The organism is Shewanella saliphila, from assembly GCF_014648295.1.
In the GTDB taxonomy this organism is placed as follows: Bacteria; Pseudomonadota; Gammaproteobacteria; order Enterobacterales; family Shewanellaceae; genus Shewanella; species Shewanella saliphila.
This window is the reverse complement of the sequence record NZ_BMQV01000034.1, coordinates 1-53,611: the sequence shown is the minus strand read 5'-3', so window position 1 is coordinate 53,611 and position 53,611 is coordinate 1. Positions and strand designations below refer to the sequence as shown.

Genomic DNA, 53,611 nt, shown 5'->3' with positions numbered 1-53,611 from the left:
CTTCAGACCCTGCCGTTGGCCAGCAACGCCCTTGCCATTCGGATTATCTTCCCCTCAGTCGGGGTGATTCAGGTTTCTTTCAACCTGACGGGTTTGCCAGCTTCGCTGGGCAAACAAAAAAGCCGAAACACTGAGTATTTCGGCTTATTGTGGTTAATCGATAAAGGCATAAAAGCTGCTAAAGCTTGGCAACACAATGGTGTTTGCTTGCTGCTGATCTTGATGCCCTGTTGCCAGCCCATGTCCATCAAGCACACTGTTAAGCTTAATGTCAGCCAACTCAAAGTGTGATTGCTGAATCGATAAGTTAAATAATACCAACATCCGCTGCGAACCCAATGTTCTAACAAACGCCAACACATTTGGGTGTGCATCGACAAATTGGATATCACCGTCAATTAACACATTCTGTTGTTTACGCCATGCTAAAAAGTGACGGTAGCTGTTTAAAATAGAGTCGCTATCGGCTTCTTGCACATCCACGGCACTATTGATGTGCTGTGCTGATATCGGTAACCAAGGTTGTGCGTTGCTAAAACCGGCATTGTCTGCAGACTTAACCCAAGGCATTGGCGTACGACAACCATCTCGGCCTTTAAACATTGGCCAAAAGGTAATGCCAAACGGGTCTTGTAACTGGTTAAATTCGATTGGCGCTTCAGTTAACCCTAACTCTTCACCTTGATAGCTGCAGACACTGCCGCGTAATGAAAACAGCATAGCATTGAGCATTTTGACCATGGTCGGGTTAGCTTGTTGTTTACCCCAACGCGTGGCAACACGCTGAACATCGTGGTTGCCTATTGCCCAACATGGCCAACCGTCACCAATACTGGCTTCTAATTCTTCAACGGTTTGGCGAATATATGCAGCGCTAAAATCATCGGTTAGTAGCTCAAAACTGTAAGCCATATGCAGGCGGTCATCACCCTGAGTGTATTCAGCCATAGTAGCGAGTGAATCTTCTGACGAGACTTCACCTAATGTCACCGCGCCTGGATAGCGGTTAATCAATGCGCGTAACTCTTCAATAAAGCCCACCGTTTGCGGACGGGTATTATTGTAATAATGATATTGGTACGCATAAGGATTGTCTTCGCTGAACCCACGCCCTTGACGTTGATCTTTCGGTTTAGCGGGGTTGTCGCGTAATAGTTCGTCATGGTAACAAAACGTAATGGCATCCAAACGGAAACCATCCACGCCCTTTTTAAGCCAAAACTCGACGTTATTTAACACGGCTTGGCGCACCTGTGGGCAATGGAAATTTAAATCCGGTTGGCTTTTAAGGAAGTTATGTAAGTAATACTGCTGGCGACGAGGTTCCCATTCCCAAGCGCAACCACCAAAAATAGCGAGCCAGTTGTTAGGCGCACTGCCATCATCTTTAGGATCCGCCCATACATACCAGTCAGCTTTGTCGTTATCTCGGCTTTGGCGGCTTTGCTCAAACCACGCATGTTGATCTGAGGTATGGCTTAAGACTTGATCAATCACCACTTTGATATTGCGTTGATGCGCCTGGTCAATAAGCTGTTCAAAATCTGCCATGGTGCCAAACAAAGGATCAATTTCAAGATAGTCACTAATGTCGTAACCAAAGTCTTTCATTGGCGATTTAAAGAAAGGTGATATCCAAATCGCATCCACATTTAAGCTGGCAATATAGTCAAGCTTGGCAATAATGCCTTGCAAATCACCCACACCATCGCCATTAGAATCCATTAAACTGCGAGGATAGACTTGATATATCACTCCACCACGCCACCAGGTTACCTGACTCATTGCTTCCCCTTGATGAGTTAACCCAATTTCGACCCGTGAGTTAACTTAATGTTGCGTTCGCGTAATAGAACGCTGTTGTTATTTATTATCCCCGAGGATACGTGAATAAGGAAATGAGGTTCAATACACCTGCATACGTATGCAAAGAAATTTGTTTGCAAGCCACAAAAAGAGGTGGCGGTATAACCATTATTAATCAGCATCTTACATTGCAAAGCGTGTTTAAAAAGATGTTTAATAAATGTAATAAACCGTCACAACATCCTGCCTACCACCTTTGAATACGTATGCATAACATTGTCGGCAAAAGTGAACTGAGAGTAATATCGTTACTGTTGTGCAACAATTTGGTCATAACTTCGGCACTTATGCAGTCACTTATAAAGTCACTTATAAAGTTACTTAAGCATGCTGAAGCATAAACACAATAAAAGACTGTAACCAAAATTCAAAAGGACACTAACACGCGACCTAAATTAACGGGTTAAGTGTTCAAAAAAGGGGAAAGATGAATGTTGCTATTTAAACCGAGCTTACTAACGCTAGCATTAGCCGCCGCGGGTGCCAGCATGAGTGCTTACGCTGCTGATGATGTTCAAACTACAGAAGCTGCTGAAGAAAATATTGAAGTGATTCAGGTCACTGGTATTCGCCGCAGCTTACAAGAATCACAATCATTAAAAATGTCTTCATCTTCAATTGTTGAAGCCATTTCTGCAGAAGACATTGGTAAATTACCAGACGTCAGTATCGCGGAATCTCTAGCCCGTTTACCCGGCATTGCCGCACAACGTTTAGACGGCCGTGCAAACGTAATCTCAATTCGTGGTTTAGGCCCAGACTTTACCACCGCTACCTTAAACGGTCGCGAACAAGCGTCAGTCAACGACAACCGTGGTGTTGAATTTGACCAATACCCTTCAGAACTACTTAACCGTGTTGTGGTGTACAAAACCCCTGATGCATCTGTTATGGCCCAAGCCATCGGCGGCACAGTCGACATGCAAACTATTAGCCCGTTAACCCATGGCGAGCAAACCATTGCGGTATCATTACGCGGCGAAATGAACGATTTAGGCTCGTTAAACAGTGGTTCGGATGATACCGGCTACCGTGGCAGTATTTCATACATTGACCAATTTGCAGACGATACCATTGGTGTAGCATTAGGTTACGCCCGCATGGTGTCGCCAAACCAAGAAGAACGCTGGCAAGCATGGGGTTACCCAACAAATGACGCCGGAGATAGCGTGCTAGGCGGAGCAAAACCGTTTGTACGTTCAAGTGAATTAGAACGTGACGGTGTGTTAGCGGTATTTGAGTATGCACCTAACGAGCAATTTACCTCTGTGGTTGATGTTTATTACACTAAATTTACCGATGACCAGCGCTTACGCGGCATTGAAATCCCTGCAGCATGGGGTGCAAATGGCGGCGTAACTGCATCAACAACTGAAAATGGCCTTGTCACTGAAGGCACCATTGTTGGCGCAGAAGTGGTTGTACGTAACGACGTTAACAAACGTGATGCAGACTCAATCTCAATCGGTTGGAACAACAAATACACCATCAACGACAACTGGAGCGTTGAAGCTGACATCGCTCTGTCAAAAGTTGACCGTACCGACATTGGTATGGAAACTTACAGTGGTACAGGTCGTGGCACTGGTGTTGGCGCAGTTGATGACTTAGGTTTTGCGTATAACGGTGATGGCGGTTACGATTTTACTCACAACTTAGATTACTCAGATCCTAACGTCATTAAGCTCGGTGACCCACTTGGCTGGGGTAGTCCATTAGGGCCAAACACCCAAGACGGTTTTATCAACAAACCAGAAATTGAAGACGAACTTAACTCGTTCCGTTTAAGTGCTGAATACATATTCGACGAAGGTGCTGTTCGCAGCGTTGAATTTGGTGTGAACCGCACTAACCGTGACAAGAGCAAGCTTGATAAAGGTTATTACCTCACTCTAGCGGGTTATGACGGTTCAGATAACTACTTAGAAACTGTGCCTGATGAATTTTTATTATCACCAACCTCATTAGACTTTTTCGGCATGGGTGATGTATTAAGTTACGATGCACTGGCATTTTATAATGCTGGCGGTTACACCGAAACTGACGTAGCAGATGTCGATTTATCTCGCGCAACTAACTCTTGGGCCATTTCAGAAGAAGTCTCAACCGTTTTTGTTAAAGCCAATTTAGAGACAGAACTATTTGGTTTACCGGTTACAGGTAACGTAGGTATTCAAGCAGTGCACACTGACCAAAGCTCAGACGGTACAGTGGCAACGGTTGAAGATGGCGAGGTTATTGTGACCCCTCGCACCGCGGGTGACTCTTACGTTGAATGGTTACCAAGCTTAAACTTAGGTTTTGAAGTAGCCGATGGTCAAATGGTTCGCTTTGCTGCCGCTCGTACCCTAACCCGAGCGCGCATGGACAAAATGAATGCCAACGTTAACTTTAGCTACAATCAGAATCCAAACGACAATGTTAACTGGTCAGGCGGCGCAGGTAACCCTGAATTACGTCCTTGGTTAGCGCGTCAGTACGACATTAGCTACGAAAACTACTTTAGCGATCAAGGCTACTTTGCATTAGCGGTATACTACAAAGACCTTGAAAACTTCGTATATGACCAACAGTCAGAACTTGATTTCAGCACCTTTTTACCACAATCACCTACAGACAACCCAATTGGTATTGTCACCCAGCCACAAAATGGTAATGGCGGATATGTTCAAGGTATTGAAGCTTCTTTATCACTAGATTTTGGTTTATTTGCTGACCAACTAGAAGGTTTTGGTACCATCTTAAGTGGTTCGTACAATGACAGTGAAGTAAAAGAAACTTCAGACAGTGAACCACAAAAGCTAGAAGGCTTATCTGAAAAAACCTTTAACGCGACGGTTTACTACGAAAACGCAGGCTTTGAAGCGCGTATTAGCTCTCGCTACCGCAGTGACTTCTTAGGTGAAGTCACCGCAATCAGCTTAACGCGTGTCAACGTTAACGTGAAAGCAGAAACCGTAGTCGATGCACAAATAGGTTATGACTTTACCGAAAGCGGAATCGATGCCCTATACGGCTTATCGGTTCAGTTCCAAGTGAATAACTTAACCAACGAGCCTTTTACCTCATACACAGGTGATGACCAACGCTTAGTTCGCGATTATCAAAACTATGGCCGTAACTTTATGTTAGGTGCTAACTACAAGTTTTAATTTGCATTAAGCTGACAAAAAGCCTCTGTACCTTTTACAGGGGCTTTTTCTTTATTGACCCCATCACACAATAAATAAAGGCGATAACAATGAAACAAACAACAATAAAAAACATTGTCATTGTGGGCGGCGGCACCTCAGGGTGGATGACCGCAGCCATGTTGAGCCGACTATTTAACACTCAACTCAATATTACCCTCATCGAGTCCGATGCCATTGGTACTATTGGTGTGGGCGAAGCGACCATCCCACCGCTACAAATTTTTAATAGCGTACTGGGCATTAAAGAAAGTGACTTTATTAACGCAACCCAAGCCACTTATAAATTGGGCATCGAATTTGAAAACTGGTATCAGCAAGGTGATGCTTACATGCACGCCTTTGGCAATGTTGGTCGCGACCTAGGTTTTACGTCATTTCATCATTATTGGCTTTGCGCCCAAGCGGCTCACAACACAGACTCAAACTCGCAATACAATCCGGCAGACTTTTGGCGTTATTCCATTAATTTCCAAGCCGCTAAACACAATAAATTTCAGCCTATTGCCACTATTCCCAATGCACAAATGTCGGGCATTACTCATGCCTACCATTTTGATGCCAGCTTATATGCCACCATGCTGCAACAATATTGTTTGCAACGCAGTGTTAAGCGCCTTGAAGGTAAAATAGATAACACAATACTTGATAGCAGCGGCAATATTGCCAGTGTGATCTTGCAAAGCGGCCAAACCGTCGCCGGTGATTTATTTATCGACTGCTCGGGCTTTTCTGCCCTATTGATAGAGCAAGCCTTAGGTGTCGATTATGAAAACTGGCAACATTGGCTACCTTGCGACAGTGCCTACGCCGTGCCGTGTGAAAGTACCCACCCACTGCTGCCCTACACTATAGCCACTGCACATGATGCAGGTTGGCAATGGCGGATCCCGCTGCAACATCGCACCGGCAATGGCATTGTTTATAGCAGCCAATACATGAGTGATGCGCAAGCAAAACAGCAATTACTCGACAACCTTGATGGCACACCATTAGCTGAGCCCCGTAAAATTAATTTCACTACGGGCAGACGGGTAAAGCAGTGGCATAAAAACTGTATCGCGATTGGTTTATCGAGCGGATTTTTAGAGCCGCTAGAATCCACCAGCTTACATTTAGTGCAATCGGCGATAATTCGTCTAACTAAATTGTTTCCGCATCACGGCATTCAATCTCAACAAGTCGATGAGTTTAATCGTCAATCACAAACTGAGTTTGAACAAATTCGCGACTTTATTATTTTGCACTACCACCTCAACGCCAAGCAAACAGAGCCAGATAACCGCGGTTTATGGCAGCATTGCCGCGACATGAGTATTCCCGACAGCTTACAGCAAAAAATCGATTTATTTAGCCAAACAGCCTGCGTATTTAAGCATCAAGACGAACTGTTTACCGAAGCCGCCTGGATCCAGGTGATGCTCGGCCAGGGCATTACACCGGCAGACTTTCACCCGCTCGCGGCAGCGGTTGAGCCCGCAGCATTACAAGATTATTTAGGCAACATAAGCAAAGTGATTAACACCACAGTTACCAACATGCCTGAACATAGCGCGTTTATTAAGGCGCTTTAACCTGCTTACGTTAACCAATAAGACTCATTAACGTTATAAATAACAAGATAAAACGACATAGGACGCAATATGACTTTATCAACTAGCCATATACACACACCAAAGCCAGCAAAAAGCCGTTTGTTTGCCGGCTCAGCTTTTTTAGGATTGGCGATGAGTTGCTGTGCATTATCTGTAAATGCACAGGTTAACGTTGAGCCCCTTTCGTGGTGGGCAGGCATGCATAATCCACAATTGCAGTTATTGGTTGCTGGCGATAATATTCGTGGCCATCAGGTTAAGCTGCTCAACGCTCAGGGCGTCAAGCTGGTCAACGTTGAGCAAACCGCAAGCCCCAATCATTTGTTTATCAATTTAGATTTACAAGATGCCAAAGCACAACAACTAAAAATTGGCCTTTATGATAATGATCAGCTAGTCGAACAATTTGATTATGCGATTCAAGCACGGGAACCTGGCGCGCGCGAACGCCAGGGGTTTAGTAATAAAGATGTGATTTACTTAATCACCCCAGACCGCTTTGTTAACGGCAATCCGGATAACGATAATCACCCAAGCATGCTCGAAAAAAGCGATCGTAGCTTTGATGGTGGTCGTCACGGTGGCGACATTTTGGGGATCCGCAAAGCACTGCCCTACTTACACGAGTTAGGTGTGACTCAGTTGTGGATTAACCCACTGCTTGAAAACAACCAAGATAAGTATTCTTATCACGGTTATTCAACCACCCATTTTTATCAAATTGACCCACGTTTTGGTAGCAACGAAGAGTACCAAGCACTAGTGCAAGAGGCGCGCAGCTTTGGCATAGGGGTGATTAAAGATGTCATTGTGAATCACATGGGCTCAGGTCATCAATGGATGGCCGATTTTCCGAGCGAAACCTGGGTTAACGGCCAACAAGCCTGGCAGCAAAACCCGCAAGATATTCTCTACACCAGCCACCGTCGCACCACAGTACAAGACCCATACGCTGTGGCCAGTGACACCGCTGATTTCGACCAAGGCTGGTTTACCGACACCATGCCCGACATGAATCAAACTGATCCACACATGGCAACTTACTTAATTCAAAACAGCATTTGGTGGGTTGAATATGCAGACTTGAGTGGTATACGCGAAGACACCTACTCATATGCAGACAAAGCATTTTTAACCCATTGGTCTAAAGCCATTATGGACGAATACCCAAACTTTAATATTGTTGGCGAAGAGTGGACAAGCAACCCGATTACTGTGAGTTATTGGCAAGCAGGTAAGCAAAATAACGATGGTTACACCTCATACACCCCAAGTATGATGGACTTTCCACTGTACGACACCTTAATTGCTAGTTTAACCGAGCCAGAAAGCTGGGACACAGGCTTAATTAATTTGTACCAACGCTTAGCCGACGATGTGGTGTATGCCAAGCCGACAGACTTAGTGTTATTTGAAGGTAATCACGACACCAACCGTTTATACAGCTTAATGAATAACGATTTAGGCTTGTTTAATATCGCGATGGCTTACGTGCTCACTAGCAACCGTATTCCACAGATTTTTTACGGCACAGAAGTGCTAATGCAAAGCCCAAAAGAAGGCAGACACGATGGCGCAGTGCGCGGTGACTTCCCGGGAGGGTGGCCACAAGATAAGGTCAACGCTTTTACCGGTGAAGGCTTAAATAATCAGCAACAAGCCACAATGTCGTTTATGCGTAGCCTGCTCAATTACCGTAAAAATTCTGCAGCAATACAACACGGAAATTTACGTCATTTTGTGCCTAAAGATGGCGTTTACGTGCAAAGCCGACATGCTGATAATGAAACCTTATTGATTATTTACAATAAAAATGAGCAAAGCGTAGCGCTCGACTTACAACGCTTTAGCAGCGTATTTGATGGTAATACTCAAGGCGTTGATATTATCAATCAACAATCTTATCAATTAGATACCCCGCTTAAGCTTGAGCAAAAAGGCGTGACTATTTTGTCGCTCAAACGATAAGCTTATACCATTCCGCGTTAGTAAATGATCTCTCAGCGAGAATTTAAAAGGGTTTAAACAAGGCGTATGACTGAATGAATAGTTGTTCTCTTTCGAAGTCATGCAACGCAGTGTAAGCCCTTTTAAAACTCGCCAGAAAGGAATGCCCCAGCGGCTTTTGCTTTGCGTTCTCGCTATTTGAAAGGGAATAACCATTACTACATAGCGACGCCTTAATCAAAAACCGCTGGATGCATTCTGAGTGGTCACTTATTAATGCGGAATGGTATTACACATTGCTAAGGCTAGGCTGAACCACTGTGGATTAGCCTAGCCGTGATAAACACACACGCTTATGCACCACACCAGTGGATACCAAGATAAAAGAGTCCCTATGTTATTACCTTCAGTATCAATTAACGTTAACATGCGTCCCCTCACCTACATAGCCGTGATAGGGTTAAGCTTAAGCATCAGCGGCTGTAAGCCCACCAATACCGACATTCAAAAGACTGAAAATGTGAGAGAATCGGCATTATCAATGACACAAGTTAAGTCATCGCCAATAACCGGTAAACCCGTGGTGTACCAGGTTTTCACTCGCTTATATGGCAACACTAATACCACCAATAAACCTTGGGGCACCATTGCCGACAATGGTGTGGGTAAATTTGGCGACTTTACCGATACCGCTTTACAAGACATCAAATCACTCGGCACCACTCACGTGTGGTATACCGGTGTGCCTCATCATGCCGTCATTAACGATTACACCAGTATTGGGATCAGTAATGATGACCCCGATGTCGTTAAAGGCCGTGCAGGCTCACCTTATGCAGTAAAAGATTATTACAACGTCAACCCAGATTTAGCGGCCAATCCAGCTAATCGCCTGGCTGAATTTGAAGCCTTAATCGAGCGTACTCACGCCAATGGCATGCAAGTGATTATCGACATAGTGCCCAATCATATTGCCCGTAACTATCACTCTCTGTCAGCCCCAAAAGGTGAACTAGACTTTGGTGCCAATGACGATACCTCACAGGTTTATAGCAAACATAACAACTTTTATTATGTAATCGGTGAAGACTTTGCTGTGCCCGATGCTCCTCATGGTTACGCCCCGTTAGGCGGCGAAACTCACCCTCTGAGTGACGGCAAATTTGCTGAATCTCCAGCAAAATGGACTGGTAATGGCTCACGTTTAGCCAAACCTGACGCCAACGACTGGTATGAAACCGTTAAAATAAATTATGGTGTTAAGCCCGATGGCAGCCATGACTTCCCGTTACTGCCTGCTGACTATGCAAGTAAAACGGCCGCGGAGCATTTGGCTTTTTGGCAAGCACAGGCCACAGATGACATTCCAGATTCATGGCGTAAGTTTGAGCACATTGCCCAATACTGGTTAGCCAAAGGAGTGGATGGATTTCGATACGACATGGCCGAAATGGTGCCGGTTGAATTTTGGAGCTACCTCAACAGCCACATTAAACACACAAACCCTAATGCCTTTATTCTGGCAGAGGTATATAACCCTGATTTATATCGTGATTATATTCATTTAGGTAAAATGGATTACCTGTACGACAAAGTGGATTTATACGACAGCTTAAAAGCCATTATTCAAGGTAAAGCCAGCACCGCGGTTATCGCCACAGTACAAGCAAAAGTGAGCGACATTGAACAACATATGCTGCACTTCTTAGAAAACCACGACGAGCAACGTATTAACACCGCCGATTTTGCCGGTAATGCATTTAATGCGCTGCCGGCAATGGTGGTGTCGACCACATTAAGCCGCTCACCCACCTTGCTGTATTTTGGCCAGGATGTCGGCGAGCAAGGCGCTGAAATGGCCGGTTTTGGCCAGCCGACTCGCACCAGTATTTTTGATTATGTTGGCGTGCCTGCACACCAACGCTGGATGAACAACGGTAAATTTGATGGCGGGCAATCCACTGAAGATGAAAAGGCATTACGCGCTTATTATCAAACCTTGCTAAACCTAAGTCATAGTGCGCCAGCGTTAACCGGCGAATACCTAGCATTAGACCCCTTACAGCGTCAGCTTAATACCCAGGGCTATGATGATCAGGTGTTTGCCTTTAGCCGGTATAATGCTGAGCAGCAATTGATCATTGCCAGTAACTTTAGCCAAACCGAGCCTAAAACATTTACGCTTACACTACCCAAAACACTCATTGAGCAATGGCAACTTGTTGAAAATGTAACGCTGATAGATTTACTCACCCAGCAGCCATATAAGCACGCTTTGATATTGAATAACCACGACAGCGCCAGTGTTCAAATGCAATTACAACCATTGCAATCAGTGGTATTTGAGTTAACTCAAAAACACTAAACTCAAAATGAATTGGTTAAAACAAATTGAGTTGGTTAAAACAAATTGAGTTGGTTAATACAAAAGCGCCGCAGATAAGCCATCTGCGGCGCTTTGTTAATATCAAGCTGTATCAATCGATTAGTCCAATCTTTGTTTCGCAGCGGTATCGCATCGCCATTGACGGACTCTCAACCGTAAAACCAGCAAAAACTTGATATGAACTAGTGATTACAAATCTTATCTGCAGCAGTAGTGATCCCGCTGTCACTATCAATAAACTTGCCTTTATTTTCTAAAAATGAAATCAACATGTCCGCATCCATCTCATTGGCAGAGCAAGTGTGATAACGCGTATCGACGCCGAATGTTGTGTGCATCATATTTTTAAGTTGCTGTTTAGTGAGTGCTGCGCCATGTTCTAGCATCATTTGCATCACTTGATGACCATGGATTGATTCAGACATTGTAACTCCGGTTAAGATATAAATTATTTATACTTTATATCTTATTATTGTCAGAGAAACCCTGATCTCGCACACAAATCCAGTAACATCTTGCTCATTTAGGGTAAACATCAAAGTAATTTAAATCAGTGATTCACCTTAAATCGAGCTCAAATAGAGATAACGCAATTGCGCAATCTAGCAGGGTAAATCTACCTTACTCGTAAAGTTACTCTCTGTTTAATTTTGATTTTGTATCAAAAAATCAGTTACAGAGATTAATCGCATTACAGCAGACACTAAAACTGTGATAATAAGTAATAAACTTTGCCATTAATCGCCATTAATCAGTTTGCACATACAAATTAGATTATTGATTATTGATTAATGATTAATGGAGAAGGGAATCGATGTTAGCTTAATTTATTTTCCAATAGGATTTACGATGCGCGCTTTTGTAGTTCGAGCCAGAGCGGCTCCAGTTGATAGCCAGCAGTTTTTGGCGGGCATTGGCCAATCAGCTCATACTGAAATTTTAGCCCACACCTTAATGAATACCCTCTTTGTAGCGCAATCTCATCGCGATGATGTCGTAGTGTATTTAGTGTTAGAAAGCACAAGCGATTTCTCCCGCACTATTTGCTTTCGTTCAAGTGAGCTAGGTCATATTGGTGGCTTTCATGAGCAAAACCTCACCAATAAAATTGCTAAAGCATTAACGGTATCCAAAGGTATGGATAAAGAACAGTTACGTGACGTAGAAGCAGGTATCACCGTCCGCACTGTGAGCTTTGAAAAATTAGTGCAAGAATTAGCCGAAGATTACCAGCTGTATATGTTAGAGAAAAAAGGCACCCCGGTTCGCGATATTGAGTTTGCCTCAAACCCATGCTTTTTATTAACCGACCATATCCCCATGCCTAAAAAGAGTTTTAACAGCTTAAAGCGTTTGGGGACTCAACATATCAATTTGGGCCCTAAAATGCTGTTTGCATCGCAATGCGTGGTGTTAATTCACAATGAATTAGACATGAGATTGTAACACTGGGCAGCGTTAAGCAGACTTTATTGATTTGAGTGCACAATTCATACTGTAGAATTCAGACTACAAAATACATACTGCACTCAAGTCTTTCGTATTCGCTTCAGTAAAAACAAGTTGTCATAGGAGGCTCTTTTATATGGAAATTCACGAACACTTCAGTGATGAAGCACGCATCCAACTCAACTTCTTTTCTTTTATGGCCATCGCACTATGGGTTTGTTTTGGTGCTGCCTTGACCTTTTCTATCTCATTTCATTTAGTCATTTCAACACAAATCCATGTTGAAGGTTCAGAAGGTGACGTTTTTTGGTTCGCTAGCCTAATGTATGCTTTTTTAGGTTTTGTTTTTTCGGTAATTGGCGCTGCACTCATTTACCCTGTATACAGCTTTTGGTGTGAACGTTCGCGCGGCCAACGAGTAACAGGTAAATTTGCGCTGGCAACACGTGAGTAACCCACTTCCATCCTTTGGATTAGCGTCTCACTTCCTGCAGGTAAAACAAAACCATCTTGTCATTCTCGCTTTGAATACGTATGCAAATCTTTGCGGTAAAATCTAAAAGCGTCATATATTACTTGTTGATAACAATATAATAATAAACAACAAGGATACCGTATGACGCCCTCATACCCACAGACTGCGGCTTTGTCTCGTAGCGCTGAGACTCAATCTCGATTTAATAAATCCATCATTAGTTTAACCTGCGCTTTAGCACTATCTGGCTTAGCATTTTCTAGCATGGTGAATGCTAAAACCGTGCATGTGACCTCGCCAGACACCCGCATCAATATCAGCTTAACTGACGATAATGGCCGTCCCGAATATCAAATAGCCTTTAACGGTAAACCCGTCATTAACCCGAGTAAACTTGGCCTGGTATTTCAGCAACTAGGTGAGTTTGGCAGTGAATTTACCATTAAAAATGTCAGCCGCAGCAGTGTTGACCAAACCTGGCAGCAACCCTGGGGGGAGCGTGAAAATGTGCGCGATCATTACAATCGCATCAAAGCCACCTTGTCTAACGGTCAACTCGATTTTGATATTGAATTTAAAGCCTTTAACGACGGCATTGGCTTTCGTTATCTTGTGCCAAAACAAGCAGGTCTAGCGAGCACACCCAAACTGGATATTACCGACGAGCTTACCGAGTTTGTTATTCCTAATCCACAGCTTACAACAGCCTGGTGGATCCCCGGGCGAGGTTGGAATCGCTACGAGTATTTATACCGCACCACCACGCTGGATAAAATCGACCGCGCCCATACTCCTATGACGTTTAGAACAAATGATGGTGTGCACATGAGCATCCATGAAGCGGCCCTAACCGATTATGCTGCCATGGTATTAAATCAAGGCCGTGACGGGACATTACGCGCAGATTTAACCCCATGGTCAGACGGTATTCGGGTGAAAACCCAACCAGGATTCACCACACCGTGGCGCACCATTCAAATTGCCAATAACGCCACAGGTTTACTCAATTCGGACTTAATTTTAAACCTCAACGAGCCTAACAAACTGGGCGATGTCTCCTGGGTTCAACCGGGCAAATACGTCGGTATTTGGTGGGGCATGCACCTAAACGAAAACACCTGGGGTAGCGGTCCAAAACATGGCGCCACCACCAGCGAAACCAAACGCTATATGGACTTTGCAGCGCAATATGGCTTTGATGGTGTATTAGTTGAAGGTTGGAATGACGGTTGGGATGGCAGTTGGTTCCATAATGGCGATGTGTTTAGTTTTACTAAAGCCTACCCTGACTTTGATATCGATACGATTAGCCAATACGGTAACAGTAAAAATGTTCGCTTAATTGGCCACCACGAAACCTCAGGCTCTGTGACCAACTACCGCAATCAAATAAGCGATGCCTATGATTTATATAAGAAACATGGCGTCACTCAAGTTAAAACCGGTTATGTAGCCGATGGTGGCGACATCAAACGCATTGACGAAAACGGCATAGTGAGACACGAATGGCACGACGGTCAGTTTATGGTCAATGAGTATTTGCACAGTGTAACGGAAGCTGCAAAACGCGGCATTAGCATTAATACTCACGAGCCAATTAAAGACACAGGCTTGCGCCGCACCTACCCTAACTGGATTGCCCGCGAAGGCGCGAGAGGCCAGGAGTTTAATGCCTGGGGTAGCCCACCTAATAACCCTGAGCACACCGCCATATTGCCATACACCCGAATGCTGGCAGGACCTATGGATTTTACTCCTGGTATTTTCAACTTAGCCCCACAAGGATTAGATGCCGAAAACCGCGTACAAACCACGCTAACCAAACAACTGGCGCTGTACGTTGTGTTATACAGCCCCATCCAAATGGCGGCAGATTTACCGCGTAATTACGTGCAACGACTCGATGCATTTCAATTTATTCAAGATGTGCCAACTGATTGGAGCGAGAGTATAGCCCTTGCAGGTGATATTGGTGATTACGTGGCGTTTGCGCGCAAACAACGCGGCGCAGAAGATTGGTATTTAGGTGCCTTGACTGACGAAAACCCGCGTAAACTCACGGTTAAACTCGACTTTTTAACCGCCGATAAAAAATATGAAGCACAAATATATCGTGATGGAAATAAAGCCGACTGGTTAACAAACCCCTACGATTATATTATAGAAACCCGAGTTGTTACTGCTGCAGATAGTATCGATTTATCATTGGCCGCGAGCGGCGGTACCGCGATTCGCTTTAAAGCATTGTAACGACTTGATGTTGCACAAATGTACTGATTACGTTGCTTAAATAGCATGAATACGTATGTAGTAAGTTGTACCAAGAACAGGCTCGAGGCTACTATAAAACCAGCTATTTCGTTCTGGGCTTGCGGAATGATAAGGGCTAGGTCGTTTCTGGTGTGTCAGTGATTGAGGCCACCAGCTTTAAAGTACCTTAATTGCCTTTATTGATGGTTTATTAGGAAAATAAGCCATCGATAGAGCTTAGGTCTTGGCGAATACTTGTCTTAGGGAGATGCGTATTCGCCATTTTTTTATGTATACCATTATCTCAAATTTGTATCTGGCAAACTTGAGAGCCACATAGCATTATTAAAGTAATAATAAAAAGTCAGCATAGCGACTGACAAAAGGGATATAACATGTCTGCGGAAAATCATCATAAAGTGACTCAACAGCCACAGCTCAGCTTTTGGCAAATCTTTAATATGTGCTTTGGTTTTTTGGGGATTCAATTTGGTTTTGCCCTACAAAATGCCAACGTCAGTCGTATTTTTCAAACCTTAGGTGCTGCCATCGACGACATTCCTATTTTATGGATTGCCGCGCCACTTACTGGGTTAATTGTGCAGCCCATTATTGGTTACATGAGTGACAACACCTGGAATGCCCTTGGTCGTCGTCGTCCTTACTTTTTAATTGGTGCAGTGTTAACCACATTGTCACTGTTTATTATGCCTCACTCACCTACCCTGTGGATTGCTGCGGGGATGTTGTGGATTATGGATGCGTCGATCAATATCGCTATGGAGCCATTTCGCGCTTTTGTTGGCGACAATTTACCTAAAAGTCAGCGTACCCAAGGGTACGCAATGCAAAGCTTTTTTATTGGCATAGGCGCCGTTGTCGCCTCAGCAATGCCTTATATGCTGACCAATGTATTTGACGTAGCCAATACCGCTGCTGCAGGTGAAATTGCAGACTCAGTTCGTTACTCATTCTACTTTGGTGGCGCGGTATTATTTGTGGCCGTGGGATGGACGATTATCTCAAGCAAAGAGTATTCACCTGAAGAATTAGCCTCGTTTGAGCAACATGCCAATCATGTTGAGACCGCAGCAAATACCAACAGCCGTACCAGTAAACAATATCAAACAGGTGGCATCATTTGGATGCTCATTGGCGCCCTCTTTACTGCGGCAATAATAACCCAAGAGCTTGATAAACAGCTTTATATTCTCAGTATTGGTATTTTTGCTTTTGGGCCTCTACAACTGTTTTGTGCCCGTAAACTTACTCAAGCAAACAATACAAGCGTGCAACGCGAAAACTTTGGCATGCTGTTTAACGTGGTCGATGATTTGTTTCATATGCCCAAAGCCATGCAGCAGTTAGCCGTGGTGCAGTTTTTTGCCTGGTTTGCCCTCTTTGCTATGTGGATTTATACCACTGCGGCCGTGACCTCACACCATTACGCTACCAGCGACGTGCTTAGCCAGGCGTATAACGACGGCGCCGATTGGGTGGGAATGTTATTTGCCTCATACAATGGTTTTGCCGCAATTGCCGCCATCATTATTCCCTTTTTAGCCAAAGCCGTCGGCATTAAATTCACTCACACCATTAATATGTTTTTAGGTGGCATGGGGCTAATAAGCTTTATGTTTATTGAAGACCCTAATCAATTATGGATCCCCATGATAGGTGTTGGTTTTGCCTGGGCCTCTATTTTATCAGTGCCTTACGCCATGTTGTCGTCTGCGTTACCGGCTAATAAAATGGGGGTGTATTTAGGGATTTTTAACTTTTTCATTGTTATCCCTCAGTTACTTGCAGCCAGTATTTTAGGCTTGCTGTTAAAAGTCTTTTTTGACGGCCAGCCGATTTACGCCCTGGTATTGGGCGGCGTATTTATGATGGTGTCCGGCATTGCCGTACTGTTTGTAAAACAAGATAACTAAATCAATTAATCGTTTAATCAATATAAAGACAAAAACAATAACAGTGATCTGTCATCGTCACAGACAATATTTTGGGGAAGTTTATGTTAAAGCCACACTCACATCGTAGTGCAATTTCGAGTGCCGTAACGGCAAGCTTATTAGGCCTGTTATTAACGGGTTGCTCACCTGCTGACACATCATCAAAGGGTGAAGTGTTACCAACAACGGCACCTTTGAGTGTTGTCGCACCTGGCGCTCCGGGTACTGAGCCAACGTGGGCGTTTTCTGGCAAAACTGGCATCGGCACATCATACGAGCCTTATATCAATGGTCAGTATCAAGACCAGGCCACAAATCCTGTCAGTAAAGTATGGTTTTCTGTTGCCCAGGGCATACTCACCGAAACCATGTTTGGCCTTATTCATAATGCCCAATTAAAAGAGCTGCAATTTATCATCAGCGGCAATGGCTTTGTCGATACAGAAAAAGATAACACCATTAGCACCATTGAATACCTCGACACCGACGAACAAGGCCGACCATTGTCACTGGCGTATAAGATTATTAATAAAGACGTGGAAGGCAAATACCAAATCGAAAAGCATATTTTTACCGACCCAGATAGAAATAGCTTAATGATGAACGTAACCTTTACCGCCTTTGAAGCCGGGATTACCCCGCACCTTTATGTTAATCCGCACATCGATAACAGCGGTGCGAATGATATTGCCTTCGTTGATGGTCAAGCACTCGTAGCGCACACCAGTGACGCGAGTTCAACCGTGATGACCATTAAAACCGACGTTGATTTTGTCCACGCAAGTGCAGGATTTGTGGGCACATCAGACGGGATGATTGATTTACAAGACGATGGAAAACTCGATAACCGCTACCAAACTACCAGCGATAATAACCAAGGTGGCAACGTTGCACTTACCGCGCAATACCCAACATTAACCAAAGCAAACGACACTTTACGCTTTAATCTTGCCATCGGCTTTGCCCAAGACAAAACCAGCAGCTTAGCCACAGCACAGGCCACATTAGATGCCGGTTACGATGCCGTTAAGCAGGCTTACTTAGGCGATGACAGCCACACAGGTTGGAAAGACTATATTGCCTCTTTAGCGCCGTTAAATGCCATGAGCGCGAATACCACAGATAACGGTAAACTGCTGTATGCCAGTGCACTCGTGCTCAAAGCGCAAGAGGATAAAACCCACGCTGGAGCACTAATCGCATCCTTATCAAACCCCTGGGGCGACACAGTATCTGCAAAAGTAGGCAGCACGGGTTATAAAGCGGTATGGCCGCGCGATTTTTACCAATGCGCCATGGCATTTTTGGCAATGGGCGACACTCAAACACCTAAAGTGGCGTTTGAGTATTTAAAGAAAGTTCAGGTTAATCAACAAACACCAGGCTTTGCCGGCACACCAGGTTGGTTTTTACAGAAAACTCATGTTGATGGCGAAATTGAATGGGTTGGCGTACAACTCGACCAAACTGCCATGCCAATTATGCTCGGTTGGAAACTGTGGCAAGCTGGCGTGTTAACAGATGCAGAGATCACCACCTGGTATCAAGACATGCTTAAACCTGCCGCCGATTTTTTAGTCAGCGGTGGCAAAGTAAAACTGGATTGGAATGAGCTCGACATCACCCCGCCAAACACCCAACAAGAGCGCTGGGAAGAACAAGCAGGCTATTCGCCTTCGACCACTGCGGCCATCATAGCCGGTTTAGTCGCCGCGAGCGATTTGGCTAAATTGGCAAAAGATCCACAAGCCAGTGTTTATCATGAGCTTGCGGCTAAACTGCAAAGTCAGCTTGAAGCAACCATGGTCACCACTAACGGCTTGCTTAATCCGGCAGACGTCGCACAAGACAACACCGCACCTTATTACGTGCGCATTAGCCCAAATGGTAATCCCAATACCGCTGATAAGCTTTTAGATAACAACGGCAAGCCAGGCTTAGATCAACGGCTAATTTTAGACGGCGGCTTTTTAGAGTTAGTGCGTTATGGTGTAGTGGATGCGCAAGACCCTGTCATTAAAAACAGCGTAATGCTTATTGATAATCAACAACTTGAAGATAACTTACGAGTTAAATATGAGTTTACCGCTAAAGATGGCAGTAAAGTACCGGGTTATCGCCGTTACGGTAACGACGGCTACGGCGAGGATACTGTCACAGGCCTAAGCTATGCCGAAAAAGGCAATACTGAAGATCAACGCGGCCGGGTATGGCCCTTCTTTACTGGCGAGCGCGGCCATTACGAGTTAGCTCTTGCTAAATCTGAAGGCAGCTTAACCCCTGACAGTAAAAAAGCTTTGATTAACACCTACGTGCAAGGCATGGAAACCTTTGCAAACCAAGGGTTAATGTTGCCAGAGCAAGCGTGGGACGGTGTTGGTAACCCAACACGTTATGATTACAAAATGGGTGACGGGACCAACTCAGCAACGCCGTTAGCGTGGACTCATGCTGAATACGTTAAATTGGTGCGTTCAATGACCGATGAGCAAGTATGGGACTTTTACCCTGTGGTGAAACGACTTGACCAGTAACGTTTTGAGACGATGAACATTAGGTAAACGCTTATTTTAAAATGATTAGTATGCGTCTCCCTACTAAAAAGCTGTTGCTAAATGCAATGGTTTTTTTTTGACCAAATCAAAATATAATATTGATAATTAAACACTATTTTGTAAAAATGATTCAGATTAATAAAAATTAACGTTAAGGACTAACGAATGGATTGGTATTTAAAGGTTTTAAAACAGTATTTTGATTTTAAAGGTCGCGCACGTCGTAAAGAATATTGGATGTTTGTATTAATTAACACCATTTTCAGTGTGTTACTGACATTAGTTGATATGGGTACTGGCCTGTACAGTGACATCTACGGCACAGGTTTATTGAGCTCGCTTTATTCGTTAGCAGTATTAATTCCAAGTATTGCGGTCAGTGTGCGCCGCTTACACGATACTGATCATTCGGGGTGGTGGTTATTTTTATTGCTTATTCCGCTCATCGGCGCGCTGATTATTTTAGTTGTGCTGTGTTTTAACAGTAAAGATGACAACGAATACGGCCCAAACCCAAAAGCCCAGCCAAGCTTTACCGATAACGACAATTTAGCGCTTTAATTAATGCGTTAAAACAAAAAAGAGCAAGGTCGATGACCCTGCTCTTTTTTTATATCATTCGCTTACGGCGTTAATTTATATCATGATTTACCAAGCGCTTTAAAGCACCTGCGTTAGCTTTTTGATGGTATTAATTTCATCACACCATTCATTAATAACACTGCTAAACCACCCGCAACGACACCAAATATTGCATTAAGTACACTTGGAGTTAACAGCCCTAAAACCCCGCCCACAACATTAATTTGCTCAACAACCACTGCAGCATGTTCTATCCATTCAAACACCACATGAATACCGTGAGTTAAAATGCCACCGCCCACCATAAACATGGCAATGGTGCCCACAACGGTGAGTATTTTCATCAAATAGGGCGCAGCAGAGACCAGCATTAAACCAATATTGTGGCCTAAGCCTTCGGCTTTACGTTTGGCAAGGTATAAACCTAAATCGTCAATTTTGACAATGCCAGCGACTAAACCATACACGCCAACGGTCATGATAATAGCAATAACCGATAAGGTTAAAAATTGGCCCATTAAATCCATGTGAGCAGCAACACCTAAGCTGATGGCAATAATTTCAGCTGACAACACAAAATCGGTACGAATAGCGCCTTTGATTTTGTCTTTTTCAAATGCGGCCAAATCGTCAATGTCAGCTTTGCCTTTAGCAACAATGGTTTCATCGTCAGCTGGTGCAGCCTTTTTATGCGTCATCGAGTGATAAACTTTCTCAAAGCCTTCATAACATAAAAACAAGCCACCAAACATCAACAGCGGCGTAATGGCCCAGGGAATAAAAGCACTGATTAATAGCGCCAGCGGCACCAAAATCAATTTATTACGAAATGAGCCTTTAGCCACCGCATATACCACAGGTAATTCACGTTCAGACGCGACGCCAGATACTTGCTGGGCATTTAAGGCTAAATCATCGCCTAGCACCCCCGCCGTTTTGCGGGCCGCCACTTTACTCATTGCTGCTACGTCATCCAAAATTGTCGCAATGTCATCTAACAAGGTTAATAAACTGGCGCCTGCCATAATTGCTTGTATCCTTTTTCAATCAAAAATAGAGTGTGTGATGTTTTATTATTTATGGTGTTTTTTAGCCATTATCAATCGTCAACGTTAGCACCGCATGAACTGCGAACCACTAAACTGGTTTTAAGTAATCGTTGACTCACTTCTTCGCCGCGGATTAATTTCAGCACGCTTTCAACTAAAATCTCACCGGCAAACTGTGTATCTTGTTTTACTGTGGTGAGCGCAGGGTTGGCAAAACTGGCGACTGGAATATCATCATACCCTACAACAGCAACGTGTTCTGGCACTAACACGCCACGTTTTTTTAATGCTCTAATTGCCCCAATCGCTATCAAATCACTCGCAGTAAAAATGGCTTCAAATGGCACGCCACAGTCGAGCAGCGCGTTAGCAGCCTCATAACCTGATGCTTCGGTATTAAATGCATCATGTTGTAACTGTTCATCTGCTTGAATATTCGCTTGGTTTAGGGCTTCAACGTGGCCAAGATAACGGTCGCGAAATTCAGGGCTATGGCTAGATGAGTCACCTAAAAAGGCGATTTTTTTATGGCCTAAATTTAATAAGTGTTCAGTGGCAATATAACCACCTTGATGGTTGTCGCAACCAATTGATAGCACAGCTTTATTGTTGTGCTCTGCCCCCCAAATGACAAAGTGGGTGTTTTTTTCAATTAAGGTTTCTAGCTTATGGGCGTAGTCCATGTAATCGCCATACCCTAATAGAATAATGCCATCGGCTTTGTTGCTGTCTTCATAATCGGCGTGCCAATCTGACGACAATTGTTGAAACGACACCAGTAAATCATAGCCTTGGCGCGCTGTTGCGCGGGTAATTGACCCGAGCATGGATAAAAAGAACGGATTGATCATAGAGTCGTCATTTGTGGGGTCTTCACAAATTAACAAAGCCAATGTCAGGCTATTTTGAGTACGTAAATTGCTGGCATTCTTATCAACTTTGTAATTCATCTCTTTGGCAATCGCCTGGATGCGCTGACGCGTTTCTAAGTTCACTAACGGGCTGTTTCGTAACGCACGCGAGACTGTCGACTGCGACACACCAGCACGGTACGCGATATCAATAGAAGTCGCTTTTGAGGTCATTGTTATTTATCACCCTTAATCGTCATCATCGTTGCCACATAAAAAAACAACCAAGATAAATCACTTTATTTGGCTGTTTTTTATATCATTTACTACAAATAATTATAACCCAAGCTCGCTCAATAAATCATCGGCATCATCAGCCACTAACCCTTTTACATTAGGATTACCTAACATGTCTGATTTAGGCTCTGATTTTTTGGGCGTATTTTTACCGTGAGTTTCTATTAATGAATCTAGGTCAAACTCTTCATCTACCTCAAAGTCTGCTGAGCGAATAAACTCCGTTTTGTCCATGGCAAACTCAAGATAAAAAATATGGTTGTTTTCTGTTTTAAATGACACCCGTCTTGCCACTGCATCATCAAGGTTAGTATCTACCGATATCGTTAATTCTTTATTAATCGTTAACATTTTCGGCTGGCTTTGGCTAATTGATGTTTGTAATTCTTTTGAAATTTTGCCAATAAAGTCACCCAAAATTTGATTCATTAACTCGCCCATCACATTACCCACATCATCAGATGTGTGCGAAAAGGCCAATTCAGACTCTGGCATGCCCATGTTGATCATATAACGGCGGTAAATTTCAATTGCCGCGTCGGCAGAAAAGTTGATAACAACTAAACCTGAAAAGCCGCCATCAAATATCGAAAAACAACCCAAATCAGGCTTTAAGCGAGTACGAGAAATACTTTGCACCATACCTGCGTGACTAATTTGACTGGCACTGGTGCTGGAAAGTACATGAGAAACTGAATGGCACAGTTTTAAAAGAATGTCGTCGTTGTTAACTGTATTCGTGGTCATGGCTTGGATACCTTTTCTTTATTTAAGCTAATCTTGCGGGTAAAACGCAAAAAAATCAAAATTAAAACAATTGATTAGCATGTAAAATAACCAAACGAGCTCAAAATGTGATTAACCGTATGATATATTGGTGGTTTTATTACTTTAGCTACCACGCAACAAAAATGTTAAATCTTATGCTTTGCTCACATAAATGCAGTCTCGCGGTTATCATTTGTACTAAATCTATTATAATCACGTCACCTTATATGGATATTTTGTTTGGGACTGTAAATGATTGAATTATTGAGACGTTTAACAATATTAAAGCGTTTATTTATTATGCTAATTCTAGCCGCGATTGGCACGGTTGTATTTGGGTCTTTTTCAGTAAAAGAACAATACTCCCATTTAGTCGATGAGCAGCAAAAACAAGTCACTGAACAAGCAAGCTTAATGGTCAACATGTTGAAGGTACTGCAACAACAGCAGCAATTACCTCAAGACGATTTACTCACCTTTATCGCAGACATTCAAATAAGTCAGTATATGGATTTACTGGTGGTTGATAATCAAAGCAAAGTGCTTTTTAGCACGATTAAAGGTACAACAGGCCAAGCTATTAATGCACTAACCACCAATAGTGACAAGACATACAGCCAATTAATCAGTGGCGCGAAACAGTCAACAACTCAAGCACAGTTATCACTCAAGGTGAGTGGCAATGAAGCGCAAACCGTATTAGCCGCAGCGGCTTATTTACCAGCCAATCAATTGACCTTCATTACCCAAGCTAATTTAGATCAAGTCAACCAAAGCATGACCGGTATTATTATTGATTACTTAATCATTATGTTATTTATTTCGGTGCCAATTTTTGCGTTCTTTTTATTGCTCAATCACTCTATTACGCAACCGTTAAAAGATGCCACTAATGCAATGGAGCAAATTGCCAAAGGTGAAGGCGACCTCACCCAACGCTTATCGACTATCGGTAATGATGAAGTCACCAAACTTGCCGATGGCTTTAATCAATTTGTGATAAAAATAGCCGATATGGTGGCGCATTTACAACCGTTAGGACACAGCCTAAACGAGGAAGCGCAACACTTATTTGAAACCGTTAAGCAGTCAAATCAGAGCGCCAATCAAGTCAACAACGAAACCCAAAGTGTGGCCACAGCGATTAATCAAATGTTGTCCACCAGCCAAGAAATGGCCCGTAATACTCAAGATGCAGCACAAGGCGCAAACAACGTTAAGCATCAAGCAGAACAAAATCAGCAGTTAATGCAACAAACCGTTGAGCACACTGAAAGTTTAGTCAGCGAACTCAAACAGTCTGAACAAGTCTCTGTAAGCTTAAGTCAATCATCTGCTGAAATTGGCAGTATTTTAGATGTCATAGGCAGTATTGCCGACCAAACTAACTTGCTAGCATTAAATGCGGCCATTGAAGCGGCGCGAGCCGGAGAGCACGGTCGTGGCTTTGCGGTAGTGGCAGATGAAGTGCGCGCATTAGCCACTAGAACACAATCATCAACCAACGAAATCAATAAAATTGTTGGGCAAATCCAGCAGGGCATTCAATCAGTAATCGACAGCAATACTCATACTCAGCAACAGTCATCACAATTACAATCAAAAGCCGTTCAATCTAGCGAAGCCATTATTGAGATTTTAGCGCTCATTGAAAACATCAGTAATATGACTGCACAACTTGCCAGCGCCACTGAAGAGCAAGCCTTAGTCACAGAAGACATTAATCGTAATGTAACGACTATTTCAGAGTTAACTGAGTTGTCGCTCAGTACCAATGAAACCCATGCTCATGCTGCGCAATCATTGCAAACGGTGAGTCAAGACATGAGTCAAACATTGGGACAATTTAAGATTTAAGCCACCCGCTTTAACACTCTCTACCCCCAAAGCCAGCAATCGTTATTGCTGGCTTTACTTTACTTATCTAATGCCTTTTTGCTCTAGGGTTTGCGCTTAACATCACTTTTAGCCCTGCATACTTTAGGGTATATTAGGCGCTTCAGATTGAATACCTGAGTATTTCAGCCTTATTTATGCAGTCTCAATGAAATTAAAAAAATCATAAACACCTGAAATATAGCGTTAAATGAGTATTTAGTTGTCATTCATTACCGAGTATTTTCTCTATGTATCAAAAAACGGTTACGATTGTTGCTCCACATGGCATTCACACCCGACCAGCTGCGTTGTTAGTAAAAGAAGCGAAAGCATTTAGCTGTGACGTTATGGTAGAGTGCAATGGCAAGCAAGCCAGTGCCAAAAGTTTATTTAAATTACAAACATTAGGTTTATACCAAGGTGTGTCTGTAACGGTATTTGCCACTGGGGAGCAAGCGCAAGCGGCAGTCGACAAAATTGCCTCATTGCTGATCACTCTCAGTTAAAAGGATACTTTATGTCATTCAATGGAATTGTTGTTTCCCCGGGCATCGCGTTTGGTAAAGCATTAACCATGACCTCGCAAATGCCGCCGCTGGATTTTAAGCTGCTCAATGCAGAGCAAATTAAGCTTCAGCAACAACAATTAACCCATGCCATTGACCTGCTCATCAGCCATTTACAACATTGCCAGCGTCACCTGTGTCAAGAATGTGAAAACTTTCAGCTTATCGATGCCGATATCATGCTGCTTGAAGATGAAGAGTTACAGCAAGAATTACAGCTACATATTAAACAATTTAAAGTGTGTGCTGCGGTGGCGATTGATCGTATATTTAATCAGCAAGCGGCACAATTAGCGGAGCTAGACGACCCATACCTTGCTAATCGCAGTAGCGATATTCTCTGTTTAGCTAAGCGGCTCATCAGTGCCTTGCATGGTCATTTACAGTGGGATTTATCAACACTCATTGAAGACACCATATTACTGGCCGATGATTTAACCCCGGCCGAATTTGCCATTTTGCCTCTAAAACACATCAAAGGCATTGTGTTAGAGTCTGGCGGATTAACCAGTCACACGGCAATTTTAGCTCGCGCTGCGGGCATACCAGCGCTGTTAAATTATCATTTTTCAGAGCACCATCAGGCCATAAAAGATGGCGAACCATTAATTTTAGATGCTATCTCTGGCGAGCTACACACCTCTCCTACTGCAGCGTTGTTAAGCCAATTGCAACAAAAGCAGCAACAAGAGCTCCAACGCCGTCAGGCGCTCACCGCATATAAAGATAAGCCCAGCATCACCCTAGATGGACACAGCATCACATTATTAGCCAACGTAGGCAATTTAAGTGAGGTATCGCATGTCACCGACGTTGGCGCACAAGGCATAGGCTTATTTAGAACAGAATTTTTATTGATGAATGCCAAGGCGTTGCCTGATGAGCAACAACAATACAAATTATATAGTGAAGCATTGCACAGCCTCCAAGGGCAAGTATTGTCGGTACGCACCTTTGATATTGGTGCCGACAAAGAAATCCCTTACTTACAACAATCGCCAGAAGATAACCCCGCACTGGGTATTCGTGGGATCCGTTATAGTTTGGTTCATCCAGACACTTTTATTAGCCAGGTGAAAGCAGTGCTTCGCGCCGCCAATCACGGTCAGGTAAGGTTAATGTTCCCGATGGTGAGCCAAATAGAAGAACTTGAAGGTGCCATGGCATTAATTGAACAAGCCAAGGCACAATTGATTGAGCAAGAAAAAGGTTTTGGTGAGCTCAGTTACGGTATTGTGGTTGAAACACCGGCAGCAGTGTTTAATTTACCCAGCATGTTGCCATTACTGGACTTTGTAAGCATCGGCACCAATGATTTAACCCAATATACCTTGGCCGCAGACCGCACCAACCCACATTTAGCCAAACAGTATCCCGCATTATCACCGGCAGTGATTGAGTTAATCTCAATGACCATAGCCCATTGTAAACAAGCTAAGGTTAAGGTCTCTTTATGTGGAGAACTGGGCAGCGACCCGCAAGTTTTACCCTTATTAGTCGGCTTGGGTTTAGATGAAATCAGTATTAATCCAACGAGTCTGCTCGAAGTCAAAGCCGCACTCATCAACGGCCGCTATCAGGATTTTGTAACACATGCGCAAAACGTCAAGCGCCTAACACGCATTGACGAAATACGCACAGCTATAAACACTGTTAATTGTAATTAAAACTGGTAAAGTTATCAGAGCTGTTTACAATTAAACACATAAAAATATTAATAAAAGGTGCCTTTCCTTATGGGATTTTTAAGCCGCATTAGACGACTCATTTCAGGCCAACCGCAGTTAACTGGCGGTATTGCTATTTTAGCACCGGTATCAGGTGACATTGTTGCCATCGAAAAAGTACCCGATGTTGTTTTTGCCGAAAAAATAGTGGGCGATGGGATTGCTATTGACCCTAAGGGCGAGTTTATCCTTGCTCCTATCGACGGCACCATAGGTAAAATATTTGAAACCAACCACGCCTTTAGTATTGAGTCGCCACAAGGGCTCGAGCTATTTGTGCACTTTGGGGTCGGCACGGTTGAGCTAAGAGGTAATGGCTTTAAACGGTTAGCAGAAGAAGGCCAACAAGTTAAAGCCGGTCAACCTATCCTGTCCTTTGACTTGGCTTTTTTACGAGACAATGTTGAGAGCTTATTAACCCCAGTAGTGCTTGCCAATATGGAAGATGTTAAACAACTCGATAAAGCCCAAGGCAGTGTGGTTGCGGGCAAAGACGTGATTTTTACAGTTCAAATGTAGCGTTTAACGCTGAGCTTTAACGACTCTTTCTAACAGATTAAAATGCAAGTGCCCGTGGCTTGCATTTTATGAAATCTATTCAAAAGCCTGCAATAACCTTGTTCAAGCTGCGACTCAATGCCACAATATCAGCATCATTTTTAGCAACAACGACCTAGTCTCTACACAGTCGCTAAACCCATTCATTACCTCACCGACAAAAGGGAGTTTTCTTTTGACTTTATACGGCATTAAAAATTGCGATACCGTGCGTAAAGCGCGCAAATGGTTAGAAGCTGAAAAAATTGATTTCACCTTTCATGATTTTCGTGAAGACGGCTTAACCGCTGATACCGTAAAACAGTGGGTAGACATTGTTGGCTGGGAAGTTCTATTTAATAAACGCAGCACCAGTTTTCGCGGCTTAACCGATGCAGAAAAATCTGACATCACCCAAGACAAAGCCATTGCGTTAATGGTGCAACATCCGACCTTGGTTAAACGCCCTGTTCTGGTAAACAAAGACAGCATTCTTATCGGTTTTAAAGCTGAACAATATCAAGCGTGGTTTGCATAATGAATGAAGTTATTGAGTTAACTAAAGACTTAATCTCGCGTCCGTCGGTCACGCCGTTAGACGAAGGCTGTCAAACATTAATGGCTAACCGCCTTGAAGCCATTGGCTTTGATATTGAGCCGATGGTGTTTGAAGATACCACTAATATGTGGGCAAGACGCGGCAAAGGCCAACCAGTATTTTGTTTTGCCGGCCATACCGATGTGGTACCGGCAGGTGATTTAAACCGCTGGCATACCCCACCGTTTGAGCCAACCATCATTGATGATTATATTCATGGTCGCGGCGCAGCTGATATGAAAGGCTCATTAGCGGCAATGATTGTCGCGACTGAACGTTTTGTAGCAAAACACCCCGATCACAATGGTTCCATTGCTTACCTCATCACCAGTGATGAAGAAGGCCCTTTTATTAATGGTACCACTCGGGTCATTGACACCTTAGAAGCCCGTAATGAAAAGATCACTTGGTCATTAGTCGGCGAGCCATCATCAACCCACAAGCTTGGCGATGTAGTTAAAAACGGTCGTCGTGGCAGCTTAACCGGCAATTTAACGGTTAATGGTATTCAAGGCCATGTGGCATACCCTCACCTTGCCGACAACCCCATTCACAAAGCCTCGCCAGCACTAGCAGAACTTGCGCAAATGCATTGGGACAATGGTAACGAATTTTTCCCGCCGACCAGCTTTCAAATCGCCAACATCAATGGCGGTACAGGTGCATCGAATGTAATTCCTGGCGATTTAAAAGTGATGTTTAACTTCCGTTACTCGACCGAAGTAACTGCCGAAGAATTAATTACCCGTGTGGTTAACATTCTTGATGCTCACGGGCTCGATTACGATATTGACTGGGTGTTTAATGGATTGCCGTTTTTAACAGGCGATGGCCCACTGCTTGATGCAACCCGTGACGCCATCCGTGAAGTGACAGGCTATGACACCGACCCACAAACCTCTGGCGGCACCTCTGATGGGCGTTTTATTGCCCCAACCGGCGCCCAAGTCATTGAGCTTGGCCCAGTCAATGCCACCATTCATAAAGTGAATGAATGCGTTAAAGTGTCAGATTTAGAAGTCCTGGCAAATTGTTATGAACGCATTTTGGAAAAACTGTTGTGCGACTAACCCCAACGCTCAATGTTGATATTCCTCAGCAGCAAGCTAAATTGTATGGCTTAGACAGTCAGCATTTAGTTGCCGTTGGGGACTTTTTACTCGAGAAAAATACAGCTGCGGCCTTTGGCAAAATGCAACTCGCCGCAGCAAACAGTGGTATAGACTTGCAGCTTTGCTCTGCTTATAGACCTTTTGATCGCCAAGTGCATATTTGGAATGCCAAAGCCTCAGGCACTCGGCCCCTGCTAGATAAAGCCTCGCAGCCAGTCGATTTTAGCGCGTTAACAGAGCAGCAACTAATAGACACGATTTTAATCTGGTCGGCATTACCGGGCGCATCAAGGCACCATTGGGGCACAGATATCGATGTGTTTGATGCCAAGCAAATCAGCAAAGCGTCACTGCAGTTGGTTACTGCGGAATATCAAGACTCAGGCCCATGTGCGGCAATGTATCAATGGTTACAGCAACATGCGAGCCAATATGGATTTTACTTCCCGTATCAGTCACAGCAAAGTGGCGTAAGCCCTGAGCCGTGGCATTTGAGCTATTTCCCCATTGCTGATGCCTACTTAGCTCAATTTAACCCTAATGAATTAGCTAAAGTATTGTCTGGCGCCGAAATTACATTACAATCGCCGCTACTCGAACGATTAGCCGAATTAGTCGATCACTATGTTTTTTATGTCGCACCCTCTCCGGCTTAATGCCTGCGTGCTACTTTTTATTTAATGAGCCAGCTAAATGTCATTACAATTAACCCGTAAAACCATAAATCAACACCCTCTTCACTATGTTGACCAAGGCACAGGGCCTGTCTTACTTTTTTGTCATGGTTTGTTGGCCAGCAGCCAAATGTGGCAAGCTCAAATAATCGAGTTAAGCACGCAATACCGCTGTATTGCCGTGGATTTTTGGGGACATGGCCAGAGCACAACCCTGCCAGAACATTGTGAAAATTTACAAGATGTTGCCAAAGACTTACTCAACTTAATGGATACTCTTGAGGTGAGCAACTTTGCTGTGATTGGCCATGGTAGTGGTGGCGCTATTGCCACAGAAATGGTGCTCATGGCCCCAGCCCGAGTACAAGGCTTAGTTATGCTCAACAGTTTTGTCGGCTTTGAGCCACAAGTTAACTGTGTAAAATATCAAGGTTTTATGGCACAAGTGGCTAATATTCAGGCTATGCCCACCGCATTAGCAACTAGCTTAACTGAGTTGTTTTTCAGTAAAGACGCCATGCAGCTCAGTCAGCAAAATGGGGCATTAGCTCAAGCCATTGAACAGTTTAATCAACAGCTAACCGACATAAATGCAGTGCAAGTGGCCCCGTTACTTAAGTTTGCTAATATGGCGATTTTTAAACGCGACACCTTAGAGTCTGTTGAGGCGTTAACGTTACCGACCTTAATTGCGGTTGGCTTAAATGGATACTTACGTACAGCATTAGAAAGTTATTTAATGCATGACTGTATTGATGGCAGTCAATTATTGCATATTGATCAAGCTGGGCATTTGGCTAATATTGAGCAGCCCGACTTTTTCAACCAGCATCTTATTGATTTTTTGAGTAAAGTGAATTTTAATTAATCAACATGATGGATAGACCAGATCCATCTACATTGCTGATATACTCGTTACAAAATTTCATATTGCCTGTGAATCGTCACCGGCAACCTAGTCAAAAATCAGAGCGCCAATGAAACTTCTTAAACCATTATTTGATAACAATCGCCGGTGGGCTGAACGGATCAATAAAGAAGATCCGACTTTTTTTGAACAGCTCGCTAAACAACAAACCCCAGAATACTTATGGATTGGATGCTCGGATAGCCGGGTACCATCAAACCAAATTATTGACTTATTACCCGGTGAAGTTTTTGTTCACCGTAATATTGCCAACATGGTGATTCATACCGACTTAAACTGCTTATCTGTGTTGCAATATGCCGTCGATGTACTCAAAGTAAAGCACGTTATGGTGGTAGGCCACTATGGATGTGGTGGTGTGCGTGCCGCAATGGGTAAAGAGCGCTTTGGCTTAATTGATAATTGGCTAGGACACCTTCGTGACATTCATCGTATTCACTATACCGCTCTTGAACCGATGACAGAGCAACAGCGTTTTGATCGTTTATGCGAACTAAACGTCATGGAACAAGTATCAAACGTGGTGTCGACCAATATTATTCAAGAAGCATGGGACCGCGGCCAAGATGTTGCCATTCATGGCTGGATTTACGGTATCGACAATGGTTTACTGACAGACTTAGATGTGACAGTTGACCGTGTCCATGGTAGAGATATTCCGTAAATATCCGAGTAAAATAATCTCACACTGGCCTGCATTATCTAATTAAACGGATATTTTGCAGGCTTTTGTTTATGTAAACCGTCAACGCTTACGGGTTAACTTTTCGATAAAACAACATCAACCGCTCGTTTTTTAAACATCCAGCCCCTTGATGTCGGGATGAATTAACGAAAGATGCAGATTAAAATATTACCTTGTATGTACCCAATCAACTTGAAGATCCGTGTTTCAGAGCTTCACCGTGTTTTCAATACTAGGCGCGTTAATGCGGTAATGTAGGTACCTTATAAGTTAACGTAACAACGCTCTTGATTTAATAATCAGGGAAGCTCGGTGAAACTCCCAAAGGGCAAGTTTTACACGCGTTTATGCTGCGTTATTGATTTTGGAAAGGGAATAACCATTACCCGCAATCAATGCCTTGTCTAAACGCGTGTAAATTCTTGCTGAAATCGAGCATCTTCAGGTTGTTTGGGTATATAATAAATTTCATCTGCTAACCCAAGCTGCGGTTAACTCACAACATATTCTATTATTGAGGTGTCGTTTATCCTCAATAAATATTGTCTACAAACAGTAGGGCTAATTTAATGAACGTTACTCTTATCATTCCAGCACGTTATGGCTCAAGCCGTTTTCCAGGCAAACCCCTCGCCCTCATTGCGGGTAAGCCTATGATCCAACGCGTGTATGAACGTGCTGCATTGGCAAAAGGTATCGACAATATCTTTGTTGCCACTGATGATGATCGAATTAAAAATGCAGTCGAAGCCTTTGGTGGTAAAGCGGTCATGACAGATCCAGATGCCGCATCTGGTACTGACCGTATTAACGATGCTATTGAACGTTTAGGTTTAGGTGAAGACGACTTAGTGATTAATTTACAAGGTGATCAACCGCTTATTGACCCAAGTTCAATTGAACAAATGGTGAGCTTATTTCAGCAACAGCCAGGTGAATTTGAAATGGCAACGCTGGGGTTTCAAATTACCGAAGATAAAGAATTAAACGACCCAATGCACGTTAAAGTGGTATTTGATAACGACTACAATGCATTGTACTTCTCGCGCGCGTGTATTCCATTTGGCCGTGATATTAAAGACCACCCTGTTTATAAACACATTGGCGTCTATGCTTATACCAAACGCTTTATTAATGCCTTTGCCAAGTTACCGGTAGGCAGACTAGAAGACATTGAAAAACTTGAGCAATTACGTGCCTTAGAAAATGGACACAAAATTAAAGTCGTGATCAGTCACTACAATGCACCTGAAGTTGACGTACCTGATGATATTGAAAAGTGTGAACGTATCTTAGCAACAAGCTAAATCCATTACCGCGCTGCTGAGATTAGACAAGGTAGCGCAACATGACTGGAGTGACACATGAGTTTAGAAGGTTATGAAGTTTGGCTGATCATCATTTTAGTCTTAGGTGTGATTGCCAGTAATCTTGCAGTACTTAAGTACTCGGCTAAATTTAAAATGCCGCAATTTGGCGATCCTAAAGAGGGTAAATCATCAGAAAAGCCCAAAGATGAAGCGCAAGACGACTCAACCACTCCGGTAGACTTAGATGATTCAACAAGTGATAACAACACTGATATCACAGACAGTAAATCTAAAAGTGAATAGATAAATATTCACGAAAAATAGTGCCATAAAAAACGCTAGCAAGTTAACTTGCTAGCGTTTTTTATTTATTCGCGATGATTGATAACCGATTATGTGTTAGAAATAGTCGCTTGATGCTTATTCACTGTCTAGGGTCATTTTAGGTGACTCAGCGTTAGGCCAGGCATTTAAAACCGCTTTAACTAACGAGGCTAATGGAATGGCAAAAAATACGCCCCATACGCCCCACAGCCCACCAAACACTAGCACCGCAGCAATGATAACCACAGGATGCAAATCTACCGCATCAGAAAACAATAATGGCACCAACACATTACCATCGAGCGCTTGAATAACGCCGTAGCTCAGCATCAAATAGCCAAATTCAGGGCTAAACCCCCATTGAAAGAACGCCACTAACGCAATAGGAAGGGTCACTAAGGTTGCCCCTACATACGGAATAAGTACAGACAGACCAGTTAATACGCCTAATAAGGCTGAATATCGTAAACCCATCAATGCAAAAACCACATAGCTAACTACGCCAATAATCACAATCTCAATGACCTTGCCACGAATGTAATTGAAAATTTGTTGGTCCATTTCAAGCCATACTTTTCTGGCTAAATCACGATTATCCGGGAAAAAACGCTTACTGCCTTTTAATAATTGGTCTTTGTCTTTTAAAAAGAAAAACACTAACAAAGGCACTAAAATCGCGTAAACCATCAGCACTAATAATGATGCTGAATAGCCTAAAATTTGCTTACCTAAATCAAGTAAATGCTGGGTATCGAGCATTTTATTGATTTCTTCCATCATAGAATCAAGTTGTGCTGCACTAATAAATTGCGGGTATTCGGCACTTAACCCTTTGGCAATTGACATCCCTTTATCAATCATAGTGGGTAAATCTGCCACCAATGACACACCTTGACGCCAAATGCTTGGGGCTAGGCCTAACATTAAAATCAGCATTAACCCTAAAAATGCAACTAATACAATACTGGCTGCAGCGGTACGGCTAATCCCTAAACGAGACATCTGCGCCACTGGCCACTCAAGTAAAAATGCCAATACTAGCGCAATCAACAAAGGCGCAAGTAACCCGGCACCAAAGTACAACGCCAAACCAATACCAACAATAATAAACATCAACGTAATGGCATGGGGATCGCTAAAACGGTTTTTGTACCATTCAGTTAAAAATGACAGCATTGAACAACCTTTATATTAAAACGCTAAATTAGTTTGTTTTGGTGATAATCACGGATAAACAATGCGACTCATCAGTGACGATTTCAATACCAAAACCCATTTTTTTCATTAACAAGGGAACATCTCGGCGTGAGCCATGGTCAGAGAGTAAAACATGTAAGGTTTCACCCACTTGCATCTGCTTTAGTAAAAGTTTCACTTTGACTAAAGGATAAGGGCAAGAATATGGGGTTAAATCAATAAAAATCATTATGAACTTGCTTTAATCATTCTAGGGCTATTATCCTAGCTTGAACACTAAACCACAAGCGATGTTGCAAAACCAACTTGTGCGTTAAGCCAAGAACTTACGACTCATTTAGCATTATAGGTTTCGCTTGCGTAAATTATCATTATCAAGTTTTTCTAAAGCATTAACAGCCACAGCGATCAGTATTGTGTTGGCGGGTAGTATTGCCCATAGCTTTGCCAATAACGACCTTCCAGATCTTGGCACCGCAGCCGTTAATACCTTCAGTCTAGAAAAAGAAAGCGTGTATGGCGACGCCTACATGCGAGTTATTCGTTCAAGTACACCAGTATTAAACGATCCGGTGTTAAGCCAATACTTATCCGAGCTCGGTAATAAACTGGTGGCTAACGCAACAGGCGTTAAAACCCCGTTTTATTTCTTCTTATTGCGTAATGATGAAATTAACGCGTTTGCCTTTTTTGGTGGCCATGTTGGTGTGCATACCGGATTATTTTTAAATGCTGATAATGAAAGTGAACTCGCCTCAGTATTAGCCCACGAAATTAGCCATGTGACACAGCGACACTTAGCGCGCTCGCTTGAAGCACAACAAAAAAGCTCAACAGCAACTATTGCAGGAATGCTAGGCGCGATATTACTGACTATTGCGGCGCCACAAGTGGGTATAGCAGCACTGGCAACAACTCAAGCCCTTGCGACACAATCGTCAATTAACTACACCCGACTCCACGAAAAAGAAGCCGACCGCATTGGAATGCAGATTTTAGTTGATGCCGGTTTTGACCCTAATGCTGCGGCGACATTCTTTGGGCAATTGGCCGTACGTTACCGTTTTTCAACCACTCCGCCACAAATGCTATTAACTCACCCATTACCTGAATCTCGAATAACAGAAGCCCGTAACCGTGCAGCTCAATATCCCGAACGGCATGTTCCAGATAGTTTACTGTACCAATTGGCTAAGGCGCGAATTCAAGTTCGATTCTCAAGCTTTAGTGATGATGCGGCACTGTCTCTATTTGAACAGCAATTAAAAAAACGTGAATATACCCATAAAGATGCCGCGCTTTACGGTAAAGCCTTGGCATTGTTTCGCTTAGAAAAGTTTGAACAGGCAGAAGTCATCATTGATGAGCTACTGAAAAAAGACGACAATAATTTGTTCTATATCGACACTAAAACCGACTTATTGGCTCAAAAAAAGGCTTACCCACAAGCCATTGCGCTATTAGAATCACAGCGTAAATTAAAACCTACGTCACAAGTGATTAATATTAACCTTGCCAACATTTATGTTGAGGCAAATCAACCTACTAAAGCTATTCCATTGCTGGAAGAAACCATCTTTTTAGACAAGCAAAACATGCTGCCTTATCAAATTATGTCCGATGCATACCGCAAGCTTGATAACAAAGCATTAGAGTATTATAGCAATGCTGAAATAATGGCACTGACTGCAAACTATCAAGGTGCGATTGACCAACTTAACTACGCTTACCGTTACTCAGAAGGCAAAACCTTGCAATTAGCCCGAATTGAAGCCCGGATAAGACAGTTCAGACAAGCTGACAGAGAAATGGACCAGTTTAAGTAAGTATAACTGTATCTCTTTACGCATAATTTTTTGATAGAATAATGGCAAACGTATTGTTTGCCATTTTTTATGACGGAAAATAAACATGACAAAAACTAAAACGACTATTCTACACAACCCTCGTTGCTCAAAAAGCCGTGAGACACTTGCATTATTAGAAGCAAACGGAGCAGACATCACTGTCGTTGAGTACTTAAAACAACCGCCTAGCGAAACTGAAATCAATAATATTTTATCGTTACTCGGTGTTAGCGCCCGCGAAATGATGCGCACCAAAGAAGACGAATATAAAGCTCAAAATTTAGCAGACCCAGCACTGACGGAAGCGCAACTGATTAGCGCAATGGTCGCCACACCAAAGTTAATTGAGCGCCCAATTGTACTGGCTAATAATCAAGCTGCCATTGGCCGTCCACCTGAAAATGTTTTATCTATTCTGTAACGAGTAACATAATGACCACACAAACCTTGTTCCAACTCAGCCGTATTGGTTACCTTGCTCTACTCTTGCTACTTAGTGGCTGGTTTATACAACAAGGCTTAAATGGCACTTATTCACTTGGTTTTAGTCTAATTTGGATTGTCCCATTACTCTTTCCGCTAAAGGGTATTATTACCGGTAACCCATACACCTATGCCTGGGCCAGCTTTATTTTATGTGTGTATTTACTGCATGGCTTAACCTTGGCTTATATCACCGCTGACGCATTCATTTTTGCCTTAATAGAATCCATTTTGATTTGTATTTTACTGGTCACCTTTCCTTTCTATGCCCGCAAACGCGGCCGTGAATTAGGCTTAGGGTTAAAGAAAAAATCTGAACAAAAATAGAGCCTTAGCATTTAAATGGTTTTATTAAAAAGCACCTTATGGTGCTTTTTTGTTTATTGCGTTACCACAATACGGCATGCTACATTTGTTTGTTAACAAGATGTTGTATAAAAATAACCACAAACAATAATGTCAATCAATAGACATGGAGTCGTTTAATGAATGTACCGCGTAATATAAGCCTTTACAGCCTTTTAGCCAGCACCATCGTACTCACAGCTTGTGGCAGTGACTCTTCCGATAATCACTCAACAGACATACCATCTTCTTCGGCTTTTGAGATCTGTAGCGATGATTCAAACACAAGCTTAGTATCCACCGGTTCTGAACTGGTGTTTATCGTTGAACAAGATTATGCCGTTAATAGGCCTGGCAGTATTACCGCATCTATAGCCGATCAAGACAGCGCTGGCCGTACGTTTCTATGGCAACAAATCTCAGGCCCTACCCTTGAATTAGCCTCAGTCAATAGCCCTGTATTAGCCTTTACACCAGGTAGTAACGATAACTACAGTTTTAAAGTGACAGTGACAGGCGGTTCGAACAATTATGAAGAGATAGTGTCAATAACTGCTGACTCTGCTGATAATATTTTACGGGTTAACCATGATCATCAAATGGTGGCCAATACAGATGCAAGTTTAAGAATTCAAAATATAAATGGCCAAGTGCCCACAGATATAAGTTGGTGCATGTACCCAAATATCGACAACGTAGGTTTTACCAGTGTCGATTTAACTGACACTAATCGACCACTGTTTAACGCGCCAGATGTAAACAGCGACCAACTTATTAGCCTAAAAGCCACAGCGACCTTTGACGGCCAAACAATCAGTGATGATGTACATTTACTTGTCACAAAAGAAACTGCGACGCCATCAAACGCTTACTTTACTAATCCGCTTGCACGGGTTTATCCGTACAAAGCAGATTCTGCCTATGCAGATAATCTTGTCAACTGTACTTATTCTAACCAACAAGTCGCTTCATGTAATATTCTCAATGAGCTGCCATTTATTAGCCAAGACAGCCAGCCGGACCCGATTGATACCATTATGGACAGAGTCGTGGTATCGCATGATTGGATGGGAAAGAGCTTTGAAACTTACCTCCGCGCACAAACAAACAATGACTTTGTTGAACTATTACAATCAGTAACAGCGATTATTATCAGTTACGATATCAGACCTTCATTTTACAGTGGTTACATTGGTGCAATTTATATTGATCCAGAATATTTATGGCTAACACCAGCTCAGAGGGACACCATTAATGAAACCCCAGATTATCGCAGTAACTATGGTGAAGAACTGAATTACCTTTCACCTTATCGTTATGTTAAAGATAACGATTATGCCAGTGAGTACATAGAAAAAGATAACCGTATCAACCGCACCATGGAAAACATGTCTGCTAATTTTGCCAGGCTCATGTACCATGAACTGGCTCATGCCAATGACTATTACCCGCAAAGTATTCATGCCACACTGCAAGGGCCAAGCCTAAGAGAAGAGTTTGACCGTCGTTTTGCTTCAGATGATATGACATCTAGACAACTTCAGATGCGTTACCCATTGCTCAGCGATGAAATGTATGGCCTAGCAGAGGTTAATTACGCAGGGGAATCAGCAAACAGTACTCAAAAAGCCTATACCCCCAGCGATGTCGCTGAGTTTTTTACCAATGATTTAGCTAATGATGATTATGCTTACTCGTCAACACGTGAAGATGTTGCCATGTTGTTTGAAGAAATCATGATGAGCCATCGCTACGGCATTTTGCGCGATATCGCCATTACAGATAAACCTGATGTACAAACAAGCTCAACTATAACCGTGGAATGGGGACAACGCGGCCGAGTTGGACAGGCTGAGTTGCGCGATCGCGCCAGCTACGTTCTCGGTCAAATGCTGCCTGATATTAACACCCAACTCGTGATGGACGGTTTACCAGAGCCTGTTGCGTTAGTGAAAGGCCAAACCTGGGCACAGAATTTAGTCTTAACAGTAGATCAGTCTAAATCACCACAAAAAGTCTCTAACCAGTCTGATAGTGCTGTCATTGATAATCGACCATTGCAGTTTAGTGGCGACCAACATGCACATTAGTCACTGTATTTAACCTGAGTTCAGGTTATTTAGATAAACAAAAACGCCAAATGAATTCATTTGGCGTTTTTTATTGTCATTTACAATGTATGACTGTGTGTTCGCAGCATAGACAAGCGTGATTTATAGCCTAAGCATTTCTTTAATGAACGGAATCGTCAATTTACGCTGATGTACCATCGAGGCTTTATCAAGCTTATCGAGCACGTCAAATAAAGTACGTAAATCACGTGCCATACGGGTAAGCAAAAAACGCCCTACTTCATCAGATAACTGCAAACCGCGCATTGCGGCGCGGCGTTGTAATGCAGCGAGCTTTTCATCATCTGCCATTGGCTGTAATTGATAAATTAATCCCCATTGCATACGCGAGACTAAATCCGGCAGAACAAAACCCGCCTCTGACGGCGATGCATTGCCACTGACAATCAAACGACAATCTTGCTGCTCTGCAATACGATTATACAGATGAAAAATAGCTTCTTCCCACACAGGATGACCGGCAATGGCTTCAACATCATCAATGCAAATAAGCTCTAATGATTCGAGCCCTTCAAAAAGTGCTGGCGAAATACTGGCGTGGATCCCAAGTGGGATATATAAAGTGCGGCGTTCTAAATCATTTGCATGGGCACAAGCGGCATGCATTAAATGGGTACGACCTGATTTTTCAGGACCATAGACATATAACGAAGAGGTTAATTTACCTTCAGCACTGGCTTGAAGCTTTTGGATCAGCTCATCATTACCCGACGCAGGGTAATAACTCTGAAAGGTTTCATCGTCAGGTAAATAAACGGGTAAAGATAATTGTCTCGGTGAGTTTTGTGTCACTCAGATAGGTCTCAAAATCAAAAACGAACTAAGGTCATTATACATGTAAGCGCTCTGTAAATACAAAGCGCCACCATTGATAAGGTTATTGGCCCAACCACTGATACATAAGTGTGGGTTGGGTAGCTTCTGTTTGCTGTTGATAAAATGACTCAACGCTACCCATGGTATCAATTTGTGATAAACGGTTATCAATATTCAGCAAACGCTGTAAATCATTAATATTGCTAAACAACGAAACGCTGTAGGTTGCTGTACTGCCTTTAAACTGGCTTAAACTAATTGATTTAACCGCACTTAACTGACGTAAATAATCTTCAACATTAACCACTTGAGTCATATTACTTAACCCGCTAAAACTCACCTCTGTTGCAGCATTACTGCCCGTTGATGCAATAGCATATTGGCTGATGAAATAATCAGCTAAAATATTCATCATCCGTTTTATTGCTTGTTGATTATCACTCACTTCACCTTGTTGTGCTACCAAGGGCTGAAGCACGCCATTGGTTCTCACTTTGTTGAATAGGCTAATTGAAAACAGCACCCTAGAGCCTTGATTTTCAATATTGGCGATAGCAAAGTAATCAGATTGATAACGGGCAGAAGCAATAAAAACGCTATCGGTAAAACGGCCACGAACGTCATTGACTGTAACCGCCATCACATCATCTAAATCCATCACCGGCAACATAACGGGTATGCCTTTATTGGCAGATTGCTGGCCTAAATCATCACGGATATCTGATTGTGAGGCATCGGCAAGAATAGTAGGTTCACTGTTATCATCAACAGAAAGCCACATTAAGGTCAAAGGACGTTGACTTCCCCACACGGGTAACCCTGCTTGGCGGAGTTTTTCAATAACGCGTTGATGATCAAAGCTGGCTTTAAGCATCAAGTCACCGTTTTGTTCAAAATACCCATATTGAGTCAAAATGACTTCTGGCTCATCTATCTGCGCTTTAATCAAAGGATTTAATACCACACTTGGGCTACCGGAGTTCTTTAAAAACACCGCGGCAAGGGCTTCTTTTAATGCATTGCTTTTAACATCGTTTGCACGTGAACTCACCGCAATATCAGCTTCATTGAGTTTGCCGACTTCAGCAGCTTGCACAATTGAAATTGAAGTTAACGTAATGAGAGGTAACACAATGAGATTAATTAGTTTTTTCAGCATCTGGTAACATAAACGCAGCAAATATAAGTAATAAAATTATATCATAATAAAAAATGGATAACGAAAACTCTTTTTAGCAGCCCGATAACACTAAGGTCAATTTGACCAAGTATTGTAGCGATATCAAATAACTATAATCGCCACACAGTCCTAATACAGGTTATGAAATTAACCGGTTTTATGTGACAATTCGCGCCGTTTAATCACACGCCTACTCTTAGGGACTGTTGACCTTTCAAGGTTGTTTTTGCAGTGAATTGCTGGCCATTATTCACATTTACAAATGCGCGGCAGAGACTTCGAGGTGTAGTTATTCTACATAAAAAGTCGATAACGCAGTAAAAATGGCCAACAAACGCTGCCCGAAGGGTTCGGCTAAAAACGTTTTACTCTTTGTTGAATGAATTTTGCTTAGATGACTAGGCATCAATCCATTCGCCTCGATTAACACGTTTTCAACTCGAACAAAATTCAACCAGCAAAGATTAACAGGCCCTAGATAATGATGGAGAAAAATATGAAACGCGTGTTAATTCCGCTTCAAGGCGCACAGATGTTATTTGTCGCTTTTGGTGCGTTGGTGTTAATGCCACTGCTCACAGGCTTAGACACCAGTGTCGCCCTATTTACTGCCGGTTTCGGTACCCTTCTGTTTCAACTCGTCACCAAACGCCAAGTCCCCATATTTCTTGCTTCTTCATTTGCCTTTATCGCCCCAATTTTATATGGCGTACAAACCTGGGGCATTCCTGCCACTATGGGTGGATTAATGGCGGCTGGGGTTGTGTATATGCTACTTGGCTTAACGGTTAAGTTACGTGGCACTGACTTTATTCACACCTTATTACCACCTGTGGTTGTTGGCCCAGTGATTATGATCATTGGCTTGGGCTTAGCCCCTGTTGCGGTCAATATGGCCTTAGGCAAAAGTGGTGATGGTAGCCTTGTTATTGTTGAACAAAATACCGCTCTATTTATCTCATTGGCTGCGTTAGCGACAACGGTTTTGGTGGCTGTATTTGCCAAAGGCTTAGTACGCTTAATGCCCATTCTTGCGGGTATTTTAGTGGGTTATGGCGTCAGTTTAGCGTTTGGGATTGTTGACTTTACGCCCGTCAGTCAAGCTGCTTGGTTGGCAGTACCTAACTTTGTTGCGCCGGAGTTTAACTGGCACGCCATTTTATTTATGATCCCCGTCGCCATTGCCCCTGCGGTTGAGCACATTGGTGATATTTTGGCGATTTCAAATGTAACCGGTAAAGACTACCTTAAAAAGCCAGGCTTACATCGCACCTTAACCGGTGACGGTATTGCCACTATCGCTGCATCTGCTTTAGGCGGACCACCTAACACCACCTACAGTGAAGTAACAGGCGCAGTGACTCTCACCAAAAGTTTTGATCCGCGCATCATGACGTGGACCGCTGTAACGGCGATTACTTTAGCGTTTGTCGGTAAACTGGGGGCATTAATGCAAACCATTCCGGTGCCGGTCATGGGTGGCATTATGTGCTTGTTGTTTGGCTCGATTGCAGCGGTAGGCTTAAATACGTTAATCCGTCATCAAGTAGATCTGAGCGAAGCCCGTAACCTCAGTATTGTTGGTGTGACGTTAGTATTTGGCATTGGCGGTATGGCATTTGGTATCGGTTCGTTCAGTTTAACTGGCATCAGCTTGTGCGGTATTGTTGCTATTTTAATGAACTTGATTTTACCCGCAGCTAAAAAGCATAAAGCAGACGCCTAAACATTGCGTGAGCAACTAAAGCGTTAACAAAAAGCCCCAATGGCACTATGCAATTGGGGCTTTTTTCATTGTGTGTAAATAAACACACATCTAAAAACGGTTATTCTGCAGCGTCTTCAGTACGGAACTTGTCAGCTGTCGCTTTGATGATGGGTTGAAGCTCACCTTTTTGGAACATCTCAGTGATGATGTCACAACCACCAATCAACTCACCTTCTACCCATAATTGTGGGAATGTTGGCCAGTTAGCAAATTTAGGTAATTCAGCACGGATATCTGGGTGCTGTAAAATATCTACAAATGCAAATTGTTCACCACAGTTGATCATCACCTGAGCCACTTGAGATGAAAATCCACAGCTTGGTAATTTAGGCGAACCTTTCATGTACACAATAATTGGGTTTTCACTAATTTGCTGTTTAATCTTTTCTACAGTTTCCATTTGATTTCCTAAGTACGACGACTGAACATTTAATATCTATTGTACGACACCTAAGCCAATAACAAAATCCCACAGATTGTAAGGTTTATTTACAATCCATAAAATCAATGGCTATATCATAGATAAAAATACCTTAAACATAATCAACACTTAAATAATTGCCACATAAACTAACGTCATCATATGCTAATTAACCTTTTAAGCATTAAAACGGTTAAAAAGAACACATTAATCCCTAAAAATGTAACAAAAGCGTTAGTTTAAACACTATGGGCCATTTGCTATGCAATTTTGACCTCACGCTAACGTTAATTCCCTAAACAATGATTCACATCACAAAAATAATCAGTACAATAGCACTAGAGCAATGTTACCTGATTGGTAAACAAAAACGATAACCTGAATCCATGGAGAGATACTAATGGCTTTCGAACTACCAGCATTACCTTATGCAAAGAACGCACTTGAACCGCACATTTCACAAGAAACTATCGAGTTTCATTACGGTAAGCACCACAATACTTACGTAGTAAAACTAAATGGTTTAGTTGAAGGGACTGAATTTGCTAGCAAAACGCTAGAAGAAGTTGTTAAAACTTCAACAGGTGGCATGTTCAACAACGCAGCTCAAGTTTGGAACCACACTTTTTACTGGAACTGCTTAGCGCCTAACGCTGGCGGCGAAGCAACTGGCGATATCGCAGCTGCTATCAACGCTTCTTTCGGTTCTTTTGAAGAATTCAAAGCTAAGTTTACAGATTCTGCAGTAAACAACTTTGGTAGCGCGTGGACTTGGTTAGTGAAAAAAGCTGACGGTTCTCTAGCTATCGTTAACACTAGCAATGCTGCTACTCCGTTAACTGACGAAACTGTGACTCCATTATTAACGGTAGATGTATGGGAACATGCATACTACGTTGATTACCGTAACGCACGTCCAGAGTATTTAGCTCACTTCTGGCAGCTTGTTAACTGGGAATTTGTTAACAAGAACTTTGCTGCTTAATCTTAATTAACAGTCAAACTTAAGGAGCCTATACGGCTCCTTTTTTATGTGCGTCATTCATTGAAAATAAAACTTTCTTACTACTCCTATTTTTGCAACTATTGCAAATGCTATTGTTTGTCATTGTTTTTGTTTAATTTATTTTAAATAAAACTTCGCGAAGTCTTTTAGCCTGTCCTACACTTTAGTCGTAAAGCCTAATATAAGCTGGATAGGTCTAGCATCTTGATTACCTAGATCCTCACCCATCACTCTGGCTTTTAAAAAGTGAGACTACAGTATGTTTTGAGGGGGTTACCATGGGCATTTTTGAGCATTATCAACAACGTTATGAGAAAAAACTCGACGAGGAATACACCTTAGAGCAATTTCTTGATATTTGTAAGCAAGACAGAAGCGCTTATGTGTCTGCTGCAGAACGATTATTAATGGCAATTGGTGAAGCTCAAATGGTCGACACCGCCAAAAACCCCGTTTTAAGTCGTATCTTTTCCAACCGACTTATTGCCAGCTACCCGGCTTTCAAAGATTTCTTTGGTATGGAAGACTCCATAGAACAAATTGTGGCTTACCTTAAGCATTCAGCTCAAGGCTTAGAAGAATCAAAACAAATCCTTTATCTCCTTGGTCCTGTAGGTGGTGGTAAATCATCGCTGGCAGAAAAACTCAAAGCATTAATGCAACAAGTGCCCATTTATATTCTCAGTGCCGATGGTATGCGCAGCCCGGTTAACGATCATCCGTTTTGTTTGTTTGATCCTGAAGAAGACTGCGAGTTGTTGCAAAACGAATACAAAATCCCAGTGCGTTACCTCAAAACTATCATGTCTCCGTGGGCAGTAAAACGCTTGCATCAATATGGCGGTGATATTTCAAAATTTAGGGTGGTTAAAGTCTATCCGTCAGTATTAGACCAAATCGGTATTGCGAAAACCGAACCCGGTGATGAAAACAATCAGGATATTTCAGCTCTTGTCGGTAAGGTCGATATTCGACAACTGGAACATTTCTCACAAGATGATGCCGATGCTTACGCCTATTCAGGCGCACTGTGCCGTGCTAACCAGGGGTTAATGGAGTTTGTCGAGATGTTTAAAGCACCAATTAAGGTGTTACATCCATTATTAACCGCCACTCAAGAAGGTAACTATAACGGTACCGAAGGCTTATCTGCACTGCCCTACAATGGAATTATTTTGGCTCACTCCAACGAGTCGGAATGGTCGACCTTTAGAAACAACAAAAACAACGAGGCGTTTTTAGACCGGGTATATATTGTCAAAGTACCTTATTGTTTAAGGGTGTCTGAAGAAAAGGCCATTTATCAAAAGCTATTGGCCAACTCTGAATTATCGATGGCACCGTGTGCACCAGGAACGCTGGAGACATTAGCGCAATTTAGTGTGTTGTCGCGTTTAAAAGTCCCTGAAAACTCATCTATTTATTCTAAAATGCGGGTATATAACGGCGAGAGCTTAAAGGACACCGATCCAAAAGCAAAATCGTACCAGGAGTATCGGGATTACGCCGGTGTTGATGAAGGTATGGAAGGGCTATCGACCCGTTTTGCCTTTAAGATTTTATCGCGGGTGTTTAACTTTGACAGCGCTGAAATTGCCGCTAATCCAGTCCATCTTTTTTACGTGCTCGAAAAGCAAATTGAGCAAGAGCAATTTCCGAGTGAAACCGGCGAGAAGTACCTTGAGTTTTTAAAAGGTTACCTTATCCCTAAGTATGTTGAATTTATTGGTAAAGAAATTCAAACCGCTTATCTTGAGTCGTACTCTGAGTATGGTCAAAACATTTTCGACCGTTATGTCACCTACGCAGACTTTTGGATCCAAGATCAAGAATATCGCGATCCTGAAACCGGTCAGTTATTTGACCGTGGTGCATTAAATGCTGAGTTAGAGAAAATAGAAAAACCTGCAGGCATCAGTAACCCTAAAGACTTCCGTAATGAAATCGTTAACTTCGTTTTACGCGCCAGAGCTAACAACGAAGGTAATAATCCTTTGTGGACCAGTTACGAAAAACTGCGCACAGTGATTGAAAAGAAAATGTTTTCTAATACGGAGGATTTATTGCCCGTTATTTCGTTCAATGCCAAAACCTCAAATGATGATCAGCGTAAACACGATGATTTCGTCAATCGGATGATGGAGAAAGGCTATACCAAGAAACAAGTCCGATTATTGTCTGAATGGTATTTACGCGTTCGAAAATCATCGTAATCAACACCCAGCCCTGGCTGAGACTTACTCAGCCAGATCGTTGACTTGGGGGGCGTATGGCAAATTTTATTGATAGACGACTCAACGCTAAAGGAAAAAGCACGGTTAATCGTCAGCGGTTCATTGAACGTTATAAAAAACAAATCAAAAAGGCCGTCAGTGATGCGGTGACGCGTCGTAGTGTCACCGATATTGATAAAGGTGAAAAAATCAGTATCCCTACCCGTGATATAAGTGAACCACTGTTTAGACAAGGTCAAGGTGGTAAACGTAATCGTGTCCATCCGGGTAATGATCAGTTTAATCGTGGCGACCAAATACAACGCCCACGTGGTGGCGGGCAAGGCGGTGCGGGTCAAGGTGACGCTTCAGACAGCGGCGAAGGTAATGACGATTTTGTCTTTAATATTTCAAAAGATGAATACCTAGAACTGCTGTTTGAAGACCTAGAGCTACCTAACTTACAAAATAATCGCCTTAATAAGTTGGTTGAGTATCAAACCTATCGAGCGGGTTTTACCAATGACGGCGTGCCAGCCAATATTAATATTGTTCGTTCACTGCGATCGTCCCTAGCCCGCCGTATTGCGATGTCAGGCAGTAAAAAACGCGCGCTTAAGGAGTTAGAGGCTGAGCTTGAGCAGTTACAAGATATGCCGGGCTCCCAAGCAGAAAAAATACTCGCGTTAAAAGAGCAAATTGAACAGCTCAAAAAACAAATCGCCAATGTGCCGTTTATCGACACCTTCGACTTACGTTACAACAATTATGCAAAGCGTGAAAAGCCGTCCAGTCAGGCGGTGATGTTTTGCTTAATGGATGTGTCAGGTTCGATGGATCAAGCCACCAAAGATATCGCCAAACGTTTCTATATATTGCTGTATTTGTTTTTAACCCGCAGCTATAAAAATCTGGAAGTAGTGTATATCCGTCATCATACCCAAGCCAAAGAAGTTGACGAGCATGAGTTTTTTTACTCGCAAGAAACCGGCGGTACCATTGTATCAAGCGCATTAAAACTGATGAACGAAATTCAACAAGCTCGCTATCCTGAAAACGAGTGGAATATTTACGCAGCGCAAGCATCTGATGGAGATAATTGGTCCGATGATTCGCCCCATTGCCATGACTTATTGGCTAACCATATTTTGCCCAAAGTGCGTTATTTCAGTTATATCGAAATCACCCACCGAGCCCATCAAACCTTATGGAATCAGTACCAGGACCTGCAGCAACAATTTGATAATATTGCTGTGCAACACATTCGTGAAGTCGAAGACATTTACCCGGTATTTCGCGAACTCTTTAAAAAACAAGCTGTATAGGGGGCAATCATGGTTAAAGCAACCCGTAAACCGTTGGATGATGGACCCGAATGGACATTCGACTTACTGGAAAAGTACCAACACGAAATTGCCAACGCGGCTGAGTTTTTTAAATTAGACACATACCCTAATCAAATAGAGATCATTACCGCCGAACAAATGATGGATGCCTATGCCGGCATTGGTATGCCCATTGGTTACACACATTGGTCTTTTGGTAAACGTTTTATTGAAACCGAGCAAGGGTATAAGCGCGGTCAAATGGGCCTTGCCTATGAGATTGTGATTAACTCAGACCCTTGTATTGCCTACTTAATGGAAGAAAACACCATCACCATGCAGGCACTTGTTATGGCCCATGCATGTTATGGACATAACAGCTTTTTTAAAAATAACTATCTATTTAAAACCTGGACCGATGCCAGCTCCATTATTGATTATTTAGTGTTTGCCAAAAATTACATTCGGGAATGTGAGGTCAAATACGGTATTGAGCAAGTAGAATTAACCCTCGACTCGTGTCATGCCTTAATGAACTATGGCGTGGACCGTTATAAACGCCCTGTTGAAGTGTCATTTAAAGAAGAACAGGCTCGCCAACAAGAACGTGAAGATTACCTGCAAACCCAAGTGAACGACTTGTGGCGCACGATACCCACTCAACCACAACAGGCACCGCAAAAGAGTGACAAGGTATTCCCTGAGGAACCGCAAGAAAACATTTTATATTTCATTGAAAAAAACGCTCCATTATTAGCCCCTTGGCAACGTGAGCTGGTGAGAATTGTACGAAAAATGGCGCAGTATTTTTACCCGCAAAAGCAAACTCAGGTCATGAATGAAGGCTGGGCCACATTTTGGCATTACACCATTTTGAACCACCTGTACGATACAGGAAAAGTCAGCGACCGCTTTATACTCGAGTTTTTGCAAAGTCACACCGCTGTCGTTGCGCAACCGTCTTATAACAGCCCGTATTACAATGGTATTAACCCTTATGCTCTTGGTTTTGCCATGTTTGTCGATATCAGACGTATTTGTGAACACCCAACGGATGAAGACCGTCATTGGTTTCCTGATATCGCCGGAAGTGATTGGTTAACAACAGTGCATTTTGCGATGCAAAACTTTAAAGATGAGAGTTTTATTAGCCAATATTTATCCCCTAAAGTCATTAGAGATTTTAAATTATTTGGCATATTAGACGATGAAAAACGCAGTCACTTAGCGGTTTCAGCGATTCATGACGAACAAGGTTATCAAGACATTCGTAGTATCATGTCGCAGCAGTATAACTTATCCAATATTGAGCCCAATATTCAAGTGCAACAAGTGCAAGTTAATGGTGACCGTTCTATTACGTTACGTTACATTCCATTTGATAACATCCCGCTGGCTGACAATCATCAAGAGGTGCTAAAACACTTACATCGCTTATGGGGCTTTCATGTGAGCTTAGAACAAGTGGATGAACTGGGCATGATAAAAGTCATTTCAAGTTGTCCTGAAACGACAGAGGAGAATATCCCTTCACACGATGTTATCGCATAAATCAAAAAAGCCAATCGTTAAACGATTGGCTTTTTTATTTCACTGAACAATATCTTAATCGATGTCTACATCAATATCTGTGTCATTATTAGCTAATGATTTAGCTATTGTCGTGACCAATTTCAGCAGGCATGTCATCACGCAATTTTTGCCATAACTTACCACTTTCAATGCCATTATTACGCATTAATGCAGGTACATCGGCATAGTTTTTATCTTTGGCGAGTTGCTCGAGTTTAACGTAAAAACGCATGGTTAACTCTCGTGCTTCTTGGCTCTGAAAATAAAAACGGCCTACTCGGTTATACAAGCCTTTAAAGCCATTTAATATCAATACATATAAAGGATTACCAGAGGCAAAAGCCAAGGTGTGATGTAATTGATAATCAAATTCAGCATAAGCTTCTGCATCATTTTCTAACGAATGAATCCCTGCTAAAGCGGCAATCGCTTTATCTGGATTGTGTCTAATCGATGCTCGAAAATAAATGTTACTGACATTGCCACGTGCGGACATAAGCTGATCAACCAATAATGGGAATCCATCTGGGTTTAAATCGGCAATGGTTTCGAGAATATTCAGTCCTGAGGTTTCCCAGAAGTTATTCACTTGGGTTGGTTTACCATGTTGAATTTTCAACCAACCATCGCGTGCTAAACGCTGAAGTACTTCACGTAACGTAGTACGAGTGACACCGATGAGTTCAGAAAGCTCACGTTCTGCCGGTAAAATGGATCCGGGTGGAAACTTATTTTCCCAAATGGAACGAACAATGTATTTCTCAGCAAAACTTGCTGGGCCTTTGGCATTGATGATCATTAGCCTTCATATCCTATTGCTAAACAATGGCGAAACTATTGCACTGATCATACCAGAGCGGTAGAAAATAAAAACCATTGTTTATTCACAATACTTTTAAAGCACAATTTTTAACCTGCAGAAAATCACTCTAATTTAATTTATTGAATAAAGCTCACATTACGCCACTAGAATCATCGTAATATGGCGATTTTACTCGATAAAATCGACCAAGTTTAGTATATACTCATGTAGCTGTTTTGTTAGTGCGATGTATGATTATTTGCCCAAGCAACGAGATTACAATTCGATTTTACTTACGCTACACTAACGGCAAATTTAATGGCCATATCGCGTACACCAATTTAATAGGTGAATTAACGCATTGTTTGTTAAGGCAATACTTCGCTATTTTACAACAAAAAAACAGGCTGTTTTATACCAATGACGTGCCTAGGGTTTAATGAAAATTAATGAAATATTGATTTTCATCAAGTTTTAAATATGAACTTGCCTCTATTCTCCCAAACTTGTTGAAATTAACGATGTGTTGTTTGTTATCAAAAATGGTACCAATACTGTCACATTAACAATACTGGAGAGGCTGCAATGCAGGCAACCAAGAGTCAGGCGCTGTTTGTTAACTTTTTAGGTAATTCGCCTAAGTGGTACAAATATGCAATTTTGGCATTTTTAGTCATCAATCCCCTGCTGTTCTTTTACGTTAGTCCATTCGTCGCTGGATGGGTTTTGGTCGTAGAATTTATTTTCACCCTCGCGATGGCATTAAAATGTTATCCATTACAACCGGGTGGATTACTCGCGATTGAAGCGGTCATGATTGGAATGACATCCCCCACGCAAGTACTGCATGAAATTGAAGCGAACTTAGAAGTACTTTTACTCTTAGTGTTTATGGTTGCAGGTATTTACTTTATGAAACAGCTATTGCTGTTCGTATTTACCAAGATGATCACTAAAGTACGCTCAAAAATTGTCGTGTCATTGATGTTTTGTACCGCATCAGCATTTCTATCTGCCTTCTTAGATGCCTTAACGGTTATTGCGGTTATCATTGCGGTCGCGGTGGGTTTCTACTCTATCTATCACAAAGTGGCCTCAGGCAAGAGCTTTAGTGATAACGATGGCCATGACCATACATCAGAATCATCTGGGCAACTCAATGATGATGAATTAGAAGCATTTAGAGCCTTTTTACGTAACTTATTAATGCACTCTGGTATTGGTACGGCCTTAGGTGGTGTGTGTACCATGGTGGGTGAACCGCAAAACTTAATCATTGCAGCGCAAGCCCATTGGCAGTTTGGTGAGTTCTTCTTACGTATGTCACCAGTGACAATGCCAGTACTGGCTGCAGGTATTTTAACCTGTTTCCTTGTTGAAAAATTCAAGTGGTTTGGCTACGGCGCGCAGTTACCTGATGCAGTACATCGTATTTTAACGGATTATGCTGCGCACGAAGACTCGCACAGAACCAACCAAGATAAAATGAAATTGGTCATTCAAGCCTTAATCGGTGTGTGGTTAATTGTTGGTTTAGCATTGCATTTAGCCTCTGTTGGCTTAATTGGCTTATCTGTCATCATTTTAGCAACGGCCTTTAATGGCGTAACAGATGAACACGCGCTGGGTAAAGCGTTTGAAGAAGCCCTGCCATTTACCGCATTATTAGCCGTGTTTTTTGCGATTGTCGGTGTAATTATTGACCAAGGCTTGTTTGCGCCAGTAATTCAATGGGCACTGAGTTATGAAGGCAATATGCAGTTAGTGATTTTCTATATTGCTAACGGCTTACTGTCTATGGTGAGTGACAACGTGTTTGTAGGTACGGTTTACATTAATGAAGTTAAATCGGCGCTATTAAGCGGTCAAATTACTCGCGATCAGTTCGACTTGCTTGCTGTAGCAATTAACACAGGTACTAACCTACCGTCGGTTGCCACGCCCAATGGCCAAGCAGCATTTTTATTCTTGTTAACCTCTGCTATTGCACCACTTATTCGACTCTCTTATGGTCGTATGGTGTGGATGGCATTACCGTACACCATTGTATTATCAATCGTCGGTGTGCTGGCAATTGAAACCGGTTTCTTAACCGATATGACCCAATCACTATACGATACCCACTTAATTATTCACCATTCGGCGAAAGATTTGGGCGGTATGGTTAGCGGCCATTAATACGGTAGCCCCTCAGGGGAATGGACTTAATAGATAATTTATCTTAAAGTCGACACTGCCCATTTGAACACCCTCAATTGAGGGTGTTTTTTTATGTTTAAAATGCAAGGAGCAGCACTTGTCTGTTTTACAACGTTTTTGTCGTGGTCGTTTATCTTGGGGCTTGCTTGCCCTATCAGGTGTCGTGTTAGAACTTGCAGCACTGTTTTTTCAGTACGTAATGGATTTAGCTCCCTGCGTTATGTGCATTTATGTTCGTGTTGCCGTTCTGGGCCTCATCTTGGCCGGAGTGATTGGCATGCTAAAACCTAAACTGTGGATTTTTCGCTTTGTAGGGTTAGTGAGTTGGGCTGTCTCTTCTGTATGGGGATTTCGATTAGCCTCTGAGCTTAACGACATGCAGGTAAACCCATCTCCTTTTGCGACATGCTCTTTTTACCCTGAGTTTCCAAGCTTTATGCCATTAGATGTGTGGTTACCTTCAGTATTTTCACCTACAGGTATGTGCAGTGATTTACCCTGGACTTGGCTGTCGGTGAGCATGGCACAATGGATGATGGTGTGTTTTGTTATTTATGCGGTGATTTGGTTAGCCATGCTTGTTCCGTGTTTAAAACCGGCAAAGTAACTTATCCCAATTGATGAACAAAAATGTATGGTCCGCCTCGTTATTGCAAATGATATTTTCGATAACGAGGTTGGTTTGCGCTAATGTATTCGGAGTCTTCATTAGGTGCTTTACCACCCGCTCCACGATGAGTTCCGCGCTAG

The 53,611-nt window shown here is 42.6% G+C and carries 43 protein-coding genes; 32 read left to right on the top strand and 11 right to left on the bottom strand.

The window, feature by feature from the left end; translation table 11 throughout:
• Positions 1–153 precede the first annotated feature (153 nt).
• Positions 154–1,785, bottom strand: coding sequence for an alpha-glucosidase family protein (locus tag IEY48_RS14825; RefSeq protein ID WP_188921668.1), 1,632 nt, complete (start codon positions 1,783–1,785; stop codon positions 154–156).
• 512 nt (positions 1,786–2,297) lie between these two features.
• Here IEY48_RS14825 and IEY48_RS14820 point away from each other — a divergent pair.
• From IEY48_RS14820 to IEY48_RS14805, 4 genes are all read left to right on the top strand, one after another.
• Positions 2,298–5,018, top strand: coding sequence for a TonB-dependent receptor (locus tag IEY48_RS14820; RefSeq protein WP_188921666.1), 2,721 nt, complete (start codon positions 2,298–2,300; stop codon positions 5,016–5,018).
• Positions 5,019–5,107: 89 nt separating this feature from the next.
• Positions 5,108–6,631, top strand: a complete 1,524-nt coding sequence (locus tag IEY48_RS14815; RefSeq protein WP_188921664.1) for a tryptophan halogenase family protein — start codon at positions 5,108–5,110, stop codon at positions 6,629–6,631.
• Between the two features lie 69 nt (positions 6,632–6,700).
• Complete coding sequence (locus IEY48_RS14810) at positions 6,701–8,620, top strand: glycoside hydrolase family 13 protein (protein WP_188921662.1); 1,920 nt, start codon at positions 6,701–6,703, stop codon at positions 8,618–8,620.
• A gap of 373 nt (positions 8,621–8,993) precedes the next feature.
• Positions 8,994–10,964 (top strand): alpha-amylase family glycosyl hydrolase, encoded by a 1,971-nt coding sequence (locus IEY48_RS14805; protein WP_229786495.1) that lies wholly within the window; start codon positions 8,994–8,996, stop codon positions 10,962–10,964.
• A 203-nt stretch (positions 10,965–11,167) separates the two neighbouring features.
• Here IEY48_RS14805 and IEY48_RS14800 read toward each other — a convergent pair whose 3' ends face one another.
• Positions 11,168–11,410: a YecH family metal-binding protein gene (locus IEY48_RS14800; protein WP_188921653.1), complete on the bottom strand. Its 243-nt coding sequence runs from the start codon at positions 11,408–11,410 to the stop codon at positions 11,168–11,170.
• Between the two features lie 424 nt (positions 11,411–11,834).
• Here IEY48_RS14800 and trmY point away from each other — a divergent pair, with 424 nt between their 5' ends.
• The 6 genes from trmY to IEY48_RS14770 all read left to right on the top strand — a co-directional run bounded on the left by trmY (position 11,835) and on the right by IEY48_RS14770 (position 20,230).
• Positions 11,835–12,431: a tRNA (pseudouridine(54)-N(1))-methyltransferase TrmY gene (gene trmY / locus IEY48_RS14795; protein WP_188921651.1), complete on the top strand. Its 597-nt coding sequence runs from the start codon at positions 11,835–11,837 to the stop codon at positions 12,429–12,431.
• Between the two features lie 139 nt (positions 12,432–12,570).
• A complete protein-coding gene (locus IEY48_RS14790; RefSeq protein ID WP_188921650.1) occupies positions 12,571–12,888 on the top strand; it encodes a hypothetical protein in 318 nt (105 codons plus the stop codon).
• A 285-nt stretch (positions 12,889–13,173) separates the two neighbouring features.
• Positions 13,174–15,159 (top strand): glycoside hydrolase family 97 protein, encoded by a 1,986-nt coding sequence (locus IEY48_RS14785; protein WP_229786497.1) that lies wholly within the window; start codon positions 13,174–13,176, stop codon positions 15,157–15,159.
• 395 nt (positions 15,160–15,554) lie between these two features.
• A complete protein-coding gene (locus tag IEY48_RS14780; RefSeq protein WP_188921646.1) occupies positions 15,555–17,093 on the top strand; it encodes an MFS transporter in 1,539 nt (512 codons plus the stop codon).
• Positions 17,094–17,176: 83 nt separating this feature from the next.
• On the top strand, positions 17,177–19,648 hold the full coding sequence (locus IEY48_RS14775; RefSeq protein WP_188921644.1) for a glucan 1,4-alpha-glucosidase: 2,472 nt from the start codon (positions 17,177–17,179) through the stop codon (positions 19,646–19,648).
• Positions 19,649–19,834: 186 nt separating this feature from the next.
• The gene (locus IEY48_RS14770; RefSeq protein ID WP_188921642.1) at positions 19,835–20,230 is read left to right on the top strand and encodes a DUF805 domain-containing protein; all 396 of its coding nucleotides are present in this window, start codon (positions 19,835–19,837) and stop codon (positions 20,228–20,230) included.
• A 113-nt stretch (positions 20,231–20,343) separates the two neighbouring features.
• On the opposite strand, the gene IEY48_RS14765 is transcribed toward IEY48_RS14770, so the two are convergent.
• The 3 genes from IEY48_RS14765 to IEY48_RS14755 all read right to left on the bottom strand — a co-directional run bounded on the left by IEY48_RS14765 (position 20,344) and on the right by IEY48_RS14755 (position 23,195).
• Complete coding sequence (locus IEY48_RS14765) at positions 20,344–21,276, bottom strand: DUF808 domain-containing protein (protein WP_188921640.1); 933 nt, start codon at positions 21,274–21,276, stop codon at positions 20,344–20,346.
• A 74-nt stretch (positions 21,277–21,350) separates the two neighbouring features.
• Positions 21,351–22,385, bottom strand: a complete 1,035-nt coding sequence (locus IEY48_RS14760) for a LacI family DNA-binding transcriptional regulator (protein ID WP_188921638.1) — start codon at positions 22,383–22,385, stop codon at positions 21,351–21,353.
• Positions 22,386–22,487: 102 nt separating this feature from the next.
• On the bottom strand, positions 22,488–23,195 hold the full coding sequence (locus tag IEY48_RS14755; RefSeq protein WP_188921636.1) for a DUF3334 family protein: 708 nt from the start codon (positions 23,193–23,195) through the stop codon (positions 22,488–22,490).
• Between the two features lie 273 nt (positions 23,196–23,468).
• On the opposite strand from IEY48_RS14755, the gene IEY48_RS14750 reads away from it, so the two are divergent.
• From IEY48_RS14750 to IEY48_RS14700, 11 genes are all read left to right on the top strand, one after another.
• Positions 23,469–25,073 (top strand): methyl-accepting chemotaxis protein, encoded by a 1,605-nt coding sequence (locus IEY48_RS14750; protein WP_188921634.1) that lies wholly within the window; start codon positions 23,469–23,471, stop codon positions 25,071–25,073.
• 269 nt (positions 25,074–25,342) lie between these two features.
• On the top strand, positions 25,343–25,600 hold the full coding sequence (locus IEY48_RS14745; protein WP_188921632.1) for an HPr family phosphocarrier protein: 258 nt from the start codon (positions 25,343–25,345) through the stop codon (positions 25,598–25,600).
• Between the two features lie 11 nt (positions 25,601–25,611).
• Positions 25,612–27,327, top strand: coding sequence for a phosphoenolpyruvate--protein phosphotransferase (gene ptsP / locus IEY48_RS14740; RefSeq protein WP_188921630.1), 1,716 nt, complete (start codon positions 25,612–25,614; stop codon positions 27,325–27,327).
• Between the two features lie 69 nt (positions 27,328–27,396).
• Positions 27,397–27,906, top strand: coding sequence for a PTS glucose transporter subunit IIA (gene crr, locus IEY48_RS14735; protein ID WP_188921628.1), 510 nt, complete (start codon positions 27,397–27,399; stop codon positions 27,904–27,906).
• 214 nt (positions 27,907–28,120) lie between these two features.
• Positions 28,121–28,462 (top strand): ArsC family reductase, encoded by a 342-nt coding sequence (locus IEY48_RS14730; protein ID WP_188921626.1) that lies wholly within the window; start codon positions 28,121–28,123, stop codon positions 28,460–28,462.
• Positions 28,462–29,592: a succinyl-diaminopimelate desuccinylase gene (gene dapE / locus IEY48_RS14725; protein ID WP_188921624.1), complete on the top strand. Its 1,131-nt coding sequence runs from the start codon at positions 28,462–28,464 to the stop codon at positions 29,590–29,592. Before IEY48_RS14730 ends, dapE begins: the two co-directional genes overlap by 1 nt.
• Complete coding sequence (locus IEY48_RS14720; protein ID WP_188921622.1) at positions 29,583–30,290, top strand: M15 family metallopeptidase; 708 nt, start codon at positions 29,583–29,585, stop codon at positions 30,288–30,290. Before dapE ends, IEY48_RS14720 begins: the two co-directional genes overlap by 10 nt.
• 37 nt (positions 30,291–30,327) lie before the next feature.
• The gene (locus tag IEY48_RS14715; protein ID WP_188921620.1) at positions 30,328–31,176 is read left to right on the top strand and encodes an alpha/beta fold hydrolase; all 849 of its coding nucleotides are present in this window, start codon (positions 30,328–30,330) and stop codon (positions 31,174–31,176) included.
• A 109-nt stretch (positions 31,177–31,285) separates the two neighbouring features.
• Positions 31,286–31,900: a carbonate dehydratase gene (gene can, locus IEY48_RS14710; protein ID WP_188921619.1), complete on the top strand. Its 615-nt coding sequence runs from the start codon at positions 31,286–31,288 to the stop codon at positions 31,898–31,900.
• A gap of 590 nt (positions 31,901–32,490) precedes the next feature.
• A complete protein-coding gene (kdsB, locus tag IEY48_RS14705) occupies positions 32,491–33,228 on the top strand; it encodes a 3-deoxy-manno-octulosonate cytidylyltransferase (protein ID WP_188921617.1) in 738 nt (245 codons plus the stop codon).
• 57 nt (positions 33,229–33,285) lie between these two features.
• Positions 33,286–33,534 (top strand): DUF2897 family protein, encoded by a 249-nt coding sequence (locus IEY48_RS14700; protein ID WP_188921614.1) that lies wholly within the window; start codon positions 33,286–33,288, stop codon positions 33,532–33,534.
• A 117-nt stretch (positions 33,535–33,651) separates the two neighbouring features.
• Here IEY48_RS14700 and IEY48_RS14695 read toward each other — a convergent pair whose 3' ends face one another.
• Positions 33,652–34,731: an AI-2E family transporter gene (locus IEY48_RS14695; RefSeq protein ID WP_188921612.1), complete on the bottom strand. Its 1,080-nt coding sequence runs from the start codon at positions 34,729–34,731 to the stop codon at positions 33,652–33,654.
• Positions 34,732–34,759: 28 nt separating this feature from the next.
• A complete protein-coding gene (locus IEY48_RS14690) occupies positions 34,760–34,981 on the bottom strand; it encodes a sulfurtransferase TusA family protein (RefSeq protein ID WP_188921610.1) in 222 nt (73 codons plus the stop codon).
• Between the two features lie 127 nt (positions 34,982–35,108).
• Here IEY48_RS14690 and bepA point away from each other — a divergent pair, with 127 nt between their 5' ends.
• From bepA to IEY48_RS14670, 4 genes are all read left to right on the top strand, one after another.
• Positions 35,109–36,578, top strand: coding sequence for a beta-barrel assembly-enhancing protease (gene bepA / locus IEY48_RS14685; protein ID WP_188921608.1), 1,470 nt, complete (start codon positions 35,109–35,111; stop codon positions 36,576–36,578).
• An 85-nt stretch (positions 36,579–36,663) separates the two neighbouring features.
• Positions 36,664–37,020 (top strand): arsenate reductase (glutaredoxin), encoded by a 357-nt coding sequence (arsC, locus tag IEY48_RS14680; protein WP_188921606.1) that lies wholly within the window; start codon positions 36,664–36,666, stop codon positions 37,018–37,020.
• Positions 37,021–37,031: 11 nt separating this feature from the next.
• Positions 37,032–37,409 carry a DUF2069 domain-containing protein gene (locus tag IEY48_RS14675; protein ID WP_188921604.1) on the top strand — a complete coding sequence of 126 codons (378 nt, stop codon included), beginning with the start codon at positions 37,032–37,034 and terminating at the stop codon, positions 37,407–37,409.
• Positions 37,410–37,567: 158 nt separating this feature from the next.
• Complete coding sequence (locus IEY48_RS14670; protein ID WP_188921601.1) at positions 37,568–39,517, top strand: PKD domain-containing protein; 1,950 nt, start codon at positions 37,568–37,570, stop codon at positions 39,515–39,517.
• 123 nt (positions 39,518–39,640) lie between these two features.
• Here IEY48_RS14670 and hda read toward each other — a convergent pair whose 3' ends face one another.
• Positions 39,641–40,351 carry a DnaA inactivator Hda gene (gene hda / locus IEY48_RS14665; RefSeq protein ID WP_188921599.1) on the bottom strand — a complete coding sequence of 237 codons (711 nt, stop codon included), beginning with the start codon at positions 40,349–40,351 and terminating at the stop codon, positions 39,641–39,643.
• Between the two features lie 85 nt (positions 40,352–40,436).
• Positions 40,437–41,534: a DUF2066 domain-containing protein gene (locus IEY48_RS14660; protein ID WP_188921597.1), complete on the bottom strand. Its 1,098-nt coding sequence runs from the start codon at positions 41,532–41,534 to the stop codon at positions 40,437–40,439.
• 517 nt (positions 41,535–42,051) lie between these two features.
• Here IEY48_RS14660 and IEY48_RS14655 point away from each other — a divergent pair.
• Positions 42,052–43,281 (top strand): uracil-xanthine permease family protein, encoded by a 1,230-nt coding sequence (locus IEY48_RS14655; protein WP_188921595.1) that lies wholly within the window; start codon positions 42,052–42,054, stop codon positions 43,279–43,281.
• 100 nt (positions 43,282–43,381) lie between these two features.
• Here the strand turns inward: IEY48_RS14655 and grxD are convergent, their stop codons facing one another.
• Entirely contained in the window at positions 43,382–43,723 is a 342-nt protein-coding gene (gene grxD, locus IEY48_RS14650) for a Grx4 family monothiol glutaredoxin (protein ID WP_011637214.1), read from the bottom strand.
• Positions 43,724–44,144: 421 nt separating this feature from the next.
• Between grxD and sodB the strand changes: the two genes are divergently transcribed.
• The 4 genes from sodB (at position 44,145) to IEY48_RS14630 (ending at position 49,839) form a co-directional block, all read left to right on the top strand.
• On the top strand, positions 44,145–44,729 hold the full coding sequence (sodB, locus tag IEY48_RS14645) for a superoxide dismutase [Fe] (protein WP_188921593.1): 585 nt from the start codon (positions 44,145–44,147) through the stop codon (positions 44,727–44,729).
• Positions 44,730–45,028: 299 nt separating this feature from the next.
• A complete protein-coding gene (locus tag IEY48_RS14640) occupies positions 45,029–46,963 on the top strand; it encodes a PrkA family serine protein kinase (protein WP_188921591.1) in 1,935 nt (644 codons plus the stop codon).
• Between the two features lie 56 nt (positions 46,964–47,019).
• Entirely contained in the window at positions 47,020–48,288 is a 1,269-nt protein-coding gene (locus tag IEY48_RS14635; protein WP_188921589.1) for a YeaH/YhbH family protein, read from the top strand.
• Positions 48,289–48,297: 9 nt separating this feature from the next.
• Entirely contained in the window at positions 48,298–49,839 is a 1,542-nt protein-coding gene (locus tag IEY48_RS14630) for a SpoVR family protein (RefSeq protein WP_188921587.1), read from the top strand.
• 100 nt (positions 49,840–49,939) lie between these two features.
• Here IEY48_RS14630 and fadR read toward each other — a convergent pair whose 3' ends face one another.
• Positions 49,940–50,659 (bottom strand): fatty acid metabolism transcriptional regulator FadR, encoded by a 720-nt coding sequence (gene fadR, locus IEY48_RS14625; protein ID WP_188921585.1) that lies wholly within the window; start codon positions 50,657–50,659, stop codon positions 49,940–49,942.
• A 588-nt stretch (positions 50,660–51,247) separates the two neighbouring features.
• Between fadR and nhaB the strand changes: the two genes are divergently transcribed.
• Together nhaB and dsbB are read left to right on the top strand one after the other, a co-directional pair.
• Positions 51,248–52,840, top strand: a complete 1,593-nt coding sequence (gene nhaB / locus IEY48_RS14620; protein ID WP_188921583.1) for a sodium/proton antiporter NhaB — start codon at positions 51,248–51,250, stop codon at positions 52,838–52,840.
• Between the two features lie 118 nt (positions 52,841–52,958).
• Positions 52,959–53,468 (top strand): disulfide bond formation protein DsbB, encoded by a 510-nt coding sequence (gene dsbB / locus IEY48_RS14615; RefSeq protein ID WP_188921581.1) that lies wholly within the window; start codon positions 52,959–52,961, stop codon positions 53,466–53,468.
• The last annotated feature ends 143 nt before the right edge of the window (positions 53,469–53,611 follow it).

Excerpts from the sequence above, each read along its gene's own strand:
- IEY48_RS14825 (WP_188921668.1), bottom strand. The coding sequence starts at position 1,785 with ATGAGTCAGGTAACCTGGTGGCGTGGTGGAGTGATATATCAAGTCTAT.
- IEY48_RS14820 (WP_188921666.1), top strand. The coding sequence starts at position 2,298 with ATGTTGCTATTTAAACCGAGCTTACTAACGCTAGCATTAGCCGCCGCG.
- IEY48_RS14815 (WP_188921664.1), top strand. The coding sequence starts at position 5,108 with ATGAAACAAACAACAATAAAAAACATTGTCATTGTGGGCGGCGGCACC.
- IEY48_RS14810 (WP_188921662.1), top strand. The coding sequence starts at position 6,701 with ATGACTTTATCAACTAGCCATATACACACACCAAAGCCAGCAAAAAGC.
- IEY48_RS14805 (WP_229786495.1), top strand. The coding sequence starts at position 8,994 with ATGTTATTACCTTCAGTATCAATTAACGTTAACATGCGTCCCCTCACC.
- IEY48_RS14800 (WP_188921653.1), bottom strand. The coding sequence starts at position 11,410 with ATGTCTGAATCAATCCATGGTCATCAAGTGATGCAAATGATGCTAGAA.
- trmY (WP_188921651.1), top strand. The coding sequence starts at position 11,835 with ATGCGCGCTTTTGTAGTTCGAGCCAGAGCGGCTCCAGTTGATAGCCAG.
- IEY48_RS14790 (WP_188921650.1), top strand. The coding sequence starts at position 12,571 with ATGGAAATTCACGAACACTTCAGTGATGAAGCACGCATCCAACTCAAC.
- IEY48_RS14785 (WP_229786497.1), top strand. The coding sequence starts at position 13,174 with ATGGTGAATGCTAAAACCGTGCATGTGACCTCGCCAGACACCCGCATC.
- IEY48_RS14780 (WP_188921646.1), top strand. The coding sequence starts at position 15,555 with ATGTCTGCGGAAAATCATCATAAAGTGACTCAACAGCCACAGCTCAGC.
- IEY48_RS14775 (WP_188921644.1), top strand. The coding sequence starts at position 17,177 with ATGTTAAAGCCACACTCACATCGTAGTGCAATTTCGAGTGCCGTAACG.
- IEY48_RS14770 (WP_188921642.1), top strand. The coding sequence starts at position 19,835 with ATGGATTGGTATTTAAAGGTTTTAAAACAGTATTTTGATTTTAAAGGT.
- IEY48_RS14765 (WP_188921640.1), bottom strand. The coding sequence starts at position 21,276 with ATGGCAGGCGCCAGTTTATTAACCTTGTTAGATGACATTGCGACAATT.
- IEY48_RS14760 (WP_188921638.1), bottom strand. The coding sequence starts at position 22,385 with ATGACCTCAAAAGCGACTTCTATTGATATCGCGTACCGTGCTGGTGTG.
- IEY48_RS14755 (WP_188921636.1), bottom strand. The coding sequence starts at position 23,195 with ATGACCACGAATACAGTTAACAACGACGACATTCTTTTAAAACTGTGC.
- IEY48_RS14750 (WP_188921634.1), top strand. The coding sequence starts at position 23,469 with ATGATTGAATTATTGAGACGTTTAACAATATTAAAGCGTTTATTTATT.
- IEY48_RS14745 (WP_188921632.1), top strand. The coding sequence starts at position 25,343 with ATGTATCAAAAAACGGTTACGATTGTTGCTCCACATGGCATTCACACC.
- ptsP (WP_188921630.1), top strand. The coding sequence starts at position 25,612 with ATGTCATTCAATGGAATTGTTGTTTCCCCGGGCATCGCGTTTGGTAAA.
- crr (WP_188921628.1), top strand. The coding sequence starts at position 27,397 with ATGGGATTTTTAAGCCGCATTAGACGACTCATTTCAGGCCAACCGCAG.
- dapE (WP_188921624.1), top strand. The coding sequence starts at position 28,462 with ATGAATGAAGTTATTGAGTTAACTAAAGACTTAATCTCGCGTCCGTCG.
- IEY48_RS14715 (WP_188921620.1), top strand. The coding sequence starts at position 30,328 with ATGTCATTACAATTAACCCGTAAAACCATAAATCAACACCCTCTTCAC.
- can (WP_188921619.1), top strand. The coding sequence starts at position 31,286 with ATGAAACTTCTTAAACCATTATTTGATAACAATCGCCGGTGGGCTGAA.
- kdsB (WP_188921617.1), top strand. The coding sequence starts at position 32,491 with ATGAACGTTACTCTTATCATTCCAGCACGTTATGGCTCAAGCCGTTTT.
- IEY48_RS14700 (WP_188921614.1), top strand. The coding sequence starts at position 33,286 with ATGAGTTTAGAAGGTTATGAAGTTTGGCTGATCATCATTTTAGTCTTA.
- IEY48_RS14695 (WP_188921612.1), bottom strand. The coding sequence starts at position 34,731 with ATGCTGTCATTTTTAACTGAATGGTACAAAAACCGTTTTAGCGATCCC.
- IEY48_RS14690 (WP_188921610.1), bottom strand. The coding sequence starts at position 34,981 with ATGATTTTTATTGATTTAACCCCATATTCTTGCCCTTATCCTTTAGTC.
- arsC (WP_188921606.1), top strand. The coding sequence starts at position 36,664 with ATGACAAAAACTAAAACGACTATTCTACACAACCCTCGTTGCTCAAAA.
- IEY48_RS14675 (WP_188921604.1), top strand. The coding sequence starts at position 37,032 with ATGACCACACAAACCTTGTTCCAACTCAGCCGTATTGGTTACCTTGCT.
- IEY48_RS14670 (WP_188921601.1), top strand. The coding sequence starts at position 37,568 with ATGAATGTACCGCGTAATATAAGCCTTTACAGCCTTTTAGCCAGCACC.
- IEY48_RS14660 (WP_188921597.1), bottom strand. The coding sequence starts at position 41,534 with ATGCTGAAAAAACTAATTAATCTCATTGTGTTACCTCTCATTACGTTA.
- IEY48_RS14655 (WP_188921595.1), top strand. The coding sequence starts at position 42,052 with ATGAAACGCGTGTTAATTCCGCTTCAAGGCGCACAGATGTTATTTGTC.
- grxD (WP_011637214.1), bottom strand. The coding sequence starts at position 43,723 with ATGGAAACTGTAGAAAAGATTAAACAGCAAATTAGTGAAAACCCAATT.
- sodB (WP_188921593.1), top strand. The coding sequence starts at position 44,145 with ATGGCTTTCGAACTACCAGCATTACCTTATGCAAAGAACGCACTTGAA.
- IEY48_RS14640 (WP_188921591.1), top strand. The coding sequence starts at position 45,029 with ATGGGCATTTTTGAGCATTATCAACAACGTTATGAGAAAAAACTCGAC.
- IEY48_RS14635 (WP_188921589.1), top strand. The coding sequence starts at position 47,020 with ATGGCAAATTTTATTGATAGACGACTCAACGCTAAAGGAAAAAGCACG.
- IEY48_RS14630 (WP_188921587.1), top strand. The coding sequence starts at position 48,298 with ATGGTTAAAGCAACCCGTAAACCGTTGGATGATGGACCCGAATGGACA.
- fadR (WP_188921585.1), bottom strand. The coding sequence starts at position 50,659 with ATGATCATCAATGCCAAAGGCCCAGCAAGTTTTGCTGAGAAATACATT.
- nhaB (WP_188921583.1), top strand. The coding sequence starts at position 51,248 with ATGCAGGCAACCAAGAGTCAGGCGCTGTTTGTTAACTTTTTAGGTAAT.